The sequence below is a fragment of the Candidatus Paceibacterota bacterium genome, from assembly GCA_028714635.1.
Taxonomy (GTDB): domain Bacteria; phylum Patescibacteriota; class Minisyncoccia; order Phycocordibacterales; family JAQTLZ01; genus JAQTLZ01.
Genome location: JAQTLZ010000003.1, coordinates 115,344 through 164,703, shown reverse-complemented (window position 1 = coordinate 164,703; position 49,360 = coordinate 115,344). Strand labels below are relative to the sequence as shown.

At 44.4% G+C, this 49,360-nt stretch carries 51 protein-coding genes, 9 tRNA genes and 1 other RNA gene (1 of these 61 running past the window's edge); 45 read left to right on the top strand and 16 right to left on the bottom strand.

The features are described from left to right. The first annotated feature begins 192 nt into the window (after positions 1 to 192). The 4 genes from PHS53_03205 to PHS53_03190 all read left to right on the top strand — a co-directional run bounded on the left by PHS53_03205 (position 193) and on the right by PHS53_03190 (position 3,000). The gene (locus PHS53_03205; protein ID MDD5357124.1) at positions 193 to 483 is read left to right on the top strand and encodes a hypothetical protein; all 291 of its coding nucleotides are present in this window, start codon (positions 193 to 195) and stop codon (positions 481 to 483) included. Beyond that, positions 483 to 785 carry a hypothetical protein gene (locus PHS53_03200; GenBank protein MDD5357123.1) on the top strand — a complete coding sequence of 101 codons (303 nt, stop codon included), beginning with the start codon at positions 483 to 485 and terminating at the stop codon, positions 783 to 785. Before PHS53_03205 ends, PHS53_03200 begins: the two co-directional genes overlap by 1 nt. Positions 786 to 1,207: 422 nt before the next feature. Next, complete coding sequence (locus tag PHS53_03195) at positions 1,208 to 1,612, top strand: hypothetical protein (protein MDD5357122.1); 405 nt, start codon at positions 1,208 to 1,210, stop codon at positions 1,610 to 1,612. Then, positions 1,609 to 3,000, top strand: coding sequence for an MBL fold metallo-hydrolase (locus tag PHS53_03190; GenBank protein ID MDD5357121.1), 1,392 nt, complete (start codon positions 1,609 to 1,611; stop codon positions 2,998 to 3,000). Before PHS53_03195 ends, PHS53_03190 begins: the two co-directional genes overlap by 4 nt. A 48-nt stretch (positions 3,001 to 3,048) precedes the next feature. Here PHS53_03190 and rplT read toward each other — a convergent pair whose 3' ends face one another. From rplT to PHS53_03170, 4 genes are all read right to left on the bottom strand, one after another. Then, positions 3,049 to 3,393, bottom strand: coding sequence for a 50S ribosomal protein L20 (rplT, locus tag PHS53_03185; GenBank protein ID MDD5357120.1), 345 nt, complete (start codon positions 3,391 to 3,393; stop codon positions 3,049 to 3,051). A 4-nt stretch (positions 3,394 to 3,397) separates the two neighbouring features. Then, positions 3,398 to 3,586, bottom strand: a complete 189-nt coding sequence (locus PHS53_03180; GenBank protein MDD5357119.1) for a 50S ribosomal protein L35 — start codon at positions 3,584 to 3,586, stop codon at positions 3,398 to 3,400. Between the two features lie 232 nt (positions 3,587 to 3,818). Continuing rightward, complete coding sequence (infC, locus tag PHS53_03175; GenBank protein MDD5357118.1) at positions 3,819 to 4,409, bottom strand: translation initiation factor IF-3; 591 nt, start codon at positions 4,407 to 4,409, stop codon at positions 3,819 to 3,821. A 32-nt stretch (positions 4,410 to 4,441) separates the two neighbouring features. After that, positions 4,442 to 5,548: a phospholipase D-like domain-containing protein gene (locus PHS53_03170; GenBank protein ID MDD5357117.1), complete on the bottom strand. Its 1,107-nt coding sequence runs from the start codon at positions 5,546 to 5,548 to the stop codon at positions 4,442 to 4,444. A 108-nt stretch (positions 5,549 to 5,656) separates the two neighbouring features. Between PHS53_03170 and PHS53_03165 the strand changes: the two genes are divergently transcribed. After that, positions 5,657 to 7,240, top strand: coding sequence for a HAMP domain-containing sensor histidine kinase (locus PHS53_03165; protein ID MDD5357116.1), 1,584 nt, complete (start codon positions 5,657 to 5,659; stop codon positions 7,238 to 7,240). A gap of 161 nt (positions 7,241 to 7,401) precedes the next feature. On the opposite strand, the gene ssrA is transcribed toward PHS53_03165, so the two are convergent. Next, positions 7,402 to 7,799: a transfer-messenger RNA gene (ssrA, locus tag PHS53_03160) on the bottom strand. Positions 7,800 to 7,845: 46 nt separating this feature from the next. Beyond that, a complete protein-coding gene (gene smpB / locus PHS53_03155) occupies positions 7,846 to 8,292 on the bottom strand; it encodes an SsrA-binding protein SmpB (protein ID MDD5357115.1) in 447 nt (148 codons plus the stop codon). 119 nt (positions 8,293 to 8,411) lie between these two features. On the opposite strand from smpB, the gene PHS53_03150 reads away from it, so the two are divergent. After that, positions 8,412 to 8,750 carry a hypothetical protein gene (locus tag PHS53_03150; GenBank protein MDD5357114.1) on the top strand — a complete coding sequence of 113 codons (339 nt, stop codon included), beginning with the start codon at positions 8,412 to 8,414 and terminating at the stop codon, positions 8,748 to 8,750. A 67-nt stretch (positions 8,751 to 8,817) separates the two neighbouring features. After that, a complete protein-coding gene (gene ftsH / locus PHS53_03145; GenBank protein ID MDD5357113.1) occupies positions 8,818 to 10,758 on the top strand; it encodes an ATP-dependent zinc metalloprotease FtsH in 1,941 nt (646 codons plus the stop codon). A 32-nt stretch (positions 10,759 to 10,790) separates the two neighbouring features. Here the strand turns inward: ftsH and PHS53_03140 are convergent. Continuing rightward, positions 10,791 to 10,863, bottom strand: a tRNA-Ile gene (locus PHS53_03140). A 120-nt stretch (positions 10,864 to 10,983) separates the two neighbouring features. Here PHS53_03140 and PHS53_03135 point away from each other — a divergent pair. Beyond that, the gene (locus PHS53_03135) at positions 10,984 to 11,484 is read left to right on the top strand and encodes a hypothetical protein (GenBank protein MDD5357112.1); all 501 of its coding nucleotides are present in this window, start codon (positions 10,984 to 10,986) and stop codon (positions 11,482 to 11,484) included. 38 nt (positions 11,485 to 11,522) lie between these two features. Here PHS53_03135 and recG read toward each other — a convergent pair whose 3' ends face one another. Next, complete coding sequence (recG, locus tag PHS53_03130; protein MDD5357111.1) at positions 11,523 to 13,871, bottom strand: ATP-dependent DNA helicase RecG; 2,349 nt, start codon at positions 13,869 to 13,871, stop codon at positions 11,523 to 11,525. Between the two features lie 14 nt (positions 13,872 to 13,885). Here recG and PHS53_03125 point away from each other — a divergent pair, with 14 nt between their 5' ends. Then, positions 13,886 to 14,617: a hypothetical protein gene (locus PHS53_03125; protein MDD5357110.1), complete on the top strand. Its 732-nt coding sequence runs from the start codon at positions 13,886 to 13,888 to the stop codon at positions 14,615 to 14,617. 117 nt (positions 14,618 to 14,734) lie between these two features. Next, a complete protein-coding gene (locus tag PHS53_03120; protein MDD5357109.1) occupies positions 14,735 to 15,532 on the top strand; it encodes a hypothetical protein in 798 nt (265 codons plus the stop codon). Between the two features lie 169 nt (positions 15,533 to 15,701). On the opposite strand, the gene PHS53_03115 is transcribed toward PHS53_03120, so the two are convergent. Then, a tRNA-Ser gene (locus PHS53_03115) sits at positions 15,702 to 15,788 on the bottom strand. A 133-nt stretch (positions 15,789 to 15,921) separates the two neighbouring features. Between PHS53_03115 and PHS53_03110 the strand changes: the two genes are divergently transcribed. Continuing rightward, positions 15,922 to 16,010 (top strand) — tRNA-Ser (locus PHS53_03110). Positions 16,011 to 16,043: 33 nt separating this feature from the next. Next, on the top strand, positions 16,044 to 16,448 hold the full coding sequence (mscL, locus tag PHS53_03105; protein ID MDD5357108.1) for a large conductance mechanosensitive channel protein MscL: 405 nt from the start codon (positions 16,044 to 16,046) through the stop codon (positions 16,446 to 16,448). Here mscL and PHS53_03100 read toward each other — a convergent pair. The 3 genes from PHS53_03100 to PHS53_03090 are packed head-to-tail and all read right to left on the bottom strand — an operon-like array spanning position 16,445 to position 18,830. Continuing rightward, complete coding sequence (locus tag PHS53_03100; protein MDD5357107.1) at positions 16,445 to 17,140, bottom strand: 2-C-methyl-D-erythritol 4-phosphate cytidylyltransferase; 696 nt, start codon at positions 17,138 to 17,140, stop codon at positions 16,445 to 16,447. The two genes, mscL and PHS53_03100, sit on opposite strands and share 4 nt — an antisense overlap. Then, entirely contained in the window at positions 17,137 to 18,114 is a 978-nt protein-coding gene (locus tag PHS53_03095; GenBank protein MDD5357106.1) for a hypothetical protein, read from the bottom strand. The genes PHS53_03100 and PHS53_03095 overlap by 4 nt, the downstream gene beginning before the upstream one ends. 50 nt (positions 18,115 to 18,164) lie before the next feature. Then, a complete protein-coding gene (locus tag PHS53_03090; protein MDD5357105.1) occupies positions 18,165 to 18,830 on the bottom strand; it encodes a phosphoribosyltransferase family protein in 666 nt (221 codons plus the stop codon). Positions 18,831 to 18,962: 132 nt separating this feature from the next. Between PHS53_03090 and pilM the strand changes: the two genes are divergently transcribed. From pilM to PHS53_02990, 20 genes are all read left to right on the top strand, one after another. Further along, the gene (gene pilM / locus PHS53_03085) at positions 18,963 to 20,099 is read left to right on the top strand and encodes a type IV pilus assembly protein PilM (GenBank protein ID MDD5357104.1); all 1,137 of its coding nucleotides are present in this window, start codon (positions 18,963 to 18,965) and stop codon (positions 20,097 to 20,099) included. Between the two features lie 135 nt (positions 20,100 to 20,234). Then, a complete protein-coding gene (locus PHS53_03080) occupies positions 20,235 to 20,906 on the top strand; it encodes a hypothetical protein (protein ID MDD5357103.1) in 672 nt (223 codons plus the stop codon). A gap of 4 nt (positions 20,907 to 20,910) precedes the next feature. Continuing rightward, a complete protein-coding gene (pilO, locus tag PHS53_03075) occupies positions 20,911 to 21,462 on the top strand; it encodes a type 4a pilus biogenesis protein PilO (protein MDD5357102.1) in 552 nt (183 codons plus the stop codon). A gap of 19 nt (positions 21,463 to 21,481) precedes the next feature. After that, a complete protein-coding gene (locus PHS53_03070) occupies positions 21,482 to 21,835 on the top strand; it encodes a hypothetical protein (protein ID MDD5357101.1) in 354 nt (117 codons plus the stop codon). Between the two features lie 31 nt (positions 21,836 to 21,866). After that, positions 21,867 to 23,603: a GspE/PulE family protein gene (locus tag PHS53_03065; protein MDD5357100.1), complete on the top strand. Its 1,737-nt coding sequence runs from the start codon at positions 21,867 to 21,869 to the stop codon at positions 23,601 to 23,603. A gap of 90 nt (positions 23,604 to 23,693) precedes the next feature. Then, positions 23,694 to 24,089, top strand: coding sequence for a response regulator (locus PHS53_03060; GenBank protein MDD5357099.1), 396 nt, complete (start codon positions 23,694 to 23,696; stop codon positions 24,087 to 24,089). A gap of 125 nt (positions 24,090 to 24,214) precedes the next feature. Next, positions 24,215 to 25,276, top strand: a complete 1,062-nt coding sequence (locus PHS53_03055; GenBank protein ID MDD5357098.1) for a PilT/PilU family type 4a pilus ATPase — start codon at positions 24,215 to 24,217, stop codon at positions 25,274 to 25,276. A 7-nt stretch (positions 25,277 to 25,283) separates the two neighbouring features. Beyond that, positions 25,284 to 26,492, top strand: a complete 1,209-nt coding sequence (locus PHS53_03050) for a type II secretion system F family protein (GenBank protein ID MDD5357097.1) — start codon at positions 25,284 to 25,286, stop codon at positions 26,490 to 26,492. Between the two features lie 229 nt (positions 26,493 to 26,721). Continuing rightward, positions 26,722 to 27,156, top strand: coding sequence for a type II secretion system protein (locus PHS53_03045; protein MDD5357096.1), 435 nt, complete (start codon positions 26,722 to 26,724; stop codon positions 27,154 to 27,156). Positions 27,157 to 27,268: 112 nt separating this feature from the next. Further along, positions 27,269 to 27,739: a prepilin-type N-terminal cleavage/methylation domain-containing protein gene (locus PHS53_03040; GenBank protein ID MDD5357095.1), complete on the top strand. Its 471-nt coding sequence runs from the start codon at positions 27,269 to 27,271 to the stop codon at positions 27,737 to 27,739. A 42-nt stretch (positions 27,740 to 27,781) separates the two neighbouring features. Continuing rightward, positions 27,782 to 28,609 carry a prepilin peptidase gene (locus PHS53_03035; GenBank protein ID MDD5357094.1) on the top strand — a complete coding sequence of 276 codons (828 nt, stop codon included), beginning with the start codon at positions 27,782 to 27,784 and terminating at the stop codon, positions 28,607 to 28,609. A gap of 5 nt (positions 28,610 to 28,614) precedes the next feature. Beyond that, positions 28,615 to 29,292 carry a type II secretion system protein gene (locus tag PHS53_03030; protein ID MDD5357093.1) on the top strand — a complete coding sequence of 226 codons (678 nt, stop codon included), beginning with the start codon at positions 28,615 to 28,617 and terminating at the stop codon, positions 29,290 to 29,292. Next, positions 29,289 to 29,966, top strand: coding sequence for a type II secretion system protein (locus PHS53_03025; GenBank protein ID MDD5357092.1), 678 nt, complete (start codon positions 29,289 to 29,291; stop codon positions 29,964 to 29,966). The genes PHS53_03030 and PHS53_03025 overlap by 4 nt, the downstream gene beginning before the upstream one ends. A gap of 65 nt (positions 29,967 to 30,031) precedes the next feature. After that, complete coding sequence (locus PHS53_03020; GenBank protein ID MDD5357091.1) at positions 30,032 to 30,511, top strand: hypothetical protein; 480 nt, start codon at positions 30,032 to 30,034, stop codon at positions 30,509 to 30,511. A gap of 87 nt (positions 30,512 to 30,598) precedes the next feature. Next, positions 30,599 to 31,150: a pilus assembly PilX N-terminal domain-containing protein gene (locus tag PHS53_03015; GenBank protein MDD5357090.1), complete on the top strand. Its 552-nt coding sequence runs from the start codon at positions 30,599 to 30,601 to the stop codon at positions 31,148 to 31,150. A 63-nt stretch (positions 31,151 to 31,213) separates the two neighbouring features. After that, a complete protein-coding gene (gene ligA, locus PHS53_03010; protein ID MDD5357089.1) occupies positions 31,214 to 33,238 on the top strand; it encodes an NAD-dependent DNA ligase LigA in 2,025 nt (674 codons plus the stop codon). A 13-nt stretch (positions 33,239 to 33,251) separates the two neighbouring features. Beyond that, positions 33,252 to 33,533: an Asp-tRNA(Asn)/Glu-tRNA(Gln) amidotransferase subunit GatC gene (gatC, locus tag PHS53_03005; protein ID MDD5357088.1), complete on the top strand. Its 282-nt coding sequence runs from the start codon at positions 33,252 to 33,254 to the stop codon at positions 33,531 to 33,533. A 72-nt stretch (positions 33,534 to 33,605) separates the two neighbouring features. Then, the gene (gene gatA / locus PHS53_03000; protein ID MDD5357087.1) at positions 33,606 to 35,042 is read left to right on the top strand and encodes an Asp-tRNA(Asn)/Glu-tRNA(Gln) amidotransferase subunit GatA; all 1,437 of its coding nucleotides are present in this window, start codon (positions 33,606 to 33,608) and stop codon (positions 35,040 to 35,042) included. 28 nt (positions 35,043 to 35,070) lie between these two features. Further along, positions 35,071 to 35,655, top strand: a complete 585-nt coding sequence (locus PHS53_02995; protein ID MDD5357086.1) for a hypothetical protein — start codon at positions 35,071 to 35,073, stop codon at positions 35,653 to 35,655. A gap of 63 nt (positions 35,656 to 35,718) precedes the next feature. Beyond that, a tRNA-Met gene (locus PHS53_02990) sits at positions 35,719 to 35,790 on the top strand. 295 nt (positions 35,791 to 36,085) lie between these two features. On the opposite strand, the gene PHS53_02985 is transcribed toward PHS53_02990, so the two are convergent. The 4 genes from PHS53_02985 to PHS53_02970 all read right to left on the bottom strand — a co-directional run bounded on the left by PHS53_02985 (position 36,086) and on the right by PHS53_02970 (position 38,058). Continuing rightward, the gene (locus PHS53_02985) at positions 36,086 to 36,445 is read right to left on the bottom strand and encodes a hypothetical protein (protein MDD5357085.1); all 360 of its coding nucleotides are present in this window, start codon (positions 36,443 to 36,445) and stop codon (positions 36,086 to 36,088) included. Positions 36,446 to 36,555: 110 nt separating this feature from the next. After that, positions 36,556 to 37,545: a hypothetical protein gene (locus PHS53_02980; protein ID MDD5357084.1), complete on the bottom strand. Its 990-nt coding sequence runs from the start codon at positions 37,543 to 37,545 to the stop codon at positions 36,556 to 36,558. A 322-nt stretch (positions 37,546 to 37,867) separates the two neighbouring features. Continuing rightward, a tRNA-Asp gene (locus PHS53_02975) sits at positions 37,868 to 37,939 on the bottom strand. A gap of 48 nt (positions 37,940 to 37,987) precedes the next feature. Next, a tRNA-Met gene (locus PHS53_02970) sits at positions 37,988 to 38,058 on the bottom strand. Between the two features lie 307 nt (positions 38,059 to 38,365). Between PHS53_02970 and PHS53_02965 the strand changes: the two genes are divergently transcribed. The 13 genes from PHS53_02965 to PHS53_02905 all read left to right on the top strand — a co-directional run. Continuing rightward, complete coding sequence (locus tag PHS53_02965) at positions 38,366 to 41,041, top strand: hypothetical protein (GenBank protein ID MDD5357083.1); 2,676 nt, start codon at positions 38,366 to 38,368, stop codon at positions 41,039 to 41,041. A 362-nt stretch (positions 41,042 to 41,403) separates the two neighbouring features. After that, a tRNA-Thr gene (locus PHS53_02960) sits at positions 41,404 to 41,476 on the top strand. A gap of 7 nt (positions 41,477 to 41,483) precedes the next feature. Then, positions 41,484 to 41,556, top strand: a tRNA-Thr gene (locus PHS53_02955). Between the two features lie 284 nt (positions 41,557 to 41,840). Next, positions 41,841 to 42,719: a PCRF domain-containing protein gene (locus PHS53_02950; GenBank protein MDD5357082.1), complete on the top strand. Its 879-nt coding sequence runs from the start codon at positions 41,841 to 41,843 to the stop codon at positions 42,717 to 42,719. Between the two features lie 86 nt (positions 42,720 to 42,805). Beyond that, on the top strand, positions 42,806 to 43,486 hold the full coding sequence (gene ftsE, locus PHS53_02945) for a cell division ATP-binding protein FtsE (protein MDD5357081.1): 681 nt from the start codon (positions 42,806 to 42,808) through the stop codon (positions 43,484 to 43,486). Positions 43,487 to 43,499: 13 nt separating this feature from the next. After that, positions 43,500 to 44,426 carry a permease-like cell division protein FtsX gene (locus tag PHS53_02940; protein MDD5357080.1) on the top strand — a complete coding sequence of 309 codons (927 nt, stop codon included), beginning with the start codon at positions 43,500 to 43,502 and terminating at the stop codon, positions 44,424 to 44,426. Between the two features lie 10 nt (positions 44,427 to 44,436). Further along, complete coding sequence (locus PHS53_02935) at positions 44,437 to 46,086, top strand: CTP synthase (protein MDD5357079.1); 1,650 nt, start codon at positions 44,437 to 44,439, stop codon at positions 46,084 to 46,086. Positions 46,087 to 46,608: 522 nt separating this feature from the next. Further along, positions 46,609 to 46,679, top strand: a tRNA-Gln gene (locus tag PHS53_02930). A gap of 124 nt (positions 46,680 to 46,803) precedes the next feature. Further along, positions 46,804 to 47,307, top strand: a complete 504-nt coding sequence (locus PHS53_02925; GenBank protein ID MDD5357078.1) for a DinB family protein — start codon at positions 46,804 to 46,806, stop codon at positions 47,305 to 47,307. Positions 47,308 to 47,326: 19 nt separating this feature from the next. Continuing rightward, the gene (locus PHS53_02920) at positions 47,327 to 47,761 is read left to right on the top strand and encodes an NUDIX hydrolase (protein ID MDD5357077.1); all 435 of its coding nucleotides are present in this window, start codon (positions 47,327 to 47,329) and stop codon (positions 47,759 to 47,761) included. Positions 47,762 to 47,777: 16 nt separating this feature from the next. Further along, positions 47,778 to 48,206 (top strand): pyridoxamine 5'-phosphate oxidase family protein, encoded by a 429-nt coding sequence (locus tag PHS53_02915; protein ID MDD5357076.1) that lies wholly within the window; start codon positions 47,778 to 47,780, stop codon positions 48,204 to 48,206. 13 nt (positions 48,207 to 48,219) lie between these two features. Further along, positions 48,220 to 48,993 (top strand): hypothetical protein, encoded by a 774-nt coding sequence (locus PHS53_02910; GenBank protein ID MDD5357075.1) that lies wholly within the window; start codon positions 48,220 to 48,222, stop codon positions 48,991 to 48,993. Between the two features lie 33 nt (positions 48,994 to 49,026). Then, a protein-coding gene (locus tag PHS53_02905) for a PIG-L family deacetylase (protein ID MDD5357074.1) crosses the window boundary here: on the top strand, positions 49,027 to 49,360 show its 5' portion. The gene runs 365 nt beyond the window's last position; 334 of the gene's 699 nt are visible here — the first part of the coding sequence; it begins with the start codon at positions 49,027 to 49,029; the stop codon falls past the right edge of the window.

The window sequence follows — 49,360 nt, the reverse complement described above, 5'->3', positions numbered from 1 at the left end:
TACAAAGAAGCCCTCCACCCGAGGGCTGATTTTTGTCACGCAAAAATCATGTCGAAAGATTTTTAGCTAGTGCGTAAAAATTTTCGACATAAATTTAATAGTTCTTTTGTGTTTAGTTCTTTCACATGGTCATTGTGCAGTTTGAGATTTTTTGGGATTTGCGGCCTACGGGTCCAGAAAGGGGAAAAGATCATGGCGTGGAAACTTGTAACGTTCTCGACCGATCGAAAGGATAAGTCCGGTTTCACTTCTACCGGTATTCTCGTCACTGTCACTGTGCAGAAAGGCAAGAGGGAGCTAGTCAAGGGAGCTGGCGCAGATCCTGATCCATTCCGTGCGGGCTGGCTAGCGGTTGAGAATGCTACCGGCGTCACTCCAAATGGACATGTCCCGACAGCAGGTCTTGAAGAGTATCTTGCGGTCTGCGTGAAGGAAGTGAATGGTATCGAGCGCACGAGGCAGAAAAGGAGGGAGAGGAAGTGATGAACAACCAGGACGATTTTGTGATTTCGGGAAACTTGAACCCTGACCAAGAGCATGCCCTACGAAATTGGATTCATATTGCGCAAGTGCATGAATCAGTCCAGTGGGAAAGGTTTTTCGTCACGATAAACAAGGGAATTTCTTCTGCGCTTGGAGATCCTTGGATGGCGACGGTTACTGCGCTCTCGGAGGCTGATGAAATCCAGAAAATAGGGGTTTCCTCGGACGGCCACGATCCTTATCATGCAATCGCAAGAGCGATTGAGGATATGTTTCCTTTTTGTAAGTTGGGCATAGAGTGATACCAGCGCGTCAGCGCTGGTTTTTTATTTGTCCGTATTCTTTTTTCTTTCTTTGTGTGTTCTCTTGCTGTTTTGAATTTGCATTTTATATAAGAAGAATATAATGAGGGTAGGGTTATTTGAGGTATTTTCTAGATTAAATTTATATTCAGGGAGCCATTTCTTTGTGTACGCTTTGGCGCACACTCGGCGGCACCCACCTAGTTCACACTAGGGGAATACCCGAATAATCCTATAAAGAACACCGCTTTTACGGCGTTTTTTGTTGCCTTTTTTCTGCTATCCCGTTAGAGATATGTTGTTGTGAATTGAAATACGGATTTAAAAAGAAGAAGTACATTATTTTCCAAAGCGAAATGTGTGTTATTACGGAAACGCTTCCGAGACGTTTCCTATCTCTAACGGGATGGTACAATGAGGGTATGAAAAGAAATTCACTGCTTTATACTTCCCTCGGCCTTTTTTTGCTCACTGCGATTCTCCATATTTTGGCGACCGCCTTCTCTATTTATTGGACTCTTCTTTGGTTTGACTCGGTTGTCCACGGATTCGGAGGAATGGCTCTCGGTTTTTTCGCTATTTGGATCGGCACTCCTTCGAGAGAAACGTATACTTCACCATTTTCTTTCCAAATATTTCTTCTTGTTCTTGGCGGGACTCTTTGCGCCGGACTTCTTTGGGAATTTTTTGAATACAGCACAGGCATCACATCTCTCTTGTCCCGAAATTACGTACCCGATACGCTCGGAGATTTAGCTATGGATGTTGTGGGAGGCCTGGCAGCTCTTGTATATACAAGCATTACTCGCAAAGCACTTTTCTCATGACGAGCGGGAATCATTCGAAACTTACATTTTGGGGAGGAACGGGGCTTGTGACTGGCGCGAATTTTCTCCTTGAAATTCAGAATGACAATGCGAAACCTCTCCGTATTCTTGTTGATTGCGGATTCGTGCAGGGAGGAAGTGATTCGCACGAATTGAATGCAAAGAATTTTTCTTACGACCCCCGCTCCATCGATATTCTTTTTATCACTCATGCTCACCTCGATCATGTCGGGAAAATTCCGAAGTTGGTGAAAGATGGTTTCAAAGGAATTATTTATTCTACCTCTATGACTCGCGAGCTTGCGCAAGTGATTCTCGAGGATGCTGCTAAGCTCCTTGTTCGCGAAGCGGGGAATAATCCGAAAAATGTTATTTACAATGAAGAGGATATTCTCTCGGCAATGAGACTCTGGAAAGATATTCCATATCATACGAAAACAGAAATAGGCTCCGGCGTGAGCGTGTATTTGAAAGATGCGGGGCATATTCTTGGTTCAACTATGTACGAATTCTCTCGAAATGGACGAAACATTGTTTTTACGGGAGATTTGGGTAACTCACCAGATCTTTTGCTTCCGGATACTGAAAAAATTACCGATGCGAATTATCTTGTTATGGAAAGTGTGTACGGCGACCGCAATCATGAATCAAAGGAAGATAGACGAGCAAAATTTATCAGGATTGTAAAAGAAAACATCGCTCGAAAAGGCGTGTTGGTGATTCCAGCCTTTTCTCTTGAAAGAACACAGATTGTGCTCTATGAACTTGATGAAATGATCGAGCGGAAAGATATCCCTGCTGTGCCGGTATATCTTGATTCTCCGATGGCAATTCGGGTTACGGAGATCTACCGAAGAGCAATGCCGGAAGGTTTTAATGAGGGAGTGAAAAAAGATTTCGCATCTGGCGATGATATTTTTAAGTTCCCGGATTTGAGATTTACCTTGACCACTGATGAATCAAAAGCGATTTTACATGCGCCGAATCCAAAAATTATTATCGCCGGTTCGGGAATGAGCAATGGCGGACGAGTGATTCATCATGAGAAAAACTATCTTCCGGACCCGAACAATACTCTCCTTATGATGGGATATGAAGCTGTGGGGACGCTCGGAAGGGAACTTATGGACGGAGCAAAGAGTGTAAATATCATGGGAGAAAATGTTGAGGTGAGAGCGCGAGTGGAAAATATTCAGGGTTATTCTGGGCACAAAGATTCTGATCATCTCATTGCGTTTGTCGAAGACACCAGAGAGACAGTTGAGAGAGTCTTCTGTGTCATGGGCGAGCCGAAATCATCGCTTTTCCTTGTACAAAGATTGCGAGACTATGTCGGAGTGAATGCAATGATGCCCAAACTTGGGGACAGTTTTGATCTTAATTTTTAGAAGGAAAAAGCCCCGCCGAGAATACGGCGGGGCTTTTTTGAATTTTATTTAAATTGCTTTTGCCACGAGCTTCTTCATTGTCTCTGGATGAAACTCGATAAGGTCTGCCATGATCTTTCGGTCAACCATAATGTTTTTCTTTTTCAAAGCGCCGATGAATTTACTATATGAAGAACCATTTGCTTTGAGGTACGCGCCGATCTTTACGTTCCAGAGCATTCGATAATCATTCTTCTTGTCCTTTCGGTGCGCGAATGCGTATTTACCTGCATGATAAAGCGCTTCGTAAGCAGCTCGCTCATTTTTTGAACGTCGAAAACGATATCCTTTTACTTGTTTGAGGACATTTCGTCGTGTCTTTAGCGCATTTACTCCTTTCTTTACTCGTGTCATTGGATTATCCGATTATAAATCTTGCTCGATCTTTGTTGCTAATAGGAAATGGGAAATCAGCTCCTCGGCGTTTTGCCATTTGAGCTCGTCGTGATTCTTTCGCATTAAAGTGGTTTTGGCCCGCTTTTCGAGCAGTAATTTTGCCGTTTTTGCTCACTTTTAGGCGCTTCATGTATGACTTGTTTGTCTTCATATATGCAGATGTTTACAAGGCGTTATCTTATATGAAAACGCATATTTTGTCCAATTATTCAGGGGGACGAGGAACATCTCACAAAGACAGTCCGCAGGCGAGGTTGCATGGTCCGATGTGGTGTAATTTTTGCTTCGGACAAAAACTATACCACAGCGGAACCCGCCGAGGATGAGGAAAAAAGCCCGCTGGGGCTTTTTTCTGCTGTCTTTGTGAGATGTTCGGAGTCTTTTTATGCCTTTGGGGCAGGAGTTTCAGGTTTCGGCACAATTGGGGCTGCCACAGGAGCTTTTTTAGCCATAAGGCTCTGCACTCCGCCTGTTCCTTTTTCAACAATAATAGTGATACCCTTTGGACTTTTCGTCGGGCCATCGGCAATGCGGAATTCTTCGGTGATGAGCATAAGGACGCGGTTCAAGCGTTCTTTCAGGAAATTAAAATCCATGTATTTTGCCCGGCCGGAAAGGAAGAGGTCGATTTTGATTCGGTGTCCCTCTTTGAGCCACTTACTAGCATTTTTTGCTTTGAGATTGAGGTCGTGATCGCCGGTGCCGATCTTCACTTGAAGTGTTTTCATCTCGATGATGTGCATCTTTGACTTTGCCACTTTCGCTTTTTTATTTTCGTCGTATTGATATTTTCCGAAGTCGGTAATTTTAGCGACGGGGGGAACTGCGGTGGGGGAAATTTCGATAAGGTCGAGTCCGAGCGCCGCCGCTTTGTCCATCGCGTCTTTGAAGGAAATCACGCCAAAATTCTCGCCCTCGGGACCGATGACGCGTAATTCTGCTGCTCGTATTTGATGATTGATTCTAGCTTTCAATTGTGATGTGTTTAATAAGGTTTCTAATGAATTTAGAGAAATCGATGAAGAGGGTAACTTAGGTACTGAAGCATCTTATCAAAGAATGGCCGATTTTTCCATTCTGAATAAATTACTTCACGGGATGTCTTCAAATCTGTTTCAAAATGTCCGGCGAGCTCGTCCACGAATTTTTTATCCGTACTTTCGATATTTGCCTCATAATTCCAGAGAAGGCTCAACGTGTCGAGGTTCAAGCTTCCAACTGTTGCCCATTTTCCGTCTATGACCACTGTCTTTGCGTGGAGAATCGCATTTTGAAAAAGAAATACTCGGATGCCTGCTTTGAGTGCTGGTTCAATATATGAATATGCCGCGATATTGAAAAACATCACATCAGATTTTTCTGGAATGATAAGTTTTACCTCGACTCCTCGTTTTGCGGCGAGCCGGAGCGCTCGGAAAAGCCGGCCATCAGGGATGAAGTAGGGAGTTGTGAGAAGGATGGAATGTCTAGCGCTTCGAATATTATCCACGAGTACGTGATAGATGTGTCTTTGAAAAAAATGAGGGACGTTGGTGAGAAGATTAAATTTCTTGATTCTTCGAAACCATTTACGGAGAAGAAAAATATTTCGGCGTTTCGACTTGTTCCAGATATCATCGAAATTCGTTTTGATTGCGTCTACGATATCTCCGGTGATGGAAAGATGCGTGTCTCTCCATTTTCGAATGTCTTTGCGTATTCCGACCCCGCCAATGAAAGCCACTTTATTATCGATGACCATAGTTTTTCTGTGGTTTCTGAAATACCAAGCAGTGAAATTTGATACCCGCCAAGGACTTACGATATTGAAAAATCGCACTTTTGCTCCCGCATCGCGCAATTTTCCCGGCCATTCTGAACTAAAGAAATCAAAGCTTCCCACGTGGTCGCAAAGAAGCCGGATCGCCACACCTCCTCTGGCTTTAGCAATAAGTTCTTTGAAAAACTCAATACCGATTTCGTCATTACTCCAGATGTACTGTTCGATTTCGATGCTTTTTGTCGCGCCTTTTATCGCTTCAAGCATCGCGTTTTGAGCCGTCTCACCGGAAAGGAAAAACTTCCAAGATGTTCCATTTCCAAAGACTTTTTCTATTATGCCAGTTTTTGACATCCAACCAGTATACTCCCACCCGGACTTTTAAAAAAGTTAGCGCGGGGGCGTCAGAAAAAGAGGACAAAAGTGGAAAACCTTTCCTGCGATTCTGCTATTATAGAGTGTATGGAATTTCTCAATGCATTAGCACAAGATCAATCTGCTTTGATTTTCTTGGCTTATCTTGCGTCTGCGATTTTACTTTTTCTTCTGACCTTTTTTGTTTTGGTGAAGGAATCTTCAAAATCAGCGAATGTCTCTTTTTTCATTTCTGCCCTCTGCCTCGTACTGTTTCTCTTAAGCCGGGCTTTCGCTCTCGCTTCTTTTGGATCTTCCGTAATAGATTGGGCGTTTATTTCGAAATTACTGATTTTCGCGTCATTTCCTTTTGCAATACGCACCCTTCTTTCTTCTTTCAACAAGACTCGCCTAGAGGATGTCGTTTCTTATCTTACGCATGTTTTATGTTTCGGAACAATCCTCTGCCTTCTTTTCTTGCCGAAAGAACTTGCGGAGAAAATGTATTATGCTTTATTTTTTAATCCTTTTCCTTCGAATATCGATATTATCTCCACGCTTCTCTTCTTTTTCGTCCTTTTCTTTCTTTTTTGCCCCGCCGCTTACGCGCTTATAAAAAGATCTTATATTGATGCACTGCTCAAGAAACAATTTTGGTGTCTCTGGTTTTTCTTTTTGTTTTTCTATTTCGTAACTCTCTTCCTTGTTCTTCCATCTTCTCAATTTTCAACTTCTTTGCTGCCGCCGGCACTTTTTGGACTTACCGCCCCTCTTCTTTTTTTGGCGCTCCTGCGCTATGAACTTTTTGGCGTCAAACTCATGTCACGGCACTCGCTTCTTCCCGCTTTCACTGTTTCTTTGGTCATAAGTATTCTCGTTCTCGTGAATTTTTACGCGGTCACTATCCAGAATTTTTTCGGAATTTTTCCAAGCTCCGTCATTCCCGTTGCATCGATTGTACTCGCCATTATTGTCGGCTGGACTCTTTGGTGGAGGGAAAGGAGATTGGATCGATCGAAATTTGAGTTCGTGAACGTTGTCACTCACCAATTTAGAAATCCATTAACCTACATTAAGTGGTCGCTTCAGGAACTTCGGAAAGAGCAGACACAGACAGAACGCACGGCTTCTCTTAATCAGATAGAAGAGGGGAATGAACGCTTGGTAGAGCTCGTGAATATTTTGGTCGGGATTTCCAAAGCCGAAGACTCCTTTTCGTATGTTCTTTCCGCTGTATCACCTAGAGAAATAATCGAGGAAGCGCTTTCGCAGTACGCGCTCAAGATGCGACAAAAACAGATCACTCTTTCTATTTCTATCGGAGAGGATTTGCCTCTCCTCACCGCTGATCTCAATCGGTTGAAATTAGTCATCCATATTCTCCTTGAAAATGCTATGGCTTATACTCCGGAGCATGGTTCGATATCTGTGTCGGTGCAAAGAAAGGAGCACTCCGTCCTTTTTGCATTTCGAGACACTGGTATCGGAATTTCCAAAGAAGATATGGGAAATATGTTTAAAAATTTCTACAGAACTCCGGAAGCGCAAGCGGCAGACACGACTGGAATGGGGCTGGGGCTCTATATCGCGAAAAGTATTATTGAAAGACATGGCGGAAAAATTTGGGCGGAATCTGCCGGGAAGGGGAAGGGCTCGACTTTTTATGTGGAGTTGAAGTTTTCGGGGGTGTAGATGGGGGATCGTTCCTTACAGGAACAGTACCCCCGATGGAGATTTTTTACGTTCGATTACGAACTTAAAAATCTGCTCATCGGGGCTTCGATTCCCGCACAAAAGCGCCCCCGCGCTTTCTCGTCCCACAAATTAAAAACCACCCGAAGGTGGTTTTTAATTTGTGGAGATGCCGGGAATCGAACCCGGGTCCAGAAGGTTTCCTTGAATGGATCTACAAAGGCTAGTTTATTTTTTCCGCTTTCGCGGATTTCGAACTCGTCCGTCTAGAATAAACAAAACCGAACGCGTTCTAGTCTCATTGGCTTTTGGCCTTCAAGTACGGCTCGAGACTGTCCATACTTTATCCCGAAAAATGACACTTCACATTCCTCTATCGGGAAGTCGAAGAGGGAAGCGTCGCTTAGGCTATCGCGTAAGCGAAATCGTTTGCTCCAAAATATGGAGAAGCGATCTTTTGTGCAACTTTTGCAGTTGACTTTTGAAGCGGATTTAAGAGTCACTTCAGCTCTCCTTTGCGCATACAAAGGGGAATCTCCTGTCTATGCCGATCATCCCCCCAAAATATTAAGCGAGCTTAATATTTTGGGGGAACGACGATTTTTTTATTCTCCTTTCAAAGTTCTCTGAACCTCGCGATCGGTATCGCGTTTTTTGATAGACTCGCGTTTATCAAATTTCTTTTTTCCGCGCACTACCGCGATTTCTACCTTTATCGTACGCTTTTTATTATACATCGAAAGTGGCACTATTGTCAACCCTTTTTGTTCGGCCGTTTTTGTGAGTTCTAGAATCTCCTTTTTTGTGAGAAGTAGCTTGCGATTCCGGCGCTCTTCGTATTCAGCCGGAGTGTTTTTCGGCTGTAATGGCGTAACTCCTGCTCCTATAAGAAACGCTTCACCCCCACGGAGTGTTACATGCGAGCCATCAAGCGTTGCCCGTCCAGCGCGGATAGATTTCACCTCAAAACCTAAAAGCTCGATTCCTGCTTCGAATCGTTCAAGAATTTCATAATTGAAATGGGCCTTTTTGTTGGTGACGAATGTCGACATGAACTCAATAGTAGCAACCGAGAAGTGTTTTGACAAAATTTATTAGGAGGCATACTCTAGGGTCTGGCTAGTCTTTTGGGGAGGTTTACATGTTCGAAAAATGCGGTTTTTGGTTTGTTATGGCCAGTACCTACTTTTTTCTTGCCCTTGTAATCTGTTTCTTTTTTGTCTGGCCAGCGGAGAGAAAAAAGAAGAAACAGAAGCGGGAGGACGCGAGGAAAAGGGAAAATGCTCGCCGGCGTCTCCGGGAACATCGCATGTCTTGTGATCAGTGCCCGGACTGCGGAGGGGGAACGGTTTTGCTTGAGTACGATGGAGGAGCGTACTGTCGTTCGCTGGAAGACGAGATGTTTCATCTTGGATGCAAGGAATGCGAGAAAGATTTTCTCCTCATCGTCATCAGGACTTCTTCCGTCTCGATTGACGCTTCCGAAGATGGAGATATATTCGCAGTGTAAGCTTTTCGTTGGTACGGAAAGCTTATTTTTTTGAAAAAATTTCAAAAATAGATTATACTGGGCTTTCATGGATCCATACGATAAAAAGCCTAATAATAAGGGGAATCGAAAGAATACGAGACGTGCTCCTGAGGGGAGTAAATTCTGGCGCAATATTATCACTATTCTTTTGGTGTTTCTTCTTCTTGCCAGCCTCTATTCTGTGATAGTCGAGAATCAGAGCAATATTCCTACGATCGCCATTTCAGAACTTGCTCAAGATATCAATCTCGGAAAAGTTTCTTCAGTCACCGTGGAGGGCGACACTTTGAATATAGAATATAAAAAGATCGGAGATGCGCCAGCCGAAAAAAAGCTAGCGCAGAAAGAAAATGATACGGCTTTGACTGATACGCTTGCTCATTACGGAGTTGATCTCAACAAAGCGAAAGATGTGAAGATCGAGGTGAAAGATGCAAGTGGATTTCTCGTATGGGTTGGAATACTCTTGCCCTTCTTCGGTCCGATCATTCTTATCGTCGTATTTTTGTGGTTTATGACCCGGCAAGTGAAGGGTTCCGGGATGCAAGCATTTACTTTTGGGCAGTCGAAGGCTCGGCTCATTTCTCCCCACGATAAGAAACAGCGAGTTACCTTTAAAGATGTTGCGGGAGTGAAAGAAGCGAAGCAGGAACTTTTCGAGATCGTAGATTTTCTCAAAAATCCGAAGAAATTTCTTGATATCGGTGCGAGAATTCCGAAAGGAATTCTTCTTATGGGTGCACCCGGAACGGGGAAAACTTTGCTTGCTCGAGCAGTCGCCGGAGAAGCTGGAGTTTCATTCTTTTCTATTTCAGGTTCTGAATTCGTCGAGATGTTCGTGGGTGTCGGAGCATCCCGTGTTCGTGATCTGTTCAAAATGGCGAAAAGCGCCGCACCAGCAATAATTTTTATAGACGAGATTGATGCTGTGGGCCGTTCCCGAGGAGGCGGAGTTGGTGGAGGAAATGATGAACGAGAACAAACCTTGAACCAGATTCTTGTGGAGATGGATGGATTCGAACCGAATGAAAAAGTGATTGTGATGGCAGCTACAAACAGACCTGATGTTTTGGATCCCGCACTTTTGCGACCCGGACGATTTGATAGGCGAGTGGTGCTTGATCTGCCTGACCGAGCTGATCGTCTTGAGATTCTTCACATTCATTCCAAAGAGAAACCGTTTGCGGAGGATGTGAAGCTTGAAGTGATTGCCGAGCGAACTCCCGGATTTTCTGGCGCTGATTTGTATTCTCTTATGAACGAAGGAGCGATTCTTGCAGCTCGGGAAAATAGGACGAAAGTCGCTCAATATGATCTCATCCGCTCGATTGAAAAAGTGATGCTCGGTCCCGAAAGAAAATCTCATATTCTTTCAACTCGTGAAAAAGAAATTACTGCGTATCACGAAGCTGGTCATGCGATCATTGCTTCAGTTTTGGAATATGCCGATCCGGTACACAAAGTTTCTATCATTTCACGTGGGAGGGCTGCAGGGTACACCCTCAAACTTCCGCTTGAAGAAAGGAGACTCCAGTCGAAGAAAGAATTTTTGGATGATATTGCAGTGTCTCTCGGAGGATATGTGGTGGAAAAAACTATTTTTGGCGATCTTACAACTGGTTCCTCAAATGATTTGCAAGTCTCAACCTCTCTTGCGAGGGATATGACTACAAAATATGGAATGTCTGAAGTGATTGGTCCTGTTGCCCTCGAGTCATCTCCCGGACTTTCTCCTACAGGCAAATCATTTATCGACCGAGATTATTCTGAAAAGACAGGAAGCGAAATTGATAAAGAAGTGCTTGAACTTATGAATAAACAGTATGCACGAGCTCTCGAGACGATTACGAAACATCGCGAAGCTTTGAATGCGATTGCAAAAGAACTTATTATTGTTGAGACCATCGAACGAGCAGAATTCGAAAAAATTCTCATCGCAAACGGCATCATTCCAAAGAAGAAAAAAATCATTGAGCCGGAGGTATAAAAAAAGCACCGCTCACGCGGTGCTTTTTTCTGTACGCGCGGAGGGATTCGAACCCCCGACCCAGCGAGTATAAGTCGCTTGCTCTACCAACTGAGCTACGCGCGTATGTTCCACATGGTATAGAAAAAAGGACGCTTTCGCAATCACTTCCATGATTGACTCTCTTTTCTTTTTGAGTACTCTTACTCTAGGAACTCGCTCTTTAAGAGCAGAAAGGGGGTCATCATGCTCGTCGTAATCCATTGTCCGGATGTAAAGGAAAGTGGTACTGCCGCGCGGGGCATCGAAGAAGCCATGATTCTCTCTCTTCAGCTCGAAAGAGCTTTCTCTTCCAGAGGGTACTACGAGACTCTCCGTTTGAAGAGGAAAGGGAGGAAGCATTTATTGCGCGGGTGTCTGCTCTTTCCCTGGAATCTTGGGGTTGGAGTAAGGACTTTAGGTATGTTTCTGGCACAGAGCATAAAGATAAAATATCTTCCCTTCATGCTCCCTCCGACTTCTTTGTGTGAAATTGGGGGTGAACGGGTGCTTCGGCGCATTGCCGCGATGCCTTTTGACCGGTATGACCCACTTGTCCTTATTGTAGATAAAGAATATGCAAATTCTTTTCCTTCCGATCTCATTGCTTCCCATGGGATGCCCGTGCCAACGAGGAAATTGATGTCGGGAGAAGGAATTATTATAGATACAGATCTCTGGGATTGGAAGCCTCTAGGTCCGTACTAATCATGACAGCGCTTTCTTACAGGCTGTTGTGATTTTTTCTATTCAAAATGAATTTTTTGTTTCTGTGATTCCATCCTCGCTTTGAGAAGGGGAGCGTCTTTGAGTTCCGGATTACTCGCGATAATATTTTTCGCTTCGAGACGCGCCGCTTCCACCATTTTGATATTTTTTATCGCTTCCATCGCGAGGTCGCTCACGCCCCATTGTTTTCCTCCCGAGAGAGAGCCCGCTCCGCGCAGTTTCAAGTCTTCTTCAGCCAGTTCGAATCCATTTTTTGCAGTTTTGAATGCTTTTAATCTGTCGATTGTTTTCTGCCCGTTACTTTCCGTAAAAATGTAGCAGTACGCTTGGTGATTGCTTCGAATGACACGTCCTCGAAGCTGGTGAAGTTGTGCTAAGCCAAAACGCTCCGCCCCCTCGATGACGATGACTGTCGCATTCGGAACATTTACTCCGACTTCGACGACTGATGTCGCGACGAGAATGTGAATATTGTGGGCGGTAAACTCTGCCATGATGTCATCTTTCTCTTTTGGCTTCATCTTGCTGTGAAGAATTTCTATTTCGTATTCTGGAAATATTTTTTCTTTGAGCCTTTTCGCTTCTTCCTTTACAGACTTTGCTTGGATTGCAAGTTCTTTGTCTGGGTCCGGTTCATCAATCCGTGGACAGATGATATAGACTTGCCGGCCGGCTTTTAATTCGGTGCGAATTTTCTCGTAAGTTTTTTCTCGTTCATTTGGAAGCACAACTTCGGTGATGATTGGCTTTCGTCCAACAGGCATTTCATCGAGAAGAGTGAGGTCGAGATCGCCGAAGATAGTGAGAGCGAGTGTGCGGGGAATTGGAGTCGCTGTCATCGAAAGAAGGTGGGGGAGGACGTCATCTTTTCTTCGCAATTTTTGCCTCTGCGCCACTCCGAAGCGATGCTGTTCATCAATAATAATGTAAGCAAGATTTTTAAATTTTACAGCTTTCTGAATGAGTGCGTGCGTGCCGATAAGAATTGGAATCTCTCCAGCCTCAACCCATTTCAGGAGCTGGTTTCTTGAAATGTCCGTATATCCCGACGAATCTACTTTAGAAGGAAATTTCTTACAGCCACTCGATGTAATAAGCGCGATGTTTATCGGCAGATGTCTGAAATACTGAATGAATGACTCGAAGTGCTGTTTTGCAAGAATTTCCGTTGGTGCCATATAAGCGACTTGGAGTCGCCCAAAATCTTGCCCTTTTGGTCGAGTCGTGATCGCTGTATATACAGTTGTCGCAGCAACAGCTGTCTTTCCAGAACCCACATCTCCTTCGAGAAGACGGGACATCGGATGCCCGCTTTTGAAATCATCGAGGATATGAGAGATGGCTTTTCTCTGTGCATTTGTTGGCTCGAACGGGAAACGTTTGATAAATGTTTCGATTTCTTTCGGATCACGGTTGATGATGAATGAATCTTTTTTCTGATACTCAATGCGTTCGCGTTCATTTTCAAGCTGGATGAAAAAAACTTCTTCAAATGCAAAACGCTTTCGCGCAGCTTCGGCGTGGCTCTGTTCTTTTGGCGCGTGCATCCAGACGATTGCTGTGGCAAGTGTGGGGAGACTATATTTTTTCAAAATTACTTCTGGAATCGGATCGACGAGCGTTTCCAGAATTCCGGCCTTAAATATTTTCTGTATAGCGTGATAAATCCAGTTTGAAGTAATACCTCGGCTTTCCGGGTACACAGGATAGAGTGTATGTGCTTCTCCCTCATCGCCAAAAAGATTTTCTCCGACGCCAATCGGCAATTTTCCGACAGGTTCGATTTTTGGATTGCTGAAATAAAGCTCATTTGTTTTTCTTCTTGCAGAGACTTTTCCTTCAACTCTCACAAGCGAATCTTCTGCGACCATTTTTGCAATGTAGGGCTGGTTGAACCAGACGGCCTGAATTTTCCCAGTCTCGTCGCTCACAGTCGCCTTCGCCATTGTCATTCGCGTCTTAAATCCTTTGCTGGCTTTCAGTCCATTGATTTTTCCAAAGATAACAGCATTCTCTCCGGCGACGAGAGAGCGGATCGATTTCATCTCGGACGTATTTCCATATCGAGCAGGGAAGTGATAGAGAAGCTCGCGAACTGTCTTGATTTTTAATTTAGAGAAAGCAGCCTTTTGCGTGGGCACAAGGCGAAAGTGTTTTTCGAGTAAGTCTTCGGGGGGCATGGCAATTATCATATCAGGATACATTCTTTTTTTCTTGCTTTTCGTCGAAAGAAGTGGCATGTTGAAAGCGGATTGCCCCGCCTTGGGCACAAAAGAAATGAAATGCTTGCCACTGTCTGAAACTTTGGCGTAGCGGATTTGGATGGGACTTGAAGCCCGACGAATCCCATTTCTTGGAAAAGGCACGGAGGACCTTTGTCATGAGTACATCTTTGGTGAACACCGATCTGACGGCAGTTTGCAGGCTCATTGTTCGTTATGAGAAGGATCAGAATCGCCTGCTCAATGTGTCGCAGGTATCTTTCTTCCTGCTCATCGCGGTCTTTCTGGTCAAGTTCTATCTTTGCCTGATCACCATCCCGCTGTATTGCCTTTTCCTTTGGAAGTTCGGGGAATACAAGGATGATTACACGGAGAAGGAGGAACTCCCCGAGGTGTATTGGGCATTGCTGGGACTCATCGCTTTCGTCCTTCTCGGAGGAAGCTGCGTCCTGAATTATTACGGCTTCGGCTTCGCCAGCCTCGCGCTTTCGGGGTGGCTTATTATCGTCACACTTATTCTCACGATGATACTCCTTTCTCTTTGGGAAGGGAGATATTGTACGAAAAGATGGGATCTTATGTCGAAGCATAAGATCGGAGATATCTGCAGCGCTCTTTGCATCACTGTTGAAGATATTGCGAAGAAGGACGATGAAGGGTTTCGCAAGTTTGTTGACGACAAGCTTTTAAACGAGGCGCTCGAGCTCGTCAGGTGCCAGGCGTCTCTAAGAGAAGGCGCTTCTTCCGACAATGGACCCCGCGCTGTTCTTCTGCGCGCAACACTCCAGGGAAAGTGTGCCGTACTCCACAAGGGAAGACTCACAGACTACGATGTTCCCGCACTCTGCGACAGGGCGATGCGGTCTGTTGAGGGATTGCCGGTAGCGTAGACGCGAACTGTTACCAGTATTGTTTTCAATCAAGCTCATGCAAAAATACCGCATGAGCTTTATTCTTGCTTTTTTTCTAAAAAATGGTATCGTAATGCTCGGATGCTCTTCTAGGAAATGTGTACTCGATACGGTCTGAAGCCGTATTTGGTGAATCTCGGTGGGGCCAGAAACCTCAGGATTCCTTTTGCGAAGAGAGCTGGGAGGTACTTTGTTATGACGAATGATGATGCTGCTGACGCACTCATCCAGGTTTGCAAGCAGATGAGGGAGCTTCGTGCAAAAAGGAGGGTGCGATTCGTGCTTGCGGTCGTACTGTTCACCTTCGGTATATGCGCATTTTCGTCGCATACGTCTTTTGTCCGAGGGCTCCTGGAAGATACGAGTTTTCCCTTTTCGCCCTGGGCATGGGTTTGGGGGATTGTTTCGTGCTACTTTGGGTGGATAATGGCTCGAAGAGAGGCTTTGTACAGGGAGAAAGAGGATGACTTATTCCAGGATCGCCATTTTGGGAAATTGTTTGCGATTTTGAAAATAGCTTCGTCGAAGGTGGAGATCTCGGTTAAGAGTATGGCAAAGATGAAGCCTGACGATCTTCTCCTTGCCTCGGAAGCTGCTCTCGTTGAATTTGCCTTCAGGAAGGTTGTATTGGAAAATTCCGAGAAGATTTATCCACCCGCCCTCCTCCGAGAGTTCGTAGAGGGCGCCGGATTAGAATTCAAAAATGCGCGTAGTTTTCTTTTTGAGCGCAACCTGACGAAAGGAGACGACGGCTACTATTACAGCATGGCGGAGAGGAACTTCCGAAGTGGCGATGTGAATAAAGCTCAACAGAAAATCCTCGCGCGCCTCAGGATGGAGGGTGCTTTCGGTAACCGCCGTTCTTTGCGGCTGGACATCACTCGTTTGACGTAACCTTATAACGAATCGAAATGCCTGAGCGGAGAAATCTGCTCGGGCGTTTTTTTATTGCGGAGGAAGTGAGATTCGACCCTTACAGGGTCAGTACCCCGATTGGATTTTTCTTTGAAAAATGCTCAATCGGGCTTCGAATCTCACTTTAAAACTTTGTTTTAAACTCCTGCGGAGGAAGTGAGATTCGAACTCACGGAACCAATTAAGGCTCGGCGGTTTAGTAAACCGCTGGTTTAAACCACTCACCCATTCCTCCAGATTTCCTAGTTTAGCATAAAGCTAAAGACGGAGGGAGTTTCTAAACGGCTCAACGGTTTTTCTTGTCAATTCGTTTGTTTCTCCGTACTCATGGAGAAAAGCGAAAAAATATGTTACTCTGTTTGAATTCTGGAGACGTGTCAGAGTGGTCTAACGTACCTCTTTGCTAAAGAGGCAGGGGCTTTAAACCCCCTCGAGGGTTCGAATCCCTCCGTCTCCGCCGCTGTAAATATGATAAAATAATCCCATGTCCATCCTCAAAGAATTCAAACAATTTTTGCTTCGCGGAAATGTCGTTGATCTCGCAGTTGGCGTTGTTGTTGGTGCTGCTTTCGGAACAGTCGTATCGGCGCTCGTGAAAGATATTTTGACTCCATTTATTTCTGCGATTGCAAAAGTGCCTGATTTTGGCGGTCTCGCATTTACGCTGAACGGCAGCAAGTTTCTGTACGGCGATTTTCTGAACGCCCTCATTTCGTTTATTTTAGTCGCGGGAGCAGTTTTCTTTTTCATCATCAAACCGATGAATGTTCTTGTCGCGCGAAGCAAAAAAGGTCCTCCAGCGGACCCTACAACAAAAAAATGTCCGGAATGTTTGAGCGAAATTCCGCTCGAAGCAAAACGTTGCTCGCATTGTGCACAGCCGGTCGTTTCCTAATTTTTTCGCAACAGCGCTTCTATCGTAAGAGCGTCGTGAGGATAGGTGAGTTTTATATTTTCCGGGTTTGACGCCACGAGCGCAACTTTTTTTCCAATACGCCGAACCAAATCAACCATCGCTCTGTCTTTCACGTGAGCTTTCTTCCCCGCATCGAGGGCTTTCTGTAAAACTGCGATCCGAAACGCTTGCGGACTTACTGTGTAGCCAAGTTCTTGTCGTTCCAGTACTTTTTCTATGAAATTTTCTTTGCGAGTGAACACCCGGTAAATAGCAGGAATAAATGCCGTTGCTGCTCCATACTTTTTTGCGGAAAGAAGCGTTTCTCGAATCAGAGGTGCTTTCGTAAGGGGAGAGATACCGTCTTGAATAACTACTAATCCTTTCTTTGGGAATGTGCCGAGAGCGTAAGCAATACTTGCGTGCCTGTCTTCTTTCGCAAAAAGAATGTCTATGCGTTCGGGAGGAATTTTTTTCAGGAATTTTATATGCTCGTGTTCTTTCTCTGGAAACACGATTGCAATTTTTTGTACCTCCGGCATTTTAAGATACGTTTCAAGCGCCCAAAGAAAAAGAGGTTTGCCTTTTGTTTTTACAAACTGTTTCAAATTTTTCCCAGATGAATAGCGCCTACCTTCTCCTCCTGCGAGTAGGATGGCGTAGACGGGAAGTGATCCTGATTTTGCGGTCATTTTTTTGAAAGCTCTTTAAGGAGTGTTTTGATTTTTTTCTCCGTTTCCTTTCTATTTCGGTTGGAAGGATAGAAAATTGTTTTTGCGGTTGGCGCGGACTTTGCGTCCAAGACTTTTTTCAGATTCCAATCTCGCCAATTCGAAATTTTCTCGCTCTCGTCAAGGATTTTCCCGAAAAGCGGTTCGTCCATTTCCGCCTTTACTCGCTCCCAGCCGATTTTCGGATCAATTTTTTGGGCGTGCTCATTTACTTGTGATTCTCCGCGGAGAAGGATCACTGGCTTTTCGCGAAACCAAAATGGCGCTGCGACGGATCCGGAACCCCCGCACACAGTGCGCTCGCAAAATGCGCACGCTTCGAGGAACTCTTCTTGGGTGGTGAGAAGCTTTATCTCTTTTTTCTGCCGTACAAGATCTAAAAAAGGAGTAAGAATGTTCGGAGGAGTATAGGGGTGAAAAGAGAGATAAGCATCTACTTCCGGTTCAAGGCGCGCGAGAATATTGAAAAAGTTGTCGTAATGATTCCAGTGGCGAAAGCAGGTTGAACCGAAGAGAATGGAATTTTTCTTTACGAGCAAATCGGGGACTTCAAAAAGAAACGTAAATCCCACCGGCTTTATTTTTTCAGGATTGATTTTGAATTGCCGGTGCTTGTTTTCTTGCGTTAGACCCGGCTGGAACACCATGTCGAAATAGGTATTGATGCAATGAGCTTTTCCAGGGTCAAGATATGGCCCGAATGTCATTCCATGCTTGGTGAGGACTTGCTTGCCTTTCAGAAGCGGGTGGAGATGATAGAAAATATCGCTGAAAAACCAGATAACGTCTTCGCTATCTTCTTTCAAAAGCTCCGGAGAAAATGTTTCCGTAAAGATAGTGCAGGGATAAGTGACGAATTCTCCGCCCAGAAGATCATGGAGGAATTTGTAGTGGATCTTTTGATGTTCCACTCCGACAAAATACTTATATTTCATATCGGTATCCTAGCGTAGAGTTGTGTTGATTTCAAACCCCCCACCTCATTTCAATGTGCTATTGCAAAGCAAACCACCTTTTTCGCTCCGGCTTTCGAGAGAATATGTTTTGCTTCCCAAAGTGTGGCACCCGTTGTTGCTACGTCGTCGATGAGAAAGATTGTTGTTCCCGTGACATTTTTGTTCCGAGCCACCGCAAAAGCGCCTCTTAGGTTTTGTAAGCGGTCATTTTTATTTTTTACTGACACTTGAGTTTTTGTCTCTCGTATCTTTTGAAGCGTTGAGATATCGAATGAAAATATTTTTTCTGTGTCATGTGTCTGCATCATTTCTACCAGAAGATGCACCTGATTGAATCCTTTTTCCCGAAGCCGTCCTTGTGAAGAGGGAATCGGGATAACAATGATTTTTGTTCTTTCTTCCGATGACTCTCTCTTGCGGGCTTCGCGAAGCATCCTTTCGTACAAAAGAGCGCTTAACAGAGAAGCGATTTTTCTATTTCCGCGATATTTGAGCTCCCAAATCGCTCGGCGCACTAAACTGTCCCTGTAAGGGAAAAGGATTTCGATATCGGCAGGCAAATTTCCTCTTTGGGCAACACTTTTCACTCGAGACGCAAATTCTTCCGGCCTCATCCTCTCAATATCCGAAGGGGGAAGGAGGAGATCGATACACCCGAAAAAGATTTTTCTAAAAAAGGCAGACAGTGTATTCATGGAGGTGATATGCAAGGCAATAACTTCTCAGTTGGGGGTATACACTGGCACTTACTTTGTTAAAAATGAGTGCCGGGGTATACTAATTGTAACCTTTTTTGCTAAAAATGTTTTTTCGATAGTACAGAACGTATGGAGAATCCTTTCAAAAAAATCTTCCAGGGAATGTTGAAACCGTCGAATCCGAGCGTACTCGGCATAGACATCGGCTCTTCTTCGATAAAAGTTGTCCAACTCAAAAAGAAAGGAGGGAAGGCAGTGCTCGAAACATACGGAGAGCTTGCTCTCGGTCCTTATTCCGGACTTGAGATGGGACGGGCGACAAATTTGCCTACTGAAAGAGTTAGTGAAGCGCTCAAGGATCTTTTGCGCGAAGCAAAAACAAGCACAAAGCAGTGCGGAGTGGCAATTCCCATTGGTTCTAGTATGGTGACGATGATCGAGCTTCCGAAAGTTCCCGAAAAAGAACTGGCGCAGATGATTCCGCTTGAGGCGCGAAAATATATTCCAGTTCCAATCTCGGAAGTGTCTCTCGATTGGTGGGTTATTCCGGAAGAACCAGCAGAAACATCTGAAGAAAGCGAAGCTGTGCAACCATCGGCGCCGGTTCTTGGAAAAGTAGAAAAAGTACAGGTGCTCATCGTGGCAATTCACAATGAAGTCATCAGCCGTTATCAAGACATCATTGCGAAAAGCGGGATCGAGGCAAGTTTCATCGAGATTGAAATCTTCAGCACCATACGAGCTCTCATCGACAAGAGTCCGGGGGCTATTATGATTATCGATCTTGGCGCAGGTTCTACAAAACTTTATATCGTGGATAGAGGCATTGTCCGCAATTCCCATACCATCAACCGGGGTTCTCAAGATATAACGATCGCTCTCTCGTCTTCACTTGGTGTCAGTATTCCCGAGGCGGAAAATATAAAACGCAGTTTCGGCGCTGTTCAGAGGACTGATGAAAAAGCAATTGCAGATACCATTTCTCTTACAACAGATTTCATTTTTTCTGAATCAAACCGAGTTCTCCAAAATTACCAGAAAAAATACAACAAGAATATTGCGAAAGTTGTTTTGGCTGGAGGGGGCTTGGGTTACAAAGGACTTCTTGAGTTGGCGAAGCATGCTTTTGAAGTAGAAGTGATGCTCGGAGAGCCGTTTTCTAAGGTAGAATTTCCCGCGTTTCTAGAACCCACCCTTCGCATGACTGGTTCCGAGTTCTCTGTTGCTATCGGAGTTGCCTTGAGACGCCTTCAGGAGTTGCCATAGGGGCAGCGTAAAGCGGTAAGCGTCGAGGGAGAGTTTCTTTCTATACGCTAAACGCTATCCGCTGTTCGCGAGTTATTCACAGATACCCCCTCTTTTCCGTAGTAAAAAGAGAGAGCGCATACTATAATAGAGAAGATGGATCCGAAGCTCCAAACATCTTTCATACCTAAAAAAGCTCTGAACGACGGGGCTGTCGTGTCTCGAGGAATAAATCTCGTTTCTCTTATTGTCGCAATTATTTTCATCATAACTCTCGCGACATCCGCAGGCGTTTATTTCTATTCAGGAGTTCTTGATAAACAGATTGACAAGGAAACGAAGACTTTAAAAGCGAATGAAGACGCGCTTGAATTGCCAACTCTTGAACAATATATCCGTCTTGATACCAGAATTGAAGCCGCAAAACAAATTCTTCACAATCACGTTGCAGTAACACCGATTTTTGATACGCTCCAGAAAACAGTTTTGAAATCCATTCAATTCTCGGATCTAACTCTTACCTTTGCTGGTCCAGATAAAATCACTTTGGCGATGAAAGGCCAGACACTCAATTACGGCTCGATCGCTTTTCAGTCAGACATTTTGTCGAAGGATGAAGGAGGTCTCATAAAAAATCCAATCTTTTCAGATTTGAATCTCGATCCGAGCGGAAATGTTACTTTCAGTTTTACATCCACGCTTGATCCGTCGCTCATTCTGTATGAAAGGAATTTGAACACTCCGCTTCCAGACACCACGTTTGATCAAACACAAAACGGAACAACGACCGATGTTACGGGAGATGCAAGCAGTACTCCTTTACAATAAGCATATGTTTAAAACACTCACACCAATTATTCTTCTTGTCGCTTCCATCGGGCTTTTTTTCGGATTTATCGATCCGCAGTACCAAGGCATTGTGGCAAAAAGAGTCAAGCTTGCTCAATATGATGAGGCGCTCGGGAAATCGAAAGACCTTGCTAACAGAAGAATTGAACTTTCAGAAAAATACAAATCCATCACTGATGAGGATCGGGTTCGGTTAAGCAAAATGCTTCCAAATGCCGTAGATAACGTCCGTCTCATCCTCGATATCAATTCTATCGCTAATCTCCATGGGATGAAAATTCGCAACACCAAGATAAATCAGGGACCATCAGCGGCTGATAAAAACAACTCTGTTATTGTTGACGAGAGAAAATATGATTCCATCGGTCTGGGCTTTACTGTCACTTCTTCGTACAATGAATTTTTTAACTTCCTGAACGACCTTGAGCATAGCTTGCGCATTACTGATATTGTGGGGCTTACCATCCGTCCTCAAAAGATAGGCGTTTACGATTTTTCTATAGACCTGAAGACGTATTGGTTAAAAGCGAAGTGATTCAAACAATATATTTTTTATGAAAACTATTATTATCATTCTTGTGCTCGTCGGCGCCGTGTTTCTTGGATATTGGTATTATGCAAGTCCTGTAAAAAACCCGGACAGCGCCCTTTTGACTCAAACAACCTCGTCCGGAGTCGATGATCAAGGACTTGTAATTGGGCAAAAGACCATCACCCTTCTTCAGGAGCTTGAGAAAGTAAATATTGACCGCAGCATTTTTGCTACAGCGGCTTTCCAAAGTCTCCAAGATTTTGGCGTCGAGATTCAGGCCGAGCCTATCGGCAGACCTGATCCTTTCGCTCCTGTCGGGTACGAAGATGGAAGTGTGAGTTCTTTGGGAACGATACCCGGAAGTACCGGAAGATAATCGTTCTTGAAGAAGCTTCTTTTTATAGACTATGACCCTTCTTGAAGCGCTCGCGCGTAAAAATCTTATATCAGAAAGCGATATCCCCGGCATAGAAGCGGAGATGTCTTCGACTGGCCAATCACTCGCGCAAGTTTTGGAAAAAAGGGGAATTAGCCCGGCGGAACTTATAAAAACTGGACGAGAAGCTGTTGATATCCCGGAAAGACATCTGGGAAGCACCAGAATTCCATACGATACGCTCAAGTATATTCCTGAGGAATCCGCGGTCCATTATAAATTCGCTCCGCTCGGGGTAACTGACGGCGTTCTCGAGGTTGGGCTTGTTGATCCGGAGGATATGGAAGCAAGGGATGCGCTCAATTTCATCTCCTCGAAAATCGGGATGCCCTTTAAGATTTTTTCTATCTCGGAAGATGATTTCAAAAAGATTGTCGATACCTACAAAGGCCTTTCGGGGGAGGTAACGAAAGCCTTGACTGATCTCCAGTCGGACGTTGCGGGGGATATGGGGGATAACATCGAAATATCCCGCTATGATGAAGACGGAGAAGAGGATATCTCGAAAGGGAAAGACGCGAAGATTATCGAGGATGCTCCTGTTACGAAAATTGTCGCCACCATCCTTCGCTACGCAATTGAAGGGAACGCTTCGGACGTCCACGTCGAGCCAATGCGGGATAATGTCCGAGTTCGTTTCCGCGTGGACGGAATTTTAAATACCAGTCTCATACTCCCCATCAATATAGAATCATCCGTTGCGGCCCGCATCAAGGTGCTTTCAAATATGAAGCTTGATGAAAAACGCAAGCCTCAAGACGGACGTTTTTCCGCGAAGATCGATGGAAGGAAGATCGACTTTCGTGTTTCAACATTCCCGACCTATTTCGGCGAGAAGGTGGTGATGCGAATTCTCGACCAGGAAAAGGGAGTCAAGAAGCTCGATGAGATGGGTTTGAGTCCAAGAAACATTGCGCTCCTCAAAGATGCAATCACTCGTCCGTATGGACTCATTCTCATTTCCGGTCCGACTGGTTCTGGAAAGACCACGACACTCTATTCTATGCTCAATGAAATTGATCGAGAGTCGAACAATGTACTTTCTCTCGAAGATCCGATCGAATATAACGTGCCGGGGATGAGTCAGTCGCAAGTCCGTCCAGAGATCGGGTACACTTTTGCAAACGGTTTGCGCACAACGCTCCGACAAGACCCGGACGTCATTATGGTCGGTGAAATTCGAGATAAAGAAACCGCCAAGCTTGCGGTGCAAGCCGCGCTTACCGGACACCTCGTGCTTTCGACCATTCACACCAACAATGCCGCAGGAGTGATTCCGCGACTTATCGATATGGGAGTTGACCCATATCTTATCGCACCAACGCTCATTCTTGCTGCTGCGCAAAGGCTTGTAGTAAAGATCTGCCCTGGTTCCGGAAAGCCAATTCCGATCGAAGGAAGCCTGAAAGCGATGGTTGAGACCACATTCGAAGACCTTCCCGAAAAGTTTAGAAAAGAAATAAAGATTCCGGATCATATATTAGGCATTGCTCCGACTCCGGAATGTCCGAGTGGAACTCGCGGGAGGTCTGCCGTCTTTGAAGTTTTGAAAATGGATAAGGAGCTTGACGCGATGCTTCTTAAAAGTCCGACAGAGGCTGAAATTATGAAGGTGGCAAGACAGCAGGGAATGCTTACTATGAAGGAAGATGGGCTCATAAAGGCTTTTAATGGGGAAATTCCATTTGAGGAAGTAAATAAGCTTTAAAGAGCGCTTAGATTTTCGGTGGATAACGTTTCTTCCAGAATCTTGTTTGGTATATAATAGAACCACTAACGTTTTTATTTGCATAGTCGCATGGACAAAGATAAAACATATAAATTGCTCATAGTCGATGACGACAAATTTCTTCTTGATATGTATTGTATGAAATTCAAGAAGGGGAACTTTGATGTTCACGGCGCTTCAAGCGGAGCCGACGCTCTTACAACTTTGAAGGGCGGATTTATTCCGGACATTCTTATCTTGGATTTGGTAATGCCGACAATGAGCGGGTTCCAACTCCTCGAAACGGTAAAGAAAGAGCATATTGCGGATAAAGCTGTTGTTGTTGTCCTGACCAATCAAGGCCAATCTCCGGATATTGAGAAAGCGAAATCGATGGGCGTAGATGGTTATATTGTGAAAGCTTCGACCATTCCATCAGAAGTCGTTGAGCAGGTCGTAAAAATTTTTAGTGAAAAGAAAAAATAAATGGTCCCGTTAGAAGCCGCGGTCACGGTTTAAATCAACAACAATCATTAAGATGAAAAATAGTCGAAACATTTACCACAATAACTTTATGCAGATCGCGTTGACCGCGACCTGCTTCTAACGGGATGGATTATACAAAAGAACTCGAAGAGCTGATTGAAATCGTGGTGCGAGAGGGTGGATCAGACATTCACTTTTCTGAAGGAATGCACCCTACTATTCGAGTTTCAGGTTTTCTTGTCCCCATTACTAAGAAACCCGTTCTTACAAAGACCGATACGCTTGGGTTTGTAACCGCGCTTTTAAGCCGCGAGAAGCGAGAGCTTTTTCTTAAGGAACAAGAAGCAGATTTTTCATACGCATACGGGAAATCAGCGCGCTTTCGGGGCAATGCTTTTTTTCAAAAGGGTTCTATTGGCATAGCGCTTCGTCTCATTCCGACTGTCATAAAAACTCTCCAAGATCTTCATCTCCCTCCGGTGCTTGAGACATTCACAAAAAAGCAACAAGGATTCTTTCTTGTTGTGGGCCCGGTTGGACAAGGGAAAACCACAACTCTTGCGAGTATGGTGGAGATGATCAATAACGACCGTCCGGAACACATCATCACCATCGAAGATCCGATCGAATTTATTTTTGAACCAAAGAAGAGCATCATTGACCAGCGAGAAGTGCATATAGATACCAAAGATTTCCATATCGCTCTTCAAAGTATTTTCCGTCAGGATATTGATGTGCTTATGGTGGGAGAGATGCGAGGTCTCGAAACTATTTCAACTGCTGTAACTGCGGCAGAGACAGGACATCTGGTGATGTCTACGCTTCACACCAATAACGCCGCACAGACCATTGACCGAATCATTGACTCATTCCCGCCGGACCAGCAGGATCAAATTCGCACCCAGCTCTCTGAATCAATGAGCGGTATTTTCTCTCAACGCCTCATTCCCCGCATTTCCGGGGGCCTTATTCCGGCTTACGAGCTTCTCATCAACACCAACGCTGTCGCGAACCTTATCCGTGAGAAACGCACTCACGAAATAAATACTGTCATTGAAACAGGCCTTGAAGAAGGGATGATTGATATGAACCGATGCCTCGCTGATCTTGTTCGCGCGGGAGAAATAAGTGTCGAGAATGCGTACCTACGCTCCTTTAATCCAAAGACTTTGAAGAAGCTTTTGTAATTTTATTATGCTTTTTAATTACACGTCAGTAGACACGAAGGGGCAATCCATTCCAGGCTCGATCGAGGCGGTGAATATCGATGTGGCGATTAATTCTCTGCAGAGGCGGGGACTTACTGTTTCTTCCATTACGCCCGCCGACAAACCGCAAGGCTTCTTGAAGCATAATATTTCTCTTTTCGACAGGGTTTCGAATGGTGAAGTCGTCATCCTTTCTCGCCAGATTTCAACCCTTTTCGAAGCGCAAGTTTCAGCTCTACGCGTTTTTCAGCTTCTTGGCGAACAACAAGAGAATCCTGTTCTCAAAAAAGCTCTTTTGGAAGTTTCTACTGATATTCAGGGCGGTTCAACAATCTCAAAGGCTCTGGCAAAATTTCCCAAAATATTTTCTGACTTTTTCGTAAATATGGTGGTTTCAGGAGAGGAATCAGGGAAACTGGATATGACTTTCCAGTTTCTGGCCGATTATCTCGACCGCTCCTATGCGGTGACGATGAAGGCAAGAAACGCCCTCATTTACCCTGCTTTTATTATCGTTACGTTTTTTTCGGTGATGATTCTTATGTTTACGATGGTTATTCCCCGTATTAGTTCCATTCTTATTGATTCAGGACAGGCGATTCCTTTTGTGACGAGGGTGATTATTACTATCAGCAGTTTCTTGGTCAATTATGGTGTCTTTGCCGTCATCATCCTTATTATCTGCGGAATTTTGCTTTTCAGATTTTTCCGCACGGATGCGGGGAGTATGTCGCTTGCTCGTTTTAAAATTACGATGCCGTATATCGGAACTCTCTATAAAAAACTTTACCTTTCGCGAATTGCTGATAATTTAAATACGATGATCCTCTCCGGAATTCCAATGCTTCGTGTGCTTGAAATCACGACTGCGGTGGTTGGAAACAGGGTCTACGAAGACATTTTGAAGCGTTGTTATGAAGCGGTGAAAGCCGGAAGCGCTCTTTCGGATGCGCTTGCAAGAAGTCCGGAGATTCCAGGCATTATGATGCAGATGATCAAAGTCGGTGAAGAAACCGGAGAACTCGGAAATATCATGAAAACTCTTGCGAAGTTCTACCAAAGAGAAGTGGAGACTACGGTGGATACTCTTGTTGACCTTATCGAACCGGCGATGATCGTAGTTTTGGGCGCTGGAATCGGATTTCTCTTGGTTGCAGTGCTCCTCCCAATTTACAACCTCTCATCGGCCTTTTAGGGCAGCGTAAAGCGTTTAGCGTCGAACGGTAAGTAAATTTCTGGCTTTTCCTGAACGCTATCCGCTCGCCGCTCTACGCTGTTCGGGTTATCCACACCCCGTTTGTTTCATTGTTGTATAATAGTATGAGCGCTACATATGATCTCTCTAAGGCGATACTTAGGGAAGAAGTAAAGTCGCATTTTATAGTTAGTATATTATTAACAACATTATTAGTAACAATTAAAGTATGAATAAGAAAAAAGGTTTTACATTGATCGAACTCCTCGTGGTCATCGCGATCATCGGTATTCTTTCAGCAATCGTTCTTGCATCTTTGAGCACTGCTCGAAACAAGGGCAAACAAGCATCTGCGATCGGAAGTTTGAGTTCGATGAGAGCACAAGCTGAGTTGACTAACAATAATGGCACCTACGCCTCTGATCTTTGTACGAACGGACTTAACAATCTTGTAGTTGCTGCAAATGCGCAAGCTGGTGCGGGCAAAACAAAGTGCGGTATAAGTACTGATTTGTATTCGTGGGCTGCTGAAGTTGACTTGACGGGAATAGGGGGCGCAGGGGGTGCCAGTTATTTCTGTGTTGATAGTACTGGTGCGGCAACCTCAACGAGCGCTACATCTATTACTACCGGTACTGGTAGTGGCGATGTTATCTGCGGGTAGTTTCTTCAGAAAGTTTCTCAAAAACACCGCTTAGGCGGTGTTTTTGTTATCAACAATCTTTCTCTGGTCTCTCTTGTTTTTAAAATGTACAATGATTTCATACTTTTCTTTTATGTCTTCTAGAAAAAAAGGCTTTACCCTTATCGAACTTCTTGTCGTAATTACGATTATCGCTATTTTGGCTCTGATTGTAATCGTTTCTTTGAGTGCTTCTCGAGCTAAAACCGCCGATGCGGGCATCCAAAGCGAGCTTAAGGAAGCACAAAAACAAATAGAGCTCTACTATGCAACGAATGGGAATTATGGAATTACCTATGGACCGGGCTTCTGTGGTTTTGGAGGTACTGTTTTCAGTAATACTAAAGTGAGATCTATTCTCGACAATGCTGGAAAATTAAGCGGAGGAAGCGGGGTGAGTCAGGGGAAATGTGTATCCAGACCTAACTCCTGGGCGATTTCAATGCCACTTAAAACAAGCTCAGCGCATTCTTGGTGTGTTGATAGTAACGGTGTCTCGAGAAGGGTTAGTCCAAGTGTGGCTGATCAAGGATTTAGTTCAGGCGTGTGTAAAGCTGGCTCCTAATTTTCGTCTATCATTGCCAAACTCGTTATATAATAGAAGTCTATGATTTTCTTCTTCGGACTTCTCGTCTTTATTTTCGGGCTTATCATTGGAAGCTTTCTGAACGTGGTTATTTTGCGGTATAACACCGGCACCACTATCGGCGGGCGCTCCTACTGTTTCTCCTGCGGAAAAATACTTCGCTGGTACGAACTCGTTCCGCTTTTGAGTTTCTTAATTCAGCTTGGTAAGTGCCGTTCCTGCAAAGCGAAAATATCATGGCAATATCCTCTTGTTGAATTTTCAACCGGAGTACTTTTCGTTCTCACAGCCTTACGCTTTCAGTTTGAAGTCTCTAGTCTGCCGACAATCTTGTTTTATTTCGTTATCGAGAGCCTCCTTGTGATTATTACTGTCTATGACATACGACACAAAATCATTCCTGACGGGCTCGTCTACGCTTTCGCTCTGCTTTCCCTTGGTAGGATGATTCTTTTGTATTTTTACCCTATACCCTTTACCCTCCACCCTGTACCCTTCGATTTTCTTGCGGGGCCAATTCTTTTTCTTTTTCCATTCTTCTTCCTCTGGTTCATATCAAAGGGGCGTTGGATGGGACTTGGTGACGCGAAGCTTTCTCTCGGTATCGGATGGTTCTTGGGCCTTGCCTATGGCGTTTCAGCAATAATTCTCGGCTTTTGGATTGGAGCGGGGGTAAGCGTACTTCTTCTTCTTTTCCAAAAAATAATGAGGGGGAAAACCTCGTTGATATCTCTCCCGGGAAACCTTACAATGAAGAGTGAGATCCCGTTCGGACCGTTCCTTATTCTCGGCGCTCTTTTGGTGTTCTTTTTGCATTTTGATATCACGGGTCTCTCGAATTTTCTCTAGTCTTTATGATTTCTTTCTTTAAAAAATTTTCAAAGAAAAGCTTAAGAGGGTTTACTTTGATAGAGCTTGTCGTCGTTATAGCGATCATGGGTATTGTAACGACCGTTGTCATTTATAATTACCAAAACTTTAATAGCACCACTCTCGTTACGAACTACGCGTATGAAGTGGCTTTTGCTATCAAAGAAGCGCAAGTGTACGGCTTGAGCGTGCTCGGTGGAAGCGATGCGGCAGCTTTCCAGCGCGGGTATGGCATTCATTTCGACAAGGATAGCTTGGGAAATATTTCAACTGCTACTTTTATTTTATTCGCTGATCGTCCACTTGATTCTTCTTCTCCTGTCGGGGATGGTGTGTATATATCAGGCCAAGCAAACGATGGAAGTCCTGTAAAGACTTATAGTTTTTCCGGGAGATACAAAGTCGACACATTTTGCACCGCTGTGGGTGACGAGGCAGCAGTTAATTGCGGGGATGCTACTCACCTGAACAAAAAACTCGATATCACTTTTGTGCGTCCAAATCCCGATGCCAGGATTATAATGTCTGAAGACGGAGGGGTGACAACCGGCACGCAAAGCAGAGCGGAAATTACCATAATCTCTCCGCAAGGCAAGAAAAAGAAAATCGTGGTGTATTCTACTGGCCAGATATCAATACCACAAGATGTTCCAACGCCATGAAATTCTCTAAAAAATTAAAACAAACAAGTGGTTTTACTTTAATCGAAATGATGGTGGCGGTTTCGATTTTTGCCATTGTCATGACCATCAGTATGGCCGCACTTTTGAATATTATTGCACTCAACAAGAAATCGCAGGCGGTAAAGACCATTATGAACAACTTGAACTTTGCCATGGAAGAAATGTCCCGCGATATTCGGTTCGGTCTTAATTATGAATGTAATAGTGTGGGATATTATGTTTTAAGTACCCCAGGGCATAACCATGCGGGGGATGGTTGTAATCCTCCTGGTACTCCATTTCATTACGTATCTTTCACATTTGAAGGAATAAGGGATCCGAACAAAATTGTTTACTATTATTTAAAATCACATGATGTGGGTACGGACACTAATTGTTCTCAAATTTGGAAATATACCACCAAGCCGGATGGGACATTGATAGGAAACAATCCCATTACTGCGCCGGAGGTATGCATCCAAGATACCCACGCTCCAACCTCTGATGATGGCATAAATGGTCTCAAATTTTACGTTTTAGACGCGAGTGTTTCTGATCTTGCTAATAAGCAGGCGAGGGTGCTTGTAATTGTTTCCGGCTATACAGGATCTGGAAAGAGTAAAACTATGTTCAATCTTCAAACCACGGAAACCCAGCGTCAACTAAATATCTGATGAAATATTTGATACATAAAAAAACAGATGATACGAAAAAGGGTTTCACCCTAGTTGAAACTCTGATGGCCATCTCCATTCTTATGATTGCCGTGATTGTCCCTTTGAGTATCGTGGCGAATGCTCTCCAGGCTTCCTACTTTGCCCGAGATCAGATTACTGCTGCATACCTCGCGCAGGATGTTATTGAATATGTTCGAAGTTTGAGAGATGGTGACGCTATAACGTCTGTGAAAACCACTTCGCCGCAAAACAGCTGGGCGAGTGCTCTCACAGCTTGTGCGGGTGCGAATGGTTGCGACATCGATACTATTAACGGTAACGTGGCAAGCTGGAGTGCCCCTTTGAAATATGACGAGTCTTCAGGCTTATACCATTCTTCGAGTGGATCTGGAGACGCGTCTCGATTTGCGAGAAAAGTAAAAATTTCAGGAAATGCGCCAGAATACAAAGTTGATGTTGAAGTAACGTGGACTGGAAGTATCGCAAGCAATGGCAACAGTAAAATCCAAGTGAGCGAGTCGCTCTTTAATGTCTGGCAATAAGAATGAATCCCGTTAGAAGCAACAAATATTTACATGCCATGTTTCATTTTGACCACCATAAGCTAAACATAGTAAGCTTCTAACGGGATGAAAAAGATTTTTCAAAAAAAGAACATACTTAAATATAAGAAGGGAATTACGGTACTTATTGCTGCTCTTGTGGCGAGTATCTTGCTCGCTATAGGCCTCTCTATTTTCAATACGACGGTGAAGGATCTCTTTTTTGCTTCTACCTCAAAACAGTCAGAGATCGCTTTTTACGCGGCTGATACGGCAGCGGAGTGCGCACAATACTTCGATATTGGTTTTCCAGGACAGGTGTTTGCTACGTCTTCCATTCCAATAGTCCCTGCTCCGACCAGTAGGTTTTGCGTGACTTTTGATATCACGAACCCTGGACAGAACGCATCTGGGAGTTATTGGGATCCAGGCACCCCAACCGTATCTTCTGCAACTACTAAATTCAAACTTCACTTCCCGAGTCCCATAAAGGCTTGTGCGGAAGTTACTGTGACGAAAGAGGGTCTTCCTGACGGAATAAATAGCAAGACTACGATAAGTTCTTTTGGTTACGACACTACCTGCGAAAAGATTTCCAACCCCCGCACAGTACAAAGAGGGATTCAGTTTAGTTACTAATACTTACAAAACCTTTTTTCGAAATGGGATTACACCTGCCCGGCTTTTTGCTAGTATAGAGCAATGCAGAAAGGCACAATTTCGAAGGAAATCATCGAGCGACTAGGCAAACTCAAGAAAACCATTGAGGAATTTCGCTATGCTTCGCATGTTTTGAACGAATCTCCTATTTCCGAAGAGGCGCTTGATTCGCTGAAACGCGAGCTTGTTGAGATTGAAACGAAATATCCGGAACTCATAACGGCCGACTCTCCAAGCCAGCGAGTTGCAGGAAAACCGCTCGAACAATTCAAAAAGGTGAAGCATAAAGTGGCGCAATGGTCGCTCAATGACGCTTTTACCGAGGAAGATATTAAAAACTTTGATGAACGAGTGAAGCGGTTCTTGAAAGACGCAGGAATCACAAAAACGCCTACTTATACATGCGAATTGAAAATCGATGGGCTCAAAGTAGTGCTTGAATACGAAAAAGGGCTTTTAAAAACCGCTGCGACTCGCGGAGATGGCGTTGTGGGGGAGGATGTAACAATGAATGTGCGAACAATCCAATCTGTACCAATTCGTCTCGCAGAACCGGTGAATTGTATTGTCGAAGGCGAAGTGTGGTTGGGAAAGAAACAACTCGAAAATTTAAACAAAGAACAAAAAAAGAAAGGGCTGGAGCCGTATGCGAATCCCCGAAATCTTGCAGCAGGGACCATCCGCCAGCTTGATCCGAAAATGGTGGAAGAGCGCAAACTTGATTCATTTCTGTACGACTTGGCAGAGTTCAATGGGAGATTACCAAAATCGCAGGAAGAAGAATTGAATTTTTTGAAAAAACTCGGGTTTAAAGTCAATCCGCACTTTACTCTCTGCAAAGATATCTCGGAAATTATCGCCTTCTGGAAGAAGTGGGAGAAAGCAAAAGAGAAAGAAAATTACTTGATCGACGGTGTTGTTGTGAAAGTAAATGAGATCGAATTTCAAGAAGCGCTTGGCTATACCGGCAAAGCTCCGCGCTGGGCTATCGCTTTCAAATTTGCCGCCGAGCAAGTGACGACTGTGGTGGAAGATATTACTCTTCAGGTAGGACGTACGGGAGTTTTGACGCCCGTTGCCCATTTACGCCCCGTTTCTGTTGCGGGCTCTACTGTCTCCCGAGCGACTCTTCATAATGAAGATGAAATAAAACGCCTCGATGTCCGAATTGGGGACACGGTAATTCTCCAAAAAGCGGGGGATGTTATTCCCGACATTGTGAAAGTGCTGACAGAAATGCGCACAGGAAAAGAAAAAGCATATAAATGGCCGACGCATGTTCCTGAATGCGGAGGAGATGGGAAGATAGAACGGATTCCCGGGCAGGCAGCGTGGAGATGTGTGAATAAAAATTCGTTCGCGCAACAGAAAAGAAAGTTCTATCATTTTGTTTCAAAGCACGCATATGATATCGAGCACGTGGGCCCGAAAAATATCGATGTGCTTCTCGATAACGGACTCATCGCAGATTTTGCAGATATTTTTACATTGAAACGGGGCGATCTACTGGCGCTTCCGCGTATGGCAGAAAAGTCGGTAGACAATATGCTCTCTTCGATCCAGATGGCACGAAAAGTCCCATTTGCTCGCTTTATTATTTCTCTCTCGATTCCGCAAGTGGGTGAGGAGACCGCGAATGATCTGGCAGACCATTTTGGAAAGCTTTCGAAATTGCAAGAAGCGAATTTTGAGACATTGCAATCAATTTATGGAGTAGGGGATGTGGTGGCAAAATCAATCGTGGAGTGGTTCCAAGACAAACATAACCAGAAACTCGTTAACAGGCTTCTTGAGCAGGTGAAAATTATTTCTCCAGAAAAAAAGGAGGCCGGCTCGCTGTCGCTCGCCGGCAAAACTTTTGTGCTTACGGGTACCCTTTCTTCATTAGATCGAGATCAAGCCGGGGCGAAAATCAGAGCGCTTGGAGGAAATGTCTCAAGTTCCGTATCAAAAAATACTTCATATGTGGTTGCGGGAGAAAGCGCTGGGTCAAAATATGATAAGGCGATAGAACTTGGTGTGCCAGTTTTGAATGAAGAAGCGTTTTTGAAGATGCTAAAAAACTGATATAGTTACGGCTATGATTTCCACACAGGACATAGAAAAGCTTGCGAATCTCGCTCGAATCGAGCTCAAAGATGATGAGAAAGCAGTACTCGCAAAGGAGATCGACGGTATTTTGGGCTACATCGATGAGATAAAAACCGCCGGTTCGAAAGATATTGTTCGAGCAAAAGAGCCTGTCAGAAATGTGTTCCGAGACGATAAAGATGCACATGAATCCGGCGCTCATACTGATGCGCTTGTTGCGGAATTCCCGAGAAAAGAGGGAAACTATTTGAAAGTGAAGAAGATCTTGTAACGTGTAGCGCGCAACGTATAACGAATTTGATTCCCGTTACACGTTACAAGTTATACGTTACACCAGTACACAATGAAAATAAATTTAGAAAACTTAACAATAAAATCTGCACATGACGCTCTTGTCCACGGTGACTTTACTGCAGTGGAGCTTGCCGAGACATATCTTGCGGAAATAAAAAAGAAAAATACAGACCTAAACGCTTATTTGGAAATATACGATGATGTCCTTCTACAAGCAAAAGAAGCTGACAAAATAATGAAATCAGGGAAAGCGGGAATGCTTACCGGAATTCCGCTTGCTATCAAAGACAACATCTTAATAAAAGGACGTACCGCAAGCTCCGCCTCAAAAATGTTGGAAAAATATCTTGCGACTTATGATGCTACTGCGATTGAAAAGCTCAAAAAAAGCGGAGCTGTTTTCCTTGGGCGTACCAATATGGATGAATTTGCTTTAGGCGGTTCAACAGAAAATTCTGCATTTGGTGTGACGAAAAATTCTCACGACGCAACGCGGGTTGCTGGAGGGACGTCCGGTGGTTCGGCGGTGGCAGTCGCTTCTTCCATAGCTTTAGCTTCTTTAGGATCTGATACTGGCGGTTCGATCCGCCAGCCGGCAAGTTTCAACGGTGTCGTGGGGTTGAAGCCCACCTATGGAGCAGTCTCTCGGTCTGGCCTTATGGCAGCGGTTTCATCTTTTGACCAAATTGGTCCAATTACAAAGACAGTCACCGATGCAGAGATTCTTTTTCATGCAATTCGCGGGAAAGATGTTCTTGACGGAACTACTATCGACGAAGGGACGTATCCAAAGTTGCCTTTGAAAGGAAAGAAAAAATCTATTATCGGCGTTCCGTTTTCTTTCATGAAGCAGGGAGGAATTGAGAAAGATGTCTTGGCGAATTTAGATGAGTCGGTAAAAAAGCTGGAATCGCTCGGGCATGAGGTGAAAGATATTTCTTTGCCAAGTATGAAATATTGCTTGTCTGTATATTACATTCTGAACTTCGCAGAAGTGTCCTCAAACCTCGCTCGCTTTGATGGAGTAAAATACGGCCTTCATTCGGAAGGGGACAATCTCACCAAAGATTATTTCCAAACTCGAGCGTTTGGTTTTGGAAAAGAAGTCCGTCAAAGAATAATTCTCGGTACCTACGTTCTCTCCACTGGTTATTACGACGCATACTACAACAAAGCGAATATTGTCCGCGGACTTCTCAAAGAGGATTTTAGAAAGGCCTTTGAAACCGTGGATTTGATTCTGACTCCGACTACTCCATCTCCGGCGTTTAAAATTGGAGAGAAGGCCAATGATCCGGTGCAGATGTATCTTGCAGACATCTTTACTGTAACAGCGAATCTTGTTGGTACTCCAGCAATCTCGGTTCCGTCAGGCTTTTCAAAAACAAAAGAGGGAAAAAATTTGCCTCTCGGCATTCAGTTCACAGCTAATCACGGCCGAGAAGAACTCCTTTTTGCTGTGGGTAAAGAATTTTTAGGCGAGTAGTTTCTTGATATAATAGTTCCATACAACCATGGACCCCTCATCTTCTTTTCTGGAATATTTCTTCGGCTCGATCATTGATTTCATTACGAACTTTTCTGTATCGGATATTCTTGATTCTCTTAGTTCATTTTACGCGACTGTAAAAATTATCGGGATCATTTTGAGTCTCATCCTCATTTTTTTGTGCATCTATGCGGAAATAAATCTTCTTCGTGTTGAAAGAGAAGAGGATGAACACGAACGGCATCTTCGCGAACACTACAAAGCTCATCATGGCCACGGGAGCGGCCAGCCGTACACCAATACCCGATGGCTCAAGATCGTCGACCATATCAATTCTAAAAATCCGAGCGATTGGCGTCTTGCCATTCTTGAAGCAGATATTATTCTGGACGAAATGCTCTCAAAGATGGCGTATCATGGAGAAACCGTGAGCGATAAATTAAAATCTATTGATGAGAGCCAAATTTCTTCGATAAACAGCGCATGGGAAGCGCATAAAATACGAAATGCCATTGCTCATGAAGGAAGCGACTTTTTGATCTCGGAGAGGGAAGCGAGGCGCGTGATAGGCCTGTACGAAAAGGTATTTAAGGAGTTTCATTTTATCTGACAGTTTCCTCTCGGGCTTGTCTTGCAAAAAGCAATTTTTGCGGTATAATTTCGTCTTGTTTATAGCGGGGTAGGGTAACAGTATCCCGTCAGGCTCATAACCTGAAGATTGTCGGTGCGATTCCGACCCCCGCAACAAGAATAGAAAAAACCCTCACATATGTGAGGGTTTTTTCTATTCTTGTTGCTGGAGGGAGAAGGCAAACTGCTTTGCCTTCGGTCGGAATCGCAGGACGGAATATGTCGACATCAGTAGATGTCGACCATGAGTCGGGGTAGCGAAAATTTTTGCCTGGGCAAAAATTATTCGTGACCTATTCCGACCCCCGACAAGAAAATTATCTGCATCCTATTCCGTCCCTCAACAAAAATTACTCGTGACCGAATTTCCGACCCTTACAGGGTCAGTTGCACTTTCCATATGTTTTCCCTCACCTCACTTTCAAAATTTGATACAAACTAAAGACAACTCCTGAATTTACCATAACTGCGCCGGCAATGAGTGACCAGTCGTGGTAATAAATACCTTTCACGAAAAGGACGCATTGAACGATAAAAACCGCGATAGGTAGGACAACAGAGACATGGTCAGCACTTTTTGCCTTATGCACAATCCAGCCTTGATTGTAGTATCCGATAGCTACGATCACCCAGCCGATCGCAAGCACAATACTCCAAACGACTTGAGAGTTCCAAAAAATGTTGAATCCGACTAAACGGGTGTAAGCAAAAAGAGTACCCAAAACGACAAACAGCGCGCTCAGTGCTATCTCTGCATGTATTTTTTTCATTGATTCATTATAACAGAAACGGCGATTTGAATTTTAAAATAAAAACCCCTCGCACTGACGAACGTGCGAGGGCTTTGTCTGTGTATAGTATTTTCTGTGAATGTGCTTATTTACAATGGCGGTGGATAGCGTCTAACCGTGAATTTCTGGGCCCAACGATTTGGCACGGGTGCCATACAGCCCATGGAGATGATTTCGCCGAAACCATCACCGCGATCACAACAGAACAGATGACCAGGTCGAAGGCGTGATTCTATCGGCAAGAGTTGCTCTACCTCCTCGCCGTCTTCGAAACCCTTCACATCAGAGATAGTGAAGGGTTTCGGGTTTCCTCGTTGCGGTTGCCACATAACGGCTGGTTCTTGCCGGCGAACCACCAACACTTCCTCCAGTGTTGTTGCCTTCCACATCTGGTGGTGATCATTAAATTGCCACCAGTGCTGGCCACAAAACGGGCAGACCCAGGTTTTGTCATCCACTCCGCAGCCAGAGGGCAATTCTCTTTTCCCTCGAGAATCACCCGAAAGCGATTTACACCGCTTGCAGGGTCCCGAGGCGAATCGTACTCCGAGATCGACGCCAGACTCCCGGACCACATCAATGAACTTCTCTCCTTCTTTGTCCTCGGTGCCGAAAAGTTTCGTGTCATCCTTGACCTTGGCGAGGGCAAGAATGAACGGACCCCAGAAGTTAGAGCATCCGTTTATCTTCGCCATTTCTGGCGGATGTACGAAATCCAGACGCGGGACGTCGCATTGGCAGAAGAGGATGTGGGTCAAGTCTGCCACGACGGTCCCAACTTCTGTGCCGTATCCACGCAACAGGAGTGCTATTCGTGCAGGCTTGCCTGTTGTTTCGGGGTCGACGGTGCGCAAGAAAGCCCAGATCAGAGTATCAATCTGGACAGTTGATGACCAACATTCGATGCGGGTTGGTGGCGGAACCCTTTGCTGGACAGGAAAGTTGCAACAAACAGCAACATTCTCTTTCGCGAAGGTAACCACTTTCGCTGGTACAGAAACTTCATCCTGCGGGTCCTTTGAAGATCCCATGGCGTCCTGCCTTTCTTTTTCTGAGACCGATTCTTTATGAGAACACATCGCAGCACAATGCTACGGTATTCGAAAATTACAGTAGTTTTTGTACTTTGTCAATTTATTTTAGTAGAAGGGATTCGTTTGGGAATAAATTTGCTGAGGGGCGCTTTTCCCTACGGGAACAGTATCCCGATTGGATTTTTCCTACGAAAAAATGCTCAATCGGTTTCAGCATCCACTTGGGCGCTTCGGCTTACAGCCGCAGTACCCTCATTGGATTTTTTCTACGAAAAAATGCTCAATGAGGCGTCAGCACCCATGAGGAAGTGACCTTGGTCACTTCCTCAGCCCGCAAGCAAAAAGTCCCTTTCGGGACTTTTTCTTGCGCGGCTGATGGGTGCTGACCCCACGACCTCTCCCGTGACAGGGGAGCGTTCTACCGTTGAACTACAGCCGCATTGGTGGACTATAAATGTAGCAGATTTGCCGCTCTTTCGCAAAAAGGTGTCGATGAGTGGAATCGGACCACTGTCTAGGGCTTATGAGTCCCTCGTTCTACCATTGAACTACACCGACTTGTATTTCTCGTTCTACCATTGGTCACAAATATTTTTCTGCTGAAAAATTTCGCGACCCCGGCTCGGCACCTATGTGCCTCCGCCTTTAAAATGCTCCATGTATTCGCATTTTAACTACACCGACATACATTCTCTGAGTGTTTCATTGGAGAATATTGGAGAGCGTAGCATAATTTGGGCTTTAAATGAAGCACTGACGAGCTTTTTCTTTCCACAGGTTTCCTTTGTTCTCATGTGGTATCACGGTATAATAAAAGAGAAAAAAGAACGTCTCGTCGGCGTTTTTAAAGAGCTCATACAAAATAATGAAAAAACTATCCTATTTATTTCTTCTCTCTCTTTTAGTTTCTGCATCGATGCTAATCCAAACCGCTTCTTCTGTTCAGGCGGCAGATTATCTCGATAATCCACAGGTGAATGTTGCGGAGATCAACCTTCTCTCGGAGACCTTTCAGAGTGGGGACACGGTCGTCGGCACGTTTACCGTTGTAAACCAAAGTCCTATAGATGTTCCCAACATCTTCTACACGATTTCGCTTGTGGGGAATTATGAGGACGGTATTCCGGGAGATAGTTATGATACAAAAACATTCGGGCCGATCTCGCTTAAAGCTCAAGAGGTGAGAAGCGTTCCTTTTTCGTACAAACTTCCCGAGGCGGTAGGCGGAACGAATTTGGGAATTCAAATCAGGAATTTCTTAAAAAGCGGTGTTCCTATGGGTTGGCAAGACGCTCCCATAACTGTTACGGGGGGAAGCGCTTTTGCTAAAGTTACTGATGCGTATGTTGCGATTGGCCAGAGACAATTCGGTGTGCAAGAAGGTCCGGTGGTGAAAAGGGGTCAGTCAGCTTCACTCGTTGTCGCGTTATCTAATACGGGTACGGCGGCGATTTCCGTCACTCCGAAAATTTCGATTTTTGCCCAATCAATGCTCGGGAAACAAGTCACTACCCAAACCGGCGCTTCTCTTGATTTGCCCGCAAAGACCGGGAAAACCTCGACAATGTTATTACCCGTCTTCGATTACGCCGGAGGAGTGTATGCAGGAAGTGTTTCTTTTCTTGATGCAAATGGCGTTGCCCGAGCTCCTTCAATTCAATTCCGTTATATTGTTGCTGGCGATATTGGAAGTATCCAGTCCATCACTACAAAAAGTTCTTCCGTAAAATCCGGAGATATTATTTCTCTCATCGCAAACATCACTGGGGCGCCCTATGACATAGAGACAGGAGAGAGTATTGCTACTGGTACGGCGATGCTTAGTATTTCTGTTTTCAATGAAAAAGATGAACTGGTCGGGAAAAATAACGCTATGACTGTTGATTTAAGCGATTCAATAGCGCAAGCTGTGCAGATCGACGCACTGGCAGATGCAAAAGCGCTTCGAGTTGAATCGTCCCTTTCCTATAATGGTGCAGTACTCTCTTCGTATAATCAGCCTCTTTCAAGCAACTACGATGAAGAAAAGGCAAATGCTCTTATCAACGAGGGAAATAAGTTGCCAATTGTTCCTATTGCGGTTGTGGTAGCTATTATTCTTATAGGAATCTTAGTTGTCATCGCTGTGTTTAAGAAAAAAGTGCAACCGACCGCGCTGGTGCTTATTTTCGCGGTAGGAGTTTTAGGATTAGTATTTTACGGCGGGTCGCCTTCACTCAGAGCGGCAAATAAAGCTTCAAATGGTTCTTCTAGCATAGCGGCACTTAATGCTGCGGAAAGGGAAGCGGCCGCGCAAGCGAGAAAGGACGCTGCTGCAGCAAAAAAAGCGGCAAGACTAGCTGCAAAGCCGATTATCGCCGCTTTTCTCAAAGTGGACGGTAAAAAAGTATTTGCTGCGCTAAATAAACAGGTTGCAAATGGCAAGAAGCCTGCATGGGAAGATATCGTCGCAAATGTGGAAGCGGGGCGCGGGGTGCCGGCCGTTGATGTTGATAATCAGGTGAATGTAAATCAGAAAAATGGGAAGGAGACTGCTCATACTATTGCCCCATCAGTTTATGGATCAATAGCAGTCAACACAGACGGTACGTACAATGTTGTGCTTAATGTTTTTAGTCCCGCTTGTGGGAATTCCCCGGGAGACATTACAGCAGAGCTTTTGAGTGTGCCTGGAAATCCTTTGCCTGCGGCATCAAGAGTTAAAACCAAAAGAGCGGGAGGCCATACATTTCTTGTAAGCGAATCAACCTTCTCTTTCGGACCTTTTGTTATGCCGACTGAACCAGGAACTTATGAAGTTGTAGGAAGGGTCACAAATAAAGTGAATTTGGGTCAGCGTGTAGGGATTACTGATTTCCATATCTCTTTCACTGTTCCTGGGCAAAATATTTGTACTGATCCTGAAGCGATCAATAACGGTGAAGAGGGGGATTGTTCCTACAATTCACTTTGTACTGATGTAAATGCTGACAATACTGGAGAACCAAGGCCTTGCCGATATAGCGAGGCGACGCCGACTCCTGTGGGAGTAACTCCAACGCCGGAGGTAGAATGTGATGGTATCCACGGCGATGCAACTTGTCCGACTCCAACTCCGGTACCCCCAGCGTGTAATTTCGATGATCATATTCTTGTAGACAACGTCTGCGTGCCGAGACCAGCTCCCGCGGTGATTCAAAATATGACTTTCAGAGCAAATCCAGCTCTTATCTCAAAAGGGAATCAGTGCAACCTTGAAGTAAGTGTTGGTAGTAATTACAGGCCGACCTGTTCTATAACCGGAGCCGGATTCGCGAGTCCGAACGAGTCATTTGCTGTTGATACTACAGGAGCGGTACAAGCAGATGGATCTGTTATTGCGACATTTACTGGCGCGCACGCATCTAACTTAAGCGGAGGAATTCAAACAACCCAAGTCTATTCATTGACCTGTACGTCTTGGAATGGAATAGAATCGCCGAATCCTGTGCGAAATGGAGATAGGGTTACACAAACACTGACGACCAATTGCAGAGTTATTCCTTCAGGTGCGGAAGAGTAGGTTCGCAGAGCTTTCGAATCAATCTCAAAAGGAAAACCGCCCGAAGGCGGTTTTCCTTTTGATTGAAAATCTCCCATAAATAGACTATTCTTACGTAGTTCTTTGTATGAATTCATAAGCCGATGTAGGTAAAGTTGGGGTGGGACCCAACTTTACAGACGGAGCCCGACGGGGCGAGTCGGGTGAAGAAGCGAAGCTTCTGCAAGACCTTGAGCGTTCTGTAATCAGAAGGCGAAAGGTGTACAGAATCTGTAGGATTCGCGGAATTTTTCAGTAGAAAAATCTGTGACCAGTTGGTAGAGTGTCAAGAAGAAGGCCGAAAGATTTTAGAAAAATACTTTTGACCCCAGAGTTTTTTATAAGCCGATGTAGCTCAGTTGGTAGAGCACGTCATTGGTAATGACGAGGTCTCCGGTTCAATCCCGGACATCGGCTCTATATTGCCATCCTAGCTCAGTTGGTAGAGCACCACTTTCGTAAAGTGGGGGTCCCGAGTTCGATCCTCGGGGATGGCTCCCAAATTGCCACAGGAGAATTTAGATGCTAGATTAAAATCTGATGCAGAAAGTGACGGTTCAGCATTGATCGTCCACAAGTTCTGTCGCCTTTCGGGGCGGGTTAGTACAACCCGGTAGTAGCGCCCGATTGAGCCCTCAGGAGTAATCTCTGTTTTCGAGGTATAGCGCGAGCTGTACGTTTTTCTCGAAAGAGGGAAGACCATAGTGATCATGGTCAGCCGCGTCTGGGTACGTCCCGGCGGCAATTTTTTTTGTCCTGATTTTACGCTATACTCTTGCTTATGGTTACGCGTGAAGATAAAGAATCAAAAATTAAAGAACTCGAGGCAAGCATGTCAGCGCCCGATTTTTGGGCTGACAAAAATCGGGCGCAAGCTGTTATCAAAGAGATTCAGACTCTGAAAGAAGAACTTACAGGAGTCGGGAAATTCGATAAAGGCGACGCTATCGTAACTATTTTTTCCGGCGCCGGCGGGGATGATGCAGAAGATTTTTCTGGAATGCTCTTTCAGATGTACACCAAATACGCAGATAAAAAGGGTTGGGGAATGGTGATTCTTTCTCAAAACGAAAACGATCATGGCGGATATCGAAACATCTCTTTTGAAATTTTGGGGAAGGAGGTCTATGGTACGCTTAAAAATGAATCGGGGGTGCATCGTCTCGTGCGCATTTCTCCCTTTGGCGCAAAAGGCATACGACAGACTTCTTTTTCACTCGTAGAAGTTTTACCGAAATTTGAAAAGATGGATGAAATTGAAATTCCTCCCCAAGATATTAAAATCGAAACTGCAAAAGCCGGCGGTCCTGGCGGGCAAAATGTAAATAAACGCGAGACGGCAGTGCGAGCGGTGCATACCCCAACAGGATTTTCTGTCCATGTGACGAGCGAGCGCTCGCAGGCGCAAAATCGCGAGAAGGCAATCGCGATGATAAAAGCAAAAATTTATAAAAAGCAGGAAGACGACAGAAAGAAAAAAGAAAAAGGGATGGCGATAAGTTCCTCGACTGATATCGAGTGGGGAAGCCAGATCCGCTCGTATGTGCTTCATCCTTACAAGATGGTGAAAGACCACAGAACGGAAGCGGAAACTTCAAATGCTGATAAAGTTCTTGCTGGGGATCTCGATCTTTTTATTGAAGCCGAGAAAGGTCTCTAGATCTCTCGTAAAGAGAGGTGATTTTTTAATGGAGGGTGTTATACTGTAGAAGTGTCTCTTTGTGAGTTCATCCAGTATTTTTCCTAATGATCTATTTCGAAAACGTATCTAAAGTGTATGGCGATAACTCCGTGGCTCTCTCTGACGTGAGCTTTAAGGTGTTGCCAAAAGAATTCGTATCCATCGTTGGACATTCCGGCGCTGGCAAGACGACTCTCCTTAAAATGATATTTGCCGAGGAACGTCCGACTTCCGGCAAAGTATTTCTTGAATCCGTGGATATCGAAAGACTCAAGAGAAAAGAGGTAAGTCAGCTACGCCGCCGCATCGGCACAGTGTTTCAGGATTTCCGGCTTCTTCCCGACAAAACAGCCTACGAAAATATCGCTTTTGCCATGGAAGCTTCAGGGAGGACTGACGAGGAAATCGCGGCTGATGTCCCGCACGTGCTTGAACTGGTGGGGCTTGGGGACAAAGTATTGAATTTCCCACGGGAGCTTTCTGGCGGAGAAAAACAGCGTGTAGCAATCGCTCGAGCGATCGTCAATCAGCCGGATATTTTGATTGCCGATGAACCGACAGGGAACCTTGATCCCATAAATACGCTTGATATTGTCCAAATTTTAAAGAAGATTCATGAGCTTGGCACGACCGTCATCCTTACAACTCACAATAGAGGAGTGGTGGATTCGGTTGGCGGCCGAGTTATCACAATGGATATGGGGAAGATCGTCCGCGACGATAAAGACGGCAAGTATATTTTATAAATAAAAATCAATTATGCTTTGGACAAAAATAAAAAGAGTGTTTCGAGCAGGGTTCACCAGTTTCTGGAGGAATGGTTTCGTTTCACTCGCATCTGTGCTCGTTCTTATCGTCACTCTTTTTGTCATCGGCTCTCTTATCTTTGCTTCCGCAACGCTTTCTTCAACCCTCACCCAAATTCAAAATAAAGTCGATATCAACGTTTATTTCGTGACAACGGCGAGCGAAGACGACATTCTCTCTCTCAAGAAAACACTTGAAGCATTGCCGGAAGTTGCCCACGTCGATTATATTTCGCGGGATAAAGCCCTCGCCGATTTCAAAGAAAAACACCAGACAGATCAGCTGACTCTTCAGGCGCTCGACGAGCTCGGAGACAATCCACTTGGCGCAGTTTTGAATATTAAAGCAAAAGATCCGTCTCAATATGAAGGCATTGCAACGTTCCTTAATGGGAAAAACGCTCTTTCAAGCGATGGTAATACAATCATTGATAAAGTTAATTATTTTCAAAATAAAATCGCTATCGATAGACTTACCCGCATTATCCAGGCAGGACAGAAGCTTGGGTTTACTCTTACGATTATTTTAGCTATTATATCGGTGCTTATCACATTCAATACAATTCGCCTGGCAATTTACACCGCGCGCGAAGAAATTTCCGTGATGAGGCTTGTGGGAGCAAGCAACCGCTATATCCGGGGGCCGTTCGTTGTTACAGGGATTTTCTACGGACTTATCTCCGCTCTGTTTACCCTAGTTCTTTTTTATCCGATCACTTTTTGGCTTGGGCCAAAAACGGAGAATTTCTTTACAGGCATCAATATTTTTGATTACTATAAAGCGAATTTTGGGGAGATTTTCCTCATTATCACGTTGTCAGGGATTTTCATCAGTGCAGTATCAAGTTTTTTGGCGACAAGAAAGTATTTGAAAATTTAACCGAATTTATATGAAAAAACAAAACCACAAATATATATTTGTGATAGGAGGGGTTATGTCCGGAGTAGGGAAAGGCATCGCGACATCTTCTATCGGTCGAATCCTCGAAGCTAAGGGCTTCAATGTCAATCCGATCAAGATCGATCCGTATCTCAATGTTGATGCGGGAACTATGAACCCCACCGAGCATGGTGAGGTTTTCGTTTTAAATTCGGGCCTTGAAACTGACCAGGATATGGGCAATTATGAGCGCTTTATGGAAAAGGATCTTACGCCGGAAGACTATATGACAAGCGGAATGGTGTATAAGACGGTGATCGATCGTGAGCGCTCGCTTGGCTATGCTGGTAAATTTGTTGAGGCGATTCCGCATATTACGAATGAAATCAAAGAGCGGATTATCAGAGCGGCAAAAGTAAATAAATCAGACATCTCTCTTATTGAGATTGGGGGAACGGTCGGCGATTATCAGAACATTCTCTTTATTGAAGCTGCGCGAACTTTGAAGATCAGAAATCCTCACGATGTTTTCTTTGTGCTTGTGAGTTATCTTCCTGTCCCTTCAAAGCTCGGCGAGATGAAGACGCGTCCGACTCAGAATGCTGTGCATCAGCTTAATTCCTATGGAGTTCAGCCGGATATGATCATCGCGCGAAGCCACATTCCGCTTGATAAAAAAAGAAAGCAGAAGATTGCCATCTGGTGCAGTATTTCGGAAGAAAATGTGATTTCCGCTCCCGATGTTGATAGTGTGTACGATGTTCCAGTCAATTTTGACAAAGACAAAATCGGAGAGATTATTCTTAAAAATCTCGGCCTTACCGCCCCTAAAAAGGGAGATGTGCTCAAAGATTGGAAAAAATTCGTTGCTAAGACCAAAAATGGCACCTCAACTCTGAAGATTGCGGTAGTTGGAAAATATTTTGATACAGGAGACTTCTTTCTCTCCGACGCGTATATCTCTGTCATCGAAGCAGTAAAGTTCTCCGCATATTGGCAGAATGCAAAAGCTGACCTTACCTGGATAAACTCGAAAGATTTTGAAACCGGAAAATTAAAAATTGAAGCATTACGAGAATACGATGGCATTATCGTTCCTGGAGGTTTCGGTTCTTCTGGAATCGAAGGGGTCATTGAAACTATCCGTTTCGCTCGTGAGAAGGGTATTCCATACTTCGGACTTTGCTACGGAATGCAGCTTGCTGTTGTAGAGTTTGCTCGAAACGTTGTTGGGCTCAAAGATGCCAATACCACAGAAATTAATCCAAAAACAAAATATCCCGTTATCGACATTATGTCCGATCAGAAAGTGCTTCTTGCAAACGGGAATTATGGAGGTTCGATGCGCTTGGGTTCCTATCCGGCACATTTGAAAAAAGGCACTGTTGCTATGAAAGCGTATGGAAAAGCAAAAATAAGCGAGCGGCATCGACATCGCTATGAAGTAAATCCTGAATTCATAACGCAAATCGAAGAACAAGGTTTGGTATTTTCTGGTATGTCACCATCAGGAAAACTTATGGAAATCGCAGAGCTTCCAGAGTCAGTGCATCCATTCTTTCTTGGAACGCAGTTTCATCCGGAATTTCTCGCGCGACCTCTCTCTCCGCATCCTCTGTTCTCAGCGTTTATTGCGGCATGTCTCAAGGTGAAAAAATAAAGACGAAAAACTGGCTCCGGCCAGTTTTTTTATCCTTCGACATTTCGAATAAAATTTGCTATAAATTTTGTCGTAATAGTACATCGTCTCTGGCGAACCGGAGACAAATCCGTGCCTCTATCTAGGGGCTAGTCTGTGAGGGAGGGAAGTTATGGCCGCTGGTATCTGTGACCTGTGCAGGAGTCCCGTGAAATCGGGAGGGAATCGGCACCGCGCAGGCGGGTGTTCCTTCCAGGGCGGGCGCCGCAAACGGCCGGTTCGGTCGACGAAGCTGCATAGGCGGCATCTCGTTCCGGCGTAGTCAAATTGAGCCACACAGTGAGACTATGTCTCACTGTGTGGCCGTTTTATTTAAGTGGATTTTTCGTCATTTTTCGTATAAGCTGGTTTAGTATTATGGGCTTAGTTCTGTTTCTGTAATTGAATTGCGGGTTCGTCTAATGGTGGGAATGAAAAGCAAACTGCTTTGCTTTTCATCCGGTTCTTTAATAAGAAATCGTCATTGTTTTTTATGGGTAAAGCTGCGGGATCGTCTAACGGTAGGACGTCGCTCTCTGGAAGCGAAAATTTTGGTTCGATTCCAAGTCCCGCAGCTTTGGCCGGAAAAAATAGACGATAGGGACCTCTCTCTGGAAATGATCAGTACCAAACAAGTCACTGGTCGTGTAACGACCGAGACTCCCTGACCCCTCCAAAATAATTTGATATAATAGCAATATGAACACAAATACATTCGCACAAGAATTCCTTAGAGAATTAAAAACAGAAATCGCCGCTTCCCGTAAGTGTATCGAGAGAATTCCTGAAAGTGTCTTTAACTATAAGCCTCATGAAAAATCCATGGCGATGGGATATCTGACCGTTATTGTCGCTGAAGTTCCTAGATGGATTGCGATAACCATAGAAAAAGGTGAAATAGATTTTGCAACGTGGGAAAAATATAAACTTACTACAAATGCGGAACTCGTAAAATATTTTGATAAAAATGTTGAGTGGGCAGAGAACGCTCTGAAAAATACTACCGATGAAGCTTTAGAAGAGATGTTTTACCTCAAAATGGGTGGGAAAGAACTTATGAAATCTTTAAAGAAGGAAAGCGTGAGTAGCCAGATCAATCACTGGATTCATCATCGCGGACAGCTTACGGTATATATGCGTCTCAATAATATCCCCGTACCTTCTATCTACGGCCCCTCTGCTGACGAGAATACGTTTAAATAGGGATCACATCATAGCGATTATGATCTCCCAAACTGAAATCAAAGATTTCGATAAAAAGTTCGATGTTGTCAGCGCTTTTGTGGAACATAAAGGGAGAATATTGCTTTTGCATCGGCAAGATCACAAACCTCAAGGCGATACCTGGGGAGTTCCGGCGGGCAAGGTAGACGAAGGCGAAAATTTTCTCGAAGCTCTCGTGAGAGAAGTGCAAGAAGAAATCGGTTTACTATCTAAAAAAGATAACTATATTTCCTTGGGAAGTTATTATGTAAGATACCGCGACTATGATTTTTTATATCACTCCTATCGCGTGATTCTGAAAGACGAGCCCAAACTGGCCCTGAATCCAAAGGAGCATAAAGATTTTCGATGGGTCGAGCCTAAAGATGCTTTAGGATTTAATTTAATTCAGGATGAAGATATGTGTATCAAATGGGCTTATGGAATAAAATAGAGTATATAATCAAACTATGCCCCCAGAAATTCTAAACTATATAAAAACAGAGCGGGTAGGTGTGCTGGCAGTAGAAATGCTTGATGGGTCACCCCACGCTGCAACAGTGCACTTTGCTCATACTGAAAATCCGCTTGTATTTTATTTTGAAACCTATCGTGAATACCGAAAAGCCGAACCTCTTTTCAGCAGAGAAGTTACGAGGGCTTCTTTTGTCATTGGTACTGACGAGAGGATCATGAAGACACTTCAGTTCGATGGTATCGTACAACTTTTAAAAAAAGATGAGATGGAAATTTTCGATTCAGTGTATCTTGGAAAGTTTCCAGAGAAAAAAGAGAAATCAAAAGATCCAAAGTTTGTATTTTTCAAATTCATTCCTAACCGGTGGAGATTTACGGATTGGAAAACTCCGAATGGTAAGGCGATTTTGACTTCGAAATAAATTAAAACGACATATGCCGACCCCTGTCATTTGTTTTGGCCAGCAACCCTGTGGGATTTTCCCCAAGCGTTTTCTCTATGCAAAGACACAGACCGCTCGGAAATTGCAAAAGGAGATTGGCGGGAAAATTGTCTTTTTCTATCACGACAGCGACGCTGATTATCGAGAAACAATCACTATCCTTGAGGATTTGAAAACAAGGGAAGAGGGACGATTGAATTTTACCCAGGAGAACAAAATTCAGAAAAAATATTCTCCGCTGTATCTCAAAAAGATTCCTGTCGGATGGAAAGGGGAGATTTTACGAAAATTGCCCCGTTTTGTCGGTAAAAAAATGATAGATATTTTCGCGGATGCTATAGGAGACAATGCTGCGGATTTTTGTCTCGATATGTACAAACGGATGGGACTTCTCGAGGGAATTGAAGTCATGCGCTCATCAGACAAAGATTTTCGTGCTGAAGCGTCGGAGTTATCAGAGTTTTTCGCTGATATCCCATACGAGGGAGAAATTGTGCGCGCTGAAATGCACGAAGGGAGCTTTCGTCTTCATGAAGGTGGAGGGAAATATTTTACGATTCCTGCACCTGTGAAAATCGAGAAGTGGCAGAAAAATCCAGGGCGTGATGAGCGTTTTGCTTGGATGCAATCGGTAATTCGTGGCACGCACTACATTTCTGGAGCGGGCGAGGGTGCGTATCTTAAAAAGCCAGATTTTCCCGAAGTTACTTTTGTAGATCGGCAGGAAATAGAAAAAAGCGAGTATGCCTATATTGGTGAAGTGTAGTAAACTTATTAATCAAGATCGCAATTAAATTCTATGTCTAAAAAAATTCTTGCATTTGGTGCGCACCCAGACGATGTCGAATTTGGCTGTGCGGGGCTTCTTATTAAAGAGATCGAATCGGGTTCACAAGTTAAAATTGTTGTCTGCTCGCTTGGAGAAGCGGGGACGAACGGCACTTCAGAGGGTCGCCAGAGGGAAGCAGAAATGGCAGCGAAGCTCATCGGTGCAGAGATTGAATTTATATCATTAGGGGGAGATTCGCATATGGAAAACACTCCCGAAAATGCGTTTAAGCTTGCAAAGATCATCCGCGAATACAAGCCAAACATTGTTCTCTCCACCTCATATTTCGAGAATCAGCATCCAG

What these genes read in the sequence shown, in the direction of transcription:
- PHS53_03205 (MDD5357124.1), top strand. Translation starts at nt 193, where the DNA reads ATGGCGTGGAAACTTGTAACGTTCTCGACCGATCGAAAGGATAAGTCC.
- PHS53_03200 (MDD5357123.1), top strand. Translation starts at nt 483, where the DNA reads ATGAACAACCAGGACGATTTTGTGATTTCGGGAAACTTGAACCCTGAC.
- PHS53_03195 (MDD5357122.1), top strand. Translation starts at nt 1,208, where the DNA reads ATGAAAAGAAATTCACTGCTTTATACTTCCCTCGGCCTTTTTTTGCTC.
- PHS53_03190 (MDD5357121.1), top strand. Translation starts at nt 1,609, where the DNA reads ATGACGAGCGGGAATCATTCGAAACTTACATTTTGGGGAGGAACGGGG.
- rplT (MDD5357120.1), bottom strand. Translation starts at nt 3,393, where the DNA reads ATGACACGAGTAAAGAAAGGAGTAAATGCGCTAAAGACACGACGAAAT.
- PHS53_03180 (MDD5357119.1), bottom strand. Translation starts at nt 3,586, where the DNA reads ATGAAGACAAACAAGTCATACATGAAGCGCCTAAAAGTGAGCAAAAAC.
- PHS53_03170 (MDD5357117.1), bottom strand. Translation starts at nt 5,548, where the DNA reads ATGTCAAAAACTGGCATAATAGAAAAAGTCTTTGGAAATGGAACATCT.
- PHS53_03165 (MDD5357116.1), top strand. Translation starts at nt 5,657, where the DNA reads ATGGAATTTCTCAATGCATTAGCACAAGATCAATCTGCTTTGATTTTC.
- smpB (MDD5357115.1), bottom strand. Translation starts at nt 8,292, where the DNA reads ATGTCGACATTCGTCACCAACAAAAAGGCCCATTTCAATTATGAAATT.
- PHS53_03150 (MDD5357114.1), top strand. Translation starts at nt 8,412, where the DNA reads ATGGCCAGTACCTACTTTTTTCTTGCCCTTGTAATCTGTTTCTTTTTT.
- ftsH (MDD5357113.1), top strand. Translation starts at nt 8,818, where the DNA reads ATGGATCCATACGATAAAAAGCCTAATAATAAGGGGAATCGAAAGAAT.
- PHS53_03135 (MDD5357112.1), top strand. Translation starts at nt 10,984, where the DNA reads ATGCTCGTCGTAATCCATTGTCCGGATGTAAAGGAAAGTGGTACTGCC.
- PHS53_03125 (MDD5357110.1), top strand. Translation starts at nt 13,886, where the DNA reads ATGAGTACATCTTTGGTGAACACCGATCTGACGGCAGTTTGCAGGCTC.
- PHS53_03120 (MDD5357109.1), top strand. Translation starts at nt 14,735, where the DNA reads ATGTGTACTCGATACGGTCTGAAGCCGTATTTGGTGAATCTCGGTGGG.
- PHS53_03100 (MDD5357107.1), bottom strand. Translation starts at nt 17,140, where the DNA reads ATGACCGCAAAATCAGGATCACTTCCCGTCTACGCCATCCTACTCGCA.
- PHS53_03095 (MDD5357106.1), bottom strand. Translation starts at nt 18,114, where the DNA reads ATGAAATATAAGTATTTTGTCGGAGTGGAACATCAAAAGATCCACTAC.
- PHS53_03090 (MDD5357105.1), bottom strand. Translation starts at nt 18,830, where the DNA reads ATGAATACACTGTCTGCCTTTTTTAGAAAAATCTTTTTCGGGTGTATC.
- pilM (MDD5357104.1), top strand. Translation starts at nt 18,963, where the DNA reads ATGGAGAATCCTTTCAAAAAAATCTTCCAGGGAATGTTGAAACCGTCG.
- PHS53_03080 (MDD5357103.1), top strand. Translation starts at nt 20,235, where the DNA reads ATGGATCCGAAGCTCCAAACATCTTTCATACCTAAAAAAGCTCTGAAC.
- pilO (MDD5357102.1), top strand. Translation starts at nt 20,911, where the DNA reads ATGTTTAAAACACTCACACCAATTATTCTTCTTGTCGCTTCCATCGGG.
- PHS53_03070 (MDD5357101.1), top strand. Translation starts at nt 21,482, where the DNA reads ATGAAAACTATTATTATCATTCTTGTGCTCGTCGGCGCCGTGTTTCTT.
- PHS53_03065 (MDD5357100.1), top strand. Translation starts at nt 21,867, where the DNA reads ATGACCCTTCTTGAAGCGCTCGCGCGTAAAAATCTTATATCAGAAAGC.
- PHS53_03060 (MDD5357099.1), top strand. Translation starts at nt 23,694, where the DNA reads ATGGACAAAGATAAAACATATAAATTGCTCATAGTCGATGACGACAAA.
- PHS53_03055 (MDD5357098.1), top strand. Translation starts at nt 24,215, where the DNA reads ATGGATTATACAAAAGAACTCGAAGAGCTGATTGAAATCGTGGTGCGA.
- PHS53_03050 (MDD5357097.1), top strand. Translation starts at nt 25,284, where the DNA reads ATGCTTTTTAATTACACGTCAGTAGACACGAAGGGGCAATCCATTCCA.
- PHS53_03045 (MDD5357096.1), top strand. Translation starts at nt 26,722, where the DNA reads ATGAATAAGAAAAAAGGTTTTACATTGATCGAACTCCTCGTGGTCATC.
- PHS53_03040 (MDD5357095.1), top strand. Translation starts at nt 27,269, where the DNA reads ATGTCTTCTAGAAAAAAAGGCTTTACCCTTATCGAACTTCTTGTCGTA.
- PHS53_03035 (MDD5357094.1), top strand. Translation starts at nt 27,782, where the DNA reads ATGATTTTCTTCTTCGGACTTCTCGTCTTTATTTTCGGGCTTATCATT.
- PHS53_03030 (MDD5357093.1), top strand. Translation starts at nt 28,615, where the DNA reads ATGATTTCTTTCTTTAAAAAATTTTCAAAGAAAAGCTTAAGAGGGTTT.
- PHS53_03025 (MDD5357092.1), top strand. Translation starts at nt 29,289, where the DNA reads ATGAAATTCTCTAAAAAATTAAAACAAACAAGTGGTTTTACTTTAATC.
- PHS53_03020 (MDD5357091.1), top strand. Translation starts at nt 30,032, where the DNA reads ATGGCCATCTCCATTCTTATGATTGCCGTGATTGTCCCTTTGAGTATC.
- PHS53_03015 (MDD5357090.1), top strand. Translation starts at nt 30,599, where the DNA reads ATGAAAAAGATTTTTCAAAAAAAGAACATACTTAAATATAAGAAGGGA.
- ligA (MDD5357089.1), top strand. Translation starts at nt 31,214, where the DNA reads ATGCAGAAAGGCACAATTTCGAAGGAAATCATCGAGCGACTAGGCAAA.
- gatC (MDD5357088.1), top strand. Translation starts at nt 33,252, where the DNA reads ATGATTTCCACACAGGACATAGAAAAGCTTGCGAATCTCGCTCGAATC.
- gatA (MDD5357087.1), top strand. Translation starts at nt 33,606, where the DNA reads ATGAAAATAAATTTAGAAAACTTAACAATAAAATCTGCACATGACGCT.
- PHS53_02995 (MDD5357086.1), top strand. Translation starts at nt 35,071, where the DNA reads ATGGACCCCTCATCTTCTTTTCTGGAATATTTCTTCGGCTCGATCATT.
- PHS53_02985 (MDD5357085.1), bottom strand. Translation starts at nt 36,445, where the DNA reads ATGAAAAAAATACATGCAGAGATAGCACTGAGCGCGCTGTTTGTCGTT.
- PHS53_02980 (MDD5357084.1), bottom strand. Translation starts at nt 37,545, where the DNA reads ATGTGTTCTCATAAAGAATCGGTCTCAGAAAAAGAAAGGCAGGACGCC.
- PHS53_02965 (MDD5357083.1), top strand. Translation starts at nt 38,366, where the DNA reads ATGAAAAAACTATCCTATTTATTTCTTCTCTCTCTTTTAGTTTCTGCA.
- PHS53_02950 (MDD5357082.1), top strand. Translation starts at nt 41,841, where the DNA reads ATGGTTACGCGTGAAGATAAAGAATCAAAAATTAAAGAACTCGAGGCA.
- ftsE (MDD5357081.1), top strand. Translation starts at nt 42,806, where the DNA reads ATGATCTATTTCGAAAACGTATCTAAAGTGTATGGCGATAACTCCGTG.
- PHS53_02940 (MDD5357080.1), top strand. Translation starts at nt 43,500, where the DNA reads ATGCTTTGGACAAAAATAAAAAGAGTGTTTCGAGCAGGGTTCACCAGT.
- PHS53_02935 (MDD5357079.1), top strand. Translation starts at nt 44,437, where the DNA reads ATGAAAAAACAAAACCACAAATATATATTTGTGATAGGAGGGGTTATG.
- PHS53_02925 (MDD5357078.1), top strand. Translation starts at nt 46,804, where the DNA reads ATGAACACAAATACATTCGCACAAGAATTCCTTAGAGAATTAAAAACA.
- PHS53_02920 (MDD5357077.1), top strand. Translation starts at nt 47,327, where the DNA reads ATGATCTCCCAAACTGAAATCAAAGATTTCGATAAAAAGTTCGATGTT.
- PHS53_02915 (MDD5357076.1), top strand. Translation starts at nt 47,778, where the DNA reads ATGCCCCCAGAAATTCTAAACTATATAAAAACAGAGCGGGTAGGTGTG.
- PHS53_02910 (MDD5357075.1), top strand. Translation starts at nt 48,220, where the DNA reads ATGCCGACCCCTGTCATTTGTTTTGGCCAGCAACCCTGTGGGATTTTC.